General features: G+C 32.5%; 42 protein-coding genes, 1 rRNA gene, 1 riboswitch and 2 other annotated features. Of the genes, 36 read left to right on the top strand and 7 right to left on the bottom strand.

All coding sequences use genetic code 11. The features are described from left to right. The first annotated feature begins 14 nt into the window (after positions 1 to 14). The 12 genes from rrf (at position 15) to EV214_RS15660 (ending at position 10244) form a co-directional block, all read left to right on the top strand. Positions 15 to 131: ribosomal RNA gene (gene rrf, locus EV214_RS15715) — 5S ribosomal RNA — on the top strand. Positions 132 to 471: 340 nt separating this feature from the next. Further along, the gene (locus EV214_RS15710; RefSeq protein WP_132247443.1) at positions 472 to 978 is read left to right on the top strand and encodes a thioredoxin family protein; all 507 of its coding nucleotides are present in this window, start codon (positions 472 to 474) and stop codon (positions 976 to 978) included. A gap of 156 nt (positions 979 to 1134) precedes the next feature. Continuing rightward, complete coding sequence (gene nrdJ, locus EV214_RS15705) at positions 1135 to 3489, top strand: ribonucleoside-triphosphate reductase, adenosylcobalamin-dependent (RefSeq protein WP_132247441.1); 2355 nt, start codon at positions 1135 to 1137, stop codon at positions 3487 to 3489. Positions 3490 to 3721: 232 nt separating this feature from the next. Next, the gene (locus tag EV214_RS15700) at positions 3722 to 4525 is read left to right on the top strand and encodes an AIM24 family protein (RefSeq protein WP_132247439.1); all 804 of its coding nucleotides are present in this window, start codon (positions 3722 to 3724) and stop codon (positions 4523 to 4525) included. A 27-nt stretch (positions 4526 to 4552) separates the two neighbouring features. After that, the gene (locus EV214_RS15695) at positions 4553 to 5299 is read left to right on the top strand and encodes a TerD family protein (RefSeq protein WP_132247437.1); all 747 of its coding nucleotides are present in this window, start codon (positions 4553 to 4555) and stop codon (positions 5297 to 5299) included. Between the two features lie 168 nt (positions 5300 to 5467). Further along, complete coding sequence (locus tag EV214_RS15690; RefSeq protein ID WP_132247435.1) at positions 5468 to 6079, top strand: TetR/AcrR family transcriptional regulator; 612 nt, start codon at positions 5468 to 5470, stop codon at positions 6077 to 6079. Positions 6080 to 6086: 7 nt separating this feature from the next. After that, complete coding sequence (locus tag EV214_RS15685; protein WP_132247433.1) at positions 6087 to 7106, top strand: HlyD family secretion protein; 1020 nt, start codon at positions 6087 to 6089, stop codon at positions 7104 to 7106. Continuing rightward, positions 7103 to 7897 carry an ABC transporter ATP-binding protein gene (locus EV214_RS15680; protein WP_243116691.1) on the top strand — a complete coding sequence of 265 codons (795 nt, stop codon included), beginning with the start codon at positions 7103 to 7105 and terminating at the stop codon, positions 7895 to 7897. Before EV214_RS15685 ends, EV214_RS15680 begins: the two co-directional genes overlap by 4 nt. A gap of 2 nt (positions 7898 to 7899) precedes the next feature. Next, positions 7900 to 9033: an ABC transporter permease gene (locus tag EV214_RS15675; protein ID WP_132247431.1), complete on the top strand. Its 1134-nt coding sequence runs from the start codon at positions 7900 to 7902 to the stop codon at positions 9031 to 9033. Between the two features lie 385 nt (positions 9034 to 9418). Continuing rightward, positions 9419 to 9685, top strand: a complete 267-nt coding sequence (locus tag EV214_RS15670) for a YuzF family protein (RefSeq protein WP_207669711.1) — start codon at positions 9419 to 9421, stop codon at positions 9683 to 9685. 33 nt (positions 9686 to 9718) lie between these two features. Continuing rightward, positions 9719 to 10030 carry a transposase gene (locus EV214_RS19740; RefSeq protein ID WP_132247447.1) on the top strand — a complete coding sequence of 104 codons (312 nt, stop codon included), beginning with the start codon at positions 9719 to 9721 and terminating at the stop codon, positions 10028 to 10030. Then, positions 10014 to 10244, top strand: a complete 231-nt coding sequence (locus tag EV214_RS15660) for a transposase (protein ID WP_165916415.1) — start codon at positions 10014 to 10016, stop codon at positions 10242 to 10244. The genes EV214_RS19740 and EV214_RS15660 overlap by 17 nt, the downstream gene beginning before the upstream one ends. Positions 10245 to 10331: 87 nt before the next feature. Here the strand turns inward: EV214_RS15660 and nagZ are convergent, their stop codons facing one another. Then, the gene (gene nagZ, locus EV214_RS15655; RefSeq protein WP_243116690.1) at positions 10332 to 11663 is read right to left on the bottom strand and encodes a beta-N-acetylhexosaminidase; all 1332 of its coding nucleotides are present in this window, start codon (positions 11661 to 11663) and stop codon (positions 10332 to 10334) included. Between the two features lie 140 nt (positions 11664 to 11803). Then, positions 11804 to 11890, top strand: a riboswitch (cyclic di-GMP riboswitch). 189 nt (positions 11891 to 12079) lie between these two features. On the opposite strand from nagZ, the gene EV214_RS15650 reads away from it, so the two are divergent. Then, positions 12080 to 14047: a methyl-accepting chemotaxis protein gene (locus EV214_RS15650; protein ID WP_132247425.1), complete on the top strand. Its 1968-nt coding sequence runs from the start codon at positions 12080 to 12082 to the stop codon at positions 14045 to 14047. Positions 14048 to 14134: 87 nt separating this feature from the next. On the opposite strand, the gene EV214_RS15645 is transcribed toward EV214_RS15650, so the two are convergent. Then, a complete protein-coding gene (locus tag EV214_RS15645) occupies positions 14135 to 15346 on the bottom strand; it encodes a PP2C family protein-serine/threonine phosphatase (protein ID WP_132247423.1) in 1212 nt (403 codons plus the stop codon). 322 nt (positions 15347 to 15668) lie between these two features. Continuing rightward, positions 15669 to 15907 (top strand) — a binding site (T-box leader). 43 nt (positions 15908 to 15950) lie between these two features. Here EV214_RS15645 and asnS point away from each other — a divergent pair. From asnS to EV214_RS15630, 3 genes are all read left to right on the top strand, one after another. Then, positions 15951 to 17342: an asparagine--tRNA ligase gene (gene asnS / locus EV214_RS15640; RefSeq protein WP_132247421.1), complete on the top strand. Its 1392-nt coding sequence runs from the start codon at positions 15951 to 15953 to the stop codon at positions 17340 to 17342. Positions 17343 to 17497: 155 nt separating this feature from the next. After that, a complete protein-coding gene (locus EV214_RS15635) occupies positions 17498 to 17926 on the top strand; it encodes a nucleoside recognition domain-containing protein (protein ID WP_132247419.1) in 429 nt (142 codons plus the stop codon). Beyond that, positions 17920 to 18390 (top strand): nucleoside recognition domain-containing protein, encoded by a 471-nt coding sequence (locus EV214_RS15630; RefSeq protein WP_132247417.1) that lies wholly within the window; start codon positions 17920 to 17922, stop codon positions 18388 to 18390. The genes EV214_RS15635 and EV214_RS15630 overlap by 7 nt, the downstream gene beginning before the upstream one ends. 41 nt (positions 18391 to 18431) lie before the next feature. Here EV214_RS15630 and EV214_RS15625 read toward each other — a convergent pair whose 3' ends face one another. Next, on the bottom strand, positions 18432 to 18938 hold the full coding sequence (locus tag EV214_RS15625) for a ferritin (protein WP_132247415.1): 507 nt from the start codon (positions 18936 to 18938) through the stop codon (positions 18432 to 18434). A gap of 158 nt (positions 18939 to 19096) precedes the next feature. Between EV214_RS15625 and EV214_RS15620 the strand changes: the two genes are divergently transcribed. Continuing rightward, positions 19097 to 19468: a VOC family protein gene (locus EV214_RS15620; protein WP_132247413.1), complete on the top strand. Its 372-nt coding sequence runs from the start codon at positions 19097 to 19099 to the stop codon at positions 19466 to 19468. 22 nt (positions 19469 to 19490) lie between these two features. Here EV214_RS15620 and EV214_RS15615 read toward each other — a convergent pair whose 3' ends face one another. The 3 genes from EV214_RS15615 to EV214_RS15605 all read right to left on the bottom strand — a co-directional run bounded on the left by EV214_RS15615 (position 19491) and on the right by EV214_RS15605 (position 22399). Next, positions 19491 to 20033 carry a hypothetical protein gene (locus EV214_RS15615; RefSeq protein ID WP_132247411.1) on the bottom strand — a complete coding sequence of 181 codons (543 nt, stop codon included), beginning with the start codon at positions 20031 to 20033 and terminating at the stop codon, positions 19491 to 19493. 360 nt (positions 20034 to 20393) lie between these two features. Continuing rightward, on the bottom strand, positions 20394 to 20870 hold the full coding sequence (locus EV214_RS15610; RefSeq protein ID WP_132247409.1) for a DsrE/DsrF/DrsH-like family protein: 477 nt from the start codon (positions 20868 to 20870) through the stop codon (positions 20394 to 20396). Positions 20871 to 21055: 185 nt separating this feature from the next. Continuing rightward, the gene (locus EV214_RS15605) at positions 21056 to 22399 is read right to left on the bottom strand and encodes an aminotransferase class V-fold PLP-dependent enzyme (RefSeq protein WP_132247407.1); all 1344 of its coding nucleotides are present in this window, start codon (positions 22397 to 22399) and stop codon (positions 21056 to 21058) included. 174 nt (positions 22400 to 22573) lie between these two features. Between EV214_RS15605 and fusA the strand changes: the two genes are divergently transcribed. From fusA to disA, 9 genes are all read left to right on the top strand, one after another. After that, complete coding sequence (gene fusA, locus EV214_RS15600; RefSeq protein WP_132247405.1) at positions 22574 to 24640, top strand: elongation factor G; 2067 nt, start codon at positions 22574 to 22576, stop codon at positions 24638 to 24640. A 240-nt stretch (positions 24641 to 24880) separates the two neighbouring features. Further along, positions 24881 to 25345, top strand: coding sequence for a CtsR family transcriptional regulator (locus tag EV214_RS15595; RefSeq protein ID WP_132247403.1), 465 nt, complete (start codon positions 24881 to 24883; stop codon positions 25343 to 25345). A gap of 71 nt (positions 25346 to 25416) precedes the next feature. Continuing rightward, positions 25417 to 25941, top strand: a complete 525-nt coding sequence (locus EV214_RS15590; RefSeq protein ID WP_132247401.1) for a UvrB/UvrC motif-containing protein — start codon at positions 25417 to 25419, stop codon at positions 25939 to 25941. After that, positions 25941 to 26978 carry a protein arginine kinase gene (locus EV214_RS15585; RefSeq protein ID WP_132247399.1) on the top strand — a complete coding sequence of 346 codons (1038 nt, stop codon included), beginning with the start codon at positions 25941 to 25943 and terminating at the stop codon, positions 26976 to 26978. Before EV214_RS15590 ends, EV214_RS15585 begins: the two co-directional genes overlap by 1 nt. Positions 26979 to 27024: 46 nt before the next feature. Further along, complete coding sequence (locus EV214_RS15580; protein ID WP_132247397.1) at positions 27025 to 29478, top strand: ATP-dependent Clp protease ATP-binding subunit; 2454 nt, start codon at positions 27025 to 27027, stop codon at positions 29476 to 29478. Positions 29479 to 29659: 181 nt separating this feature from the next. Further along, a complete protein-coding gene (locus EV214_RS15575) occupies positions 29660 to 30100 on the top strand; it encodes an ACT domain-containing protein (protein ID WP_132247395.1) in 441 nt (146 codons plus the stop codon). 39 nt (positions 30101 to 30139) lie between these two features. Further along, positions 30140 to 31021 carry a homoserine kinase gene (gene thrB / locus EV214_RS15570; protein WP_132247393.1) on the top strand — a complete coding sequence of 294 codons (882 nt, stop codon included), beginning with the start codon at positions 30140 to 30142 and terminating at the stop codon, positions 31019 to 31021. A 172-nt stretch (positions 31022 to 31193) separates the two neighbouring features. Next, positions 31194 to 32567 (top strand): DNA repair protein RadA, encoded by a 1374-nt coding sequence (gene radA / locus EV214_RS15565; protein WP_132247391.1) that lies wholly within the window; start codon positions 31194 to 31196, stop codon positions 32565 to 32567. A gap of 82 nt (positions 32568 to 32649) precedes the next feature. Further along, a complete protein-coding gene (gene disA, locus EV214_RS15560; protein ID WP_279233140.1) occupies positions 32650 to 33738 on the top strand; it encodes a DNA integrity scanning diadenylate cyclase DisA in 1089 nt (362 codons plus the stop codon). A 33-nt stretch (positions 33739 to 33771) separates the two neighbouring features. On the opposite strand, the gene EV214_RS15555 is transcribed toward disA, so the two are convergent. Then, positions 33772 to 34167, bottom strand: a complete 396-nt coding sequence (locus tag EV214_RS15555) for a nucleoside triphosphate pyrophosphohydrolase family protein (protein ID WP_132247389.1) — start codon at positions 34165 to 34167, stop codon at positions 33772 to 33774. 294 nt (positions 34168 to 34461) lie between these two features. Between EV214_RS15555 and EV214_RS15550 the strand changes: the two genes are divergently transcribed. The 10 genes from EV214_RS15550 to EV214_RS15505 all read left to right on the top strand — a co-directional run bounded on the left by EV214_RS15550 (position 34462) and on the right by EV214_RS15505 (position 45272). Next, positions 34462 to 34938 carry a CarD family transcriptional regulator gene (locus EV214_RS15550; RefSeq protein WP_132247387.1) on the top strand — a complete coding sequence of 159 codons (477 nt, stop codon included), beginning with the start codon at positions 34462 to 34464 and terminating at the stop codon, positions 34936 to 34938. A gap of 154 nt (positions 34939 to 35092) precedes the next feature. After that, complete coding sequence (locus EV214_RS15545; protein ID WP_132247385.1) at positions 35093 to 36214, top strand: PIN/TRAM domain-containing protein; 1122 nt, start codon at positions 35093 to 35095, stop codon at positions 36212 to 36214. A 79-nt stretch (positions 36215 to 36293) separates the two neighbouring features. Next, entirely contained in the window at positions 36294 to 37007 is a 714-nt protein-coding gene (ispD, locus tag EV214_RS15540; protein ID WP_132247383.1) for a 2-C-methyl-D-erythritol 4-phosphate cytidylyltransferase, read from the top strand. Positions 37008 to 37021: 14 nt separating this feature from the next. Beyond that, the gene (gene ispF / locus EV214_RS15535; RefSeq protein WP_132247381.1) at positions 37022 to 37498 is read left to right on the top strand and encodes a 2-C-methyl-D-erythritol 2,4-cyclodiphosphate synthase; all 477 of its coding nucleotides are present in this window, start codon (positions 37022 to 37024) and stop codon (positions 37496 to 37498) included. 49 nt (positions 37499 to 37547) lie between these two features. Beyond that, positions 37548 to 37769: a binding site (T-box leader), on the top strand. 63 nt (positions 37770 to 37832) lie between these two features. After that, positions 37833 to 39275: a proline--tRNA ligase gene (proS, locus tag EV214_RS15530; protein WP_132247379.1), complete on the top strand. Its 1443-nt coding sequence runs from the start codon at positions 37833 to 37835 to the stop codon at positions 39273 to 39275. A gap of 77 nt (positions 39276 to 39352) precedes the next feature. Continuing rightward, a complete protein-coding gene (gene proS, locus EV214_RS15525) occupies positions 39353 to 40924 on the top strand; it encodes a proline--tRNA ligase (protein ID WP_132247377.1) in 1572 nt (523 codons plus the stop codon). A gap of 233 nt (positions 40925 to 41157) precedes the next feature. Continuing rightward, complete coding sequence (locus EV214_RS15520; protein ID WP_132247375.1) at positions 41158 to 41676, top strand: hypothetical protein; 519 nt, start codon at positions 41158 to 41160, stop codon at positions 41674 to 41676. 12 nt (positions 41677 to 41688) lie between these two features. Then, positions 41689 to 43062, top strand: a complete 1374-nt coding sequence (locus tag EV214_RS15515; protein ID WP_330571326.1) for a sensor histidine kinase — start codon at positions 41689 to 41691, stop codon at positions 43060 to 43062. A 2-nt stretch (positions 43063 to 43064) separates the two neighbouring features. Next, complete coding sequence (locus tag EV214_RS15510) at positions 43065 to 44222, top strand: response regulator (protein ID WP_132247371.1); 1158 nt, start codon at positions 43065 to 43067, stop codon at positions 44220 to 44222. 3 nt (positions 44223 to 44225) lie between these two features. After that, complete coding sequence (locus EV214_RS15505) at positions 44226 to 45272, top strand: response regulator (RefSeq protein WP_132247369.1); 1047 nt, start codon at positions 44226 to 44228, stop codon at positions 45270 to 45272. Positions 45273 to 45450: the final 178 nt, after the last annotated feature.

Raw genomic sequence — 45450 nt, 5'->3', positions numbered from 1 at the left:
TGAATAAGACATTATCTAGTGACAATAGCGAAGGAGTTACACCTGTTCCCATACCGAACACAGAAGTTAAGCCCTTCAGCGCTGATGGTACTTGGCGGGTAACTGCCTGGGAGAGTAGGTCGTTGCTAGATAGTTTTTTGTTTTAAAGGATAATCTTAAACACAATCCTAAAATTTGACATAAATCTAAAGTATAAAGATACAGAAGTAATCATATAAATATAATACATGAATATATAAGCACATAGTCAAAATCTTAAGGAAGAACCCACAAGTTTCAATTAGTGGTTTGTCACTTATGAAAAGACCGATTTTGTGCTAGTAGCTGAATGATTAACCTTGTGAGTAAAATTAAGTGTTCATACAACCATTACACTTTTATGAAATACGAAATTATTAGCTTAAGTAATATAAAGCAATATATTATTTTCATAAAACGGATACACTTTAAATGAAAATAAGGGGGGATTAGATGAATATTCAACCGTTGTTTAAAGAAGGCCTTTCCTTTATAGAATTTGTGAATAGAGATAAAGATGCATACAAAGAAAAAACGTTAGAAATATATGATACGATTATGATTGATGAAATTTTAGAAAAAGAAATTAAAGCAGTGAACCAGTTGATAAATGTTCTTGTATTTGCAGAAATATGGTGTCCTGATTGTATGATCAATGTACCTGCGCTTCAAAAAATAGTGGATATAAATCCTAATTTTGCAATATCGATTGTTTCAAGAGAAGGAAATGAAATGTTTATGGACAACTACAAAGTAAGTGGTAAACCTAAAATACCAACCTTTGTGATTATGGACAAGGATTTTCATGCACTAGGTGATTTTATAGAACAACCCCAAATTCTGAAAGAAATTGAGGCAAAAGGAAAACAAGTAGAAACTATCGTTGCAAAAAGAAAATATAGAAAAGGTGAATATATTTCGGAAACAATAAAAGAGGTATTGAATATAGCAAAGAAGTAGATGGGAATGTGCCATCTATTTTTTTTTGACAACCAAACTTTCAAATGCTACAATATATAGTGCGTGAAGTTTGTGAGACATACTAAATAATGTTATATTGCATGAAATAATATAAAGATTAAATGATGCAGAGAAAGCACTTGAAAGGAGAATTTTATGATTAAAGTAATGAAGCGTAATAAGAGGATTGTTGCATTTGATAGTATAAAAATAACAAATGCAATAGAAAGAGCCATGACGGAGACAAAAACAGGAATTGATCAGGATTTAAGTAAAAAAATTACTTACCTTATTAAAGAAGAAATAAAACATATAAATTCTCCAGTACAGGTTGAAGAAATACAAGACCTCGTAGAAAATCTACTCATGTCAAGTGATCGAAAAGATGTGGCTAAAATGTACATAATCTATAGAAATGAGCACAATAAGATGAGAAAAATGAGAAGAAGGACAAAGAATCATATGTTAACCGATGATTTCATTAGCAAATATAAGCATCAACCATCACCCATGGAACAATTAGGTAACTTTGTTTATTATAGAACTTATTCAAGATGGCTTAATGAAGAAAAAAGAAGAGAATATTGGTGGGAAACTGTAAGACGTGCTGTTGAATATAATTGCAGCTTAGTTGCTACAACGAAGGAAGAAGCGGAAAAGTTATATGATAATATATATAATCTAAGACAATTTTTATCAGGCAGAACTTTTTGGGTAGGGAATACCCCTGTAGCAAAAAACTATCCTATGTCTAACTTTAATTGTTCTTTTTTAATTATAGATAGCTTTGAAAGCTTCAAAGATCTATTTTATTTACTAATGGTTGGTTCTGGTGTTGGACTGAGAATATTGAAAGAAGATATTTGTAAACTTCCAAAAGTAAGGACGAATTATGAAATTGTACATAAAGATTATATGCCGATGCCAATGAATGAAAGAGAAGATTGTACAAGTTTAGAATTTTTTCATAATAACACGGTAAAAATTACGGTTGGAGACAGCAAGGAAGGGTGGACACAAAGTTTAGATTTCTTCTTTAAATTAATTTATAGCAATGAATACAGAAACGTAAAAACAATTATTGTAGACTATGATCATGTAAGACCAAAGGGAGAAAAATTGAAAACTTTTGGTGGTACAGCTAGTGGGCATTCAAGTCTAAAGAATATGTTTGTGAAAATTGATAAAGTGATTGAGAGGAATAGAAAACTTGATCATGCGAAAAAAATAAAACTAAATCCAATTGATTGCTTAGATATAGCAAATATCATTGGAGAAAATGTTGTCGTAGGAGGCGTAAGACGTACAGCAGAGATGGTACTCGTGGATAGCGATGACAGAGAAAGTATTGAAGCAAAGTCGAATCTGTATAAGCAAATTGATGGACAATGGATTGTAGACCAAGATATTATTCATAGACAAATGAGCAATAATTCTATTTACTACACTGAAAAACCAAGCAGGGCACAATTAAATTGGCAAATAGAGAAAATGCGCTATTCAGGAGAACCTGGCTGGGTAAATGCAGAGGCTGCTTCAAAGCGCAGAGAAAATATGAATGGTGTAAATCCTTGTGGAGAAATTCTCCTTGATTCAAAAGGACTCTGCAATTTAACAACAATCAATGTGTATGCCTTTGTAAAGGAAGATAAGACGCTTGATTTAAATCATCTAATAGAAGCTCAAAAATTATCTGTAAGAGCAGGTTATAGAATGACATGCGTTGAGCTTGAATTACCAGAATGGGATGGCGTACAACAAAGGGATAAATTAGTAGGCTGCTCTTTAACAGGATGGCAGGATATGGTTAATGCGATAGGGATAACAAAGGAAGAAGAAGCAGAAATTTTAAGCGCATTAAGAAAAGCAGCCCATGAAGAAGTAGAAAAGTATGCAGGTGAAATTGGGGGAAATATCCCGCTTCTCGTGACTACCGTAAAGCCAGAAGGGACGCTTAGCCAATTGCCTACCGTATCTAGTGGTGTGCATTATGCCCATTCACCTTATTACATAAGAAGAATTCGTATAAGTGCGGATGATCCACTTGTAAAGGTATGTGAAGAGTTAGATTATCCAGTATTTCCAGAAGTAGGTCAGCAATGGGAAACTTGTTCAACAAAGGTGGTTGAATTTCCTGCAAAAGCAGCGCATGGAAAAACAAAATATGATGTAACAGCCATCGAGCAGCTTGAAAATTATAAATTATTTATGGAAAATTATGTAGATCATAATTGCTCTATTACCATTCATGTAAGAGACCATGAATGGGAAGAAGTAGAAAAATGGGTGTGGGACAATTGGGATGATGTGGTGGCCTTATCATTTTTATCACTAGATGATAATTTCTATAAATTATTACCTTATGAAGCAATTGATGAAGAAGAATATAATAGGAGAATCAAGGAAATGAAGCCATTTATTTCTTCATTAATTGGTAAATATGAAAAAGAAGAAATAGAACTTGATATAGGAAATGATAGTTGTGAAAATGGTGTTTGCCCAATAAGATAAAACAAAATGATAATACAAGAAGTACTTTGTGAATTTATCGCAACAGAAATTCCAAAAGTTTTTTGAAATTTTGTCAGTGAAATGAGTAGCCACGATAGGAGTATGCGAATTTCTCATTTTAAGAACTAAATACTTTAAAGTTAGACAGAATTTGAAATCATTAGAATTCTTTTATATTTTTTTGAAAAATGATATAATAATTTTAATACTATAAAAAAATGGAGGGTATGAAATGAATTTCCAATTATCCACTTACGAACAATTAACAGGCGCAACAAAACAAACACCAGCATATTCATGTGTAGCACAGGGAGATGGCTTTTTCTTTGCAAAAAAAGGAGCTATGGTAGCGGATCAAGGAAATTTTAAGTATGAAAAGATACTATTAGACCCGAATGCAGGATCAGGGTTAGCTAGAGGGCTTATAAATAGTGTAGCTAGAAGGTTAACAGGCGAAAATATGGAAATAATGAAAGTAACAGGAAATGGCATGTGCATATTAGCTTTTGAAGGCAAGAACGTAACGATCGTACCATTACAGCCAGGTGAGTCAGTAGGGGTTGAATCAGAAAATATATTAGCTTTCACAGGAAATTTAAAATATGGTGTTCGCTTTATAGGGGCGGGGGTTTTATCGCAAAAGGGATTATTCACTACAAACTTTCAAAATAATTCAGGATCAGTAGGACATGTAGCAGTTATAACAGAGGGCAATGCGATTGTGCTACAATCACCTTGTAGAGTAGATCCAGATGCGATTATATGCTGGACAGGTGCAGATCCTAAGTTAAAAGCGGATGTAAACTGGAAAACAATCATTGGTCAAACTTCAGGAGAATCTTATATGTTTAGTTTTGCACAAGCAGGTCAAACAGTAGTATTACAGCCATCAGAAAGAAAATCAGGACTTGATGTAGGGATTGATAGAGGATCACAAGTAGGTACCCAATCAAGTGCAATGGGAAATTCTATGGACAATGGGCAAGATATGATGAACCAGGTATCAAACACTTTAGGAAATTTCTTTAATAGATAAAAATTTTTATGAAAAGGAGGCATTTATATGGGATTAGATGGATTAGGTGGTCTTGGCGGATTAGGAGGAAATAATCCTTCAAGCAACACACAAGGGCAGCAACCAGCTGGATTAGGTGGATTAGGCGGTCTTGGAGGGGGTGTAGGAAACCCACCAAGTAATAACAATGCTGGTAAAACCGTATCGCTAAAAAAAGGACAGAAAGTATCCTTGAAAAAAGCAGCAGCAGATGTTGGATTAGATGGAAATACATTATCAAAAATCCATGTAGGATTAGGATGGGATACGAATAAATTTGATGGAAAAGATTTTGACTTAGATGCATTCACATTTGCGATAAAGGCAGATGGAAAAGTAAGAGATGAAAAAGATTTCGTATTCTTTGGGAATAAAAAGCCAGCAGGACTTGGCATAGAATTAAGTGGAGATAATCAAACAGGACAAGGATCTGGGGATGATGAAGTAGTACTTGCTGATCTTCAAAATATTCCTGCTGATATAATGAAAATCGTATTTGCTATTACAATCTATGAAGGAAAAGAAAGAAATCAAAATTTTGGAATGGTTGAAAATGCTTTTGTTCGATTGGTAGATCAAAATACAAATAAAGAGTTTTTAAGATATGATCTTTCAGAAGATTATAGTATGGAAACAGCTGTTGTTGTTGGAGAACTTTATAGAAATAATGGAGAATGGAAATTTAGTGCCAATGGTTCTGGATTTAATGATGGATTACCAGCTCTTTGTGCTTGTTATGGAGTAAATGCGGAGTAAAAAATAAGTAACTATAAAAAGGAGACCACTGAAAAATATTTTGTTTTTCGGAGGTCTCTTTTTTATGAAAAAAAAATAAAAGATAATTCTATAAAAGGATTGTTTATTTAGATACATAGGAGTAAAATATAAGTGAGTGAGTACTCACTTATAAAAAAGGAGGAAGTTATGAAAAGAAATATAAAAGAAACAGAAAAAAAAATCTTAGAAGTGGCAATAGATATTTTTTCAAAGAAAGGGTTTACTGGGGCTACAACCAATGAAATTGCAAAAGGGGCAGGGGTAGCAGAAGGAACAATATTTAAGTACTATCCCAAAAAGAAAGATTTGCTTTATGGGGCAATGATTAAGGCAATAGATTTGTTTACTGAATCTATTGTGGTAGATACATTAAAGGAAGTGATAGAAGAAAATAAAGAAGCACCGATAGAGATTCTTTTAAAAGCGATCATGATAGACCGAATAAAACTTTTTGAGAACCATTTTCCACTCATTAAGGTTATTTTTTATGAAATGCAGTTTCATGAAGATTTAAAGGAGTTATTTTTAAATAAAGCATCGAAAAATTTACAAGAAATCGTTCCCAAAATATTCAAAAAAAGAAAAGAAAAGGGAGAATTAAAAAATATCAATGATTTTGTTGCCATGAGAAGTTTTTTAGGGATGATTATATTGATGTTTTTACAGAGATCATTTTTACCTAAAGAGAATGCATTTGAAACTATAGAGCAGGAAATTGATGTACTAGTAGAAATCTTTGTAAATGGTATAAAGGAGTGATGGGTATATGTATAAAAAATTTAACGTGATATTGCTATGTATGATTTTAGGGGTATTCCTTTCAGCATGCGATTTTAATGATATAGATAGCAATATCTATACAGGAACGGTAGAATGTGAAGATGTAGATATAATCAGTGAAGTTTCAGCAGAAATTACAGATATTTTTGTAAAAGAAGGGGAGCTTGTAAAAAAAGGAGATCGGATTGCCCATATTGATGTTGAAGATTTAAAAATTGAACTAAAAAAAGGAGAAGCAGGACTTAAAATTGTAAATGCAAAGCTCGATAAATTGCGTGCTGGTGCAAGAAGTGAAGAAATAAAAAAAGCTAAGGTACAGGTTCAAAAATTAGAAGAAATTTCAGAGGGTAAAGAGAGTGACTATAAGTTTAAACTAAAAAACCATGAGGATATAAAAAAGTTATTTCAAGAAGGAATTATTGCTGAGAAGCAATTAGGAGAAGCAAAGGTATTGTTAGATACTGCATATGCAGATTTTGAAAGTGCAAAGAAAGAAGTAGAATCTGCTCAGTATACGCTAGATTTAATTACAAAGGGCACACGGTCTGAGGAAATACATATGGTCCTTGGAGAAATAGACTCAGCAAAGGCAACCGTTGATACTATAAAATACAAGATTTCAAAAGGAAATATCATAGCCCCTATAGATGGGACGGTTGAAAGCCTTTATTATCATGAGGGAGAATTCATTCCTGCCTATGGGAATATGACAAATATCCTTGATTTGAAAAACTTGTGGGTGAAAATATTTATTCCAGAGAAAGAAATGGAAAAAATATCTTTACAGCAAGAAATAAATATGACGGCTGACTTTATGGGGAATCAAAAAATAAAAGGAAAGGTTATTCATATATCAAAAAAAGCAGAATTTACACCGAAAAATATTGAATCCAAGGAAAATAAACAAGAAATGGTTTTTGCTGTAAAGATAGAAATTATGGATGATCTAGAAAAATTAAAGCCTGGAATGCTCATAGATATTCATTTAGGTGGTGAGAAGCAGTGAATGAATTAGCAATTATCACTAAAAATTTAACAAAAAGATTTGATAGATTTACAGCTGTTGATAAAATGAATTTACAAATTCCAAAGGGAAGTATTTATGGGCTTTTAGGACCAAATGGTGCAGGAAAATCTACAGCCATTCGTATGCTTTGTGGCGTAATTACACCTACAGAAGGGAAAGGAGACGTATTTGGGCTGGATGTTTATAAAGAATCTGAAAAAATAAAGGAAAATATAGGATATATGTCTCAAAAATTTAGCCTTTATGAAGATTTAACCGTAATGGAGAATTTGAATTTCTATGCAAATATCTATTCCATTCCAAAGAAAATTAAAAAGGAAAGAATCGTAGATATTATAAATATGGCAGGACTAGAAGGAAAAGAAAAAAGCATGACAAAGACCCTTTCTGGAGGATGGAAGCAAAGACTTGCATTAGGATGTTGTTTGATGCATAAACCTAAACTCTTAATATTAGATGAGCCGACCGCTGCAGTAGATCCTGTTTCTAGAAGGATATTTTGGCAAATTATTTATAAGCTTACGAAGGAAGGAATAACCGTATTGGTCACAACACACTACATGGATGAGGCAGAAAGTTGTGATGAGGTAGCATTCTTATTTGGGGGAAAGATTATAGGAAGAGGCGCGCCAAAAGAAATAATTCGCAAAAAAAATGTAAAAAATCTGGAAGATGTATTTATCAGCTATGTAGAGGAGCAAACGGGTGAAAAAGTAGAAGCTTCATTTAATAAAATTAAATTTATTCAAAGTGACGAGGCAGGGGAATAAATATGAATTTTGGGAGATTAATAACCATCGTAAAAAAAGAATTTATTCATATTATAAGGGATAAAGCAAGTCTTGGTATGGCAATAATGATGCCTATTCTTTTTATATTTTTATTTGGATATGCTGTAAATACAGATGTAGATCATATAAAAATGGCGGTTATGGATATGGATCATACAATACAGAGTCGAGAACTCATTAGCAAATTTAAAACATCTAATTATTTTGAACCAACTATTTATGTACAAAATATAGAAGAACTGGAAAGTTTAATTGATAAGGGAGAGGTAAGGGGTGGAATCATTATTCCGTCAGGATTTCTAAAACAAATAAAAAAAGGGAAAAGCGCACAAATTCAATTCATTATTGATGGAACAGATCCTACAATTGCAAAGACCGCACTACAAAGTGGCATGATGCTTACACAAAAATATTCTCTTGAGATAAATAATAAGCATTTAGAAAAGAATGGGTTAAACAATAAGAGCAATTCCACGATAGATATAAGAACAAGAGTATGGTATAATCCAAATCTTGAAAGTACAAAATTCACCATTCCAGGACTTATTGGACTGATTCTACAAAATGTTACGGTTATGCTTACAGCTTTTTCACTGGTTCGGGAAAAAGAAATGGGAACTTTAGAATTATTAATTGTAACCCCTATAAAATCGGTAGAACTCATTTTAGGGAAGATGATCCCTTATATTTTTATAGGCGCTATTGATTTTTTAATCGCACTATTTTTTGGAACCTATTGGTTTAATGTATCTATAGAGGGAAGTATTCTTCTATTGATGATTCTTGGCTTTGGATTTGTTATCTGTTCTCTTGCTATTGGTATGTTTATTTCAACCGTTGCACAAAATCAGGCACAAGCAATGCAAATGACTTTGTTTTTCATACTTCCGAGTGTATTACTCTCCGGATTTGTATTTCCAATAGAAGCGATGCCAAAAGTGATACAAATAGGAGGAAATTTTATACCCTTGACTTATTTTTTGAAAATATTAAGAGGAATTATCTTAAAGGGAGTAGGGATTCATTATCTATGGAAAGAAGTGATGGTACTTTCTATCGTTGGGATACTTCTTTTGGTGGTTGCTTCTGTAAGATTTAACAAGAAATTAGATTAAGTGGAAGCTTGTCGAATAAAGAAAGATTTTGGGAAAGGAATAGATGTATCCCAAAATACAAGGACATAAGTAGAAGAAGGAGATATTTAGGATTTGATAAGGGGAACCGTACCATAAGTAAGTGCGGTTTTTCTTGTAATTATTGAAAATACAAGGCTGTATGATTGTACTTGCTTGCGCTAAGTGATATTAATATTACTTCAAGAAAGGAAAAACAGTGTATATAACTATTTTTTTCTATTAGGAGACGCATTTGTAAGTATATATCTAAATAAGGACTATGAACAAGAGTACTAAAATTTACAACAATTAAAACTGTAACCTTACCCCTAATATAATCATAATATGTAATGAAGTAAAACTCCACAAATAGGAGGTATAAAAAATGTATTATGAGCTATATGGGAATCCAATGATGCAAAAATATAATAGAATGATGATAAACTATACTACAGTAATAGATCCCTTTGTTATTGAAGCATTAAAAATGGTTATAGGTCGTTCAGTAGTTATTGAGACCGTTAGAGGAAATCTACAGGGTATATTAGTAGATGTAAAGCCTGATCATATTGTTGTAAGACCTCATGGTAATGACACAACTTTCTTTGTACGTATACAACAAATTGTCTATATTATGCCAGATATAGATTAAGAAAGTAAAAAAATAAAATTATAATCATATAGAATATTAAATCCTCTCAATTATGATACTGTAATCTATAATCAGGAAACAAGCAGTGTAGTTGCCACTTTCTCCGGTAGGAGAAAAGAAGATGTAATATCTTACCTGAAAAGTTTACCTGAAGATACAAGGCAACGTATTGAAGCAGTTTCCATGGATATGAGTAGGAGTTATTGCTTTTTCGTACTAGAATGCCTGCCTAATGCAAAGCCTGTAATAGATAGATTTCATATATCGCAGCATCTTCATAATTGTGTAGACGATGCAAGAAAGCACATTCAAGACCATATTCGCAAGTATGGTAAAAAAAGATGAAGTATTCAAAATTCGTTGGGGCCTATTAAAAAATATAGAAGATGTAAGCCCTAATGAATATGAAAACCTACGGATTATTTTTGCTAAATATCAAAAACTTGAACAGCTTCATTATCTCAAAGAAGCATTTAGAATATTCTTTGAGCTTGCAACAAAGGATAATGCTGCAGCGTTTTTGGATTTCTATAAAGATTTAGCAACAGAATATGAATAACAAATGTGTTTCTTTAGGAATGATAAAGATCATATAAACGCCCCGTTGAATAGACAATGGGGCTTTCATAGCAGAAAAAGGAGCTTTTTAGTTTAAATACTCATTTAAAGTGTTATAAACTTCACTATTGATATGCTCAATGTTAATTGTTTGTATGGATGCATCTGTAAGATTGTATTTCTTTTTTAGCTTTAATATTCTATAAACATGATCATTGATAATTTCTTCTGATATTTCATTGTTTAATATAGCATTTTTCAAAGCATTTAGTACAGCTAATTGATTTTCATAAGCATGGCATACTAATACGATATCACTACCTGCCTGTATAGATTTTACAGCAGCTTGTCCTATAGGATAATTTTTCGAGATAGCGCCCATTTCCATATCATCCGTAATGATAACCCCATCAAAGGCTAAATTATTCCTTAAAATATCTGTAATAATTCTTTTTGAAAATGTAGCAGGATTATTTGCATCTATTTTGGGAAAAAGAATATGTGCTACCATGATCGCATTCACATTATTTTTTATAGCATTGACAAAAGGGACGAGCTCAAAGCTTTTTAGCCTATCCAAATCATGATCTACAGTAGGCAGTCCTAGGTGAGAGTCAATAGCGGTATCTCCATGACCTGGGAAATGCTTTACAACAGATATAATATTTTGACATTGTAGTCCTTTTATTGTTTCAATTCCTAAAGTATGCACAATTTTTTCGTTTGATCCAAAGGAGCGGTCTCCTATTATAGGGTTTTTTGGATTGCTATTTATATCTAAAACAGGTGCAAAATTCATGTTAAACCCAAATGATTTTAATTGTAAACCAATGACTTTTCCTATTGTAAATGAAAAATTTTTATTATTGACTTCTCCAATTTTTTCATTCGTAGGAAGTTTCTTCATTTCTTTTGGCATTCTAGATACCCTTCCACCTTCTTCATCTACAGATATGAATAATGGGAGTTTATTGTTTTTCGAATTAGAAGCTTTTATCGCATTGATTAAAGATAATGTTTGTTCTGAATTCTGAATATTTCTTTGAAATAATATAAAACCACCAATATGATATTTTTCTATCATTTCTTTTATGTGGTTATTGTACATCGTTCCATCAAAACCTACTAAAACCATTTGTCCAATTTTTTCATCTAATGACATGGTTTCAATTTGGTTTTGGATTGGGTCAATGGTTTGTTTTTTCAGGGGAACTGTTTTTTCTTCTTCGTTATGGTGATGATCTATTTCTTTACTACAACCAGATAAATTAAAGCAAGTTAAAATTAATAGCACAAAAAATAAAGAATTTTTAAAAATATTGATGCACCCTTTCTTGAGCAACAGAAATTTCAGATACTTTCTTTGAAATCCCATTGATAAAATATTTAGATGGCAGTATGCGCATTTTTTATCACTCAAAGGTATTATACCCTAAAAAGAAAGAAACGTGGGAAGAATGATCACGATTTCAACAAGAAAAAAAGGATTTTATCAAGAAGTGTCGAAGTGTTTATTAAATGTCGAAGTGTTTATTAAAATTAAGATGGAAAATTTAAATATGTTGATAATAGCAAACTTATTGAAAAATAAGGACGCAAAGATATGGGTCTAAGGTAGAAAACTACTATGATTGCCAGTTTACCAAAATATTTTTTAAGGTAAAGGTGTCTATAGCGAAAGGCATTTTTTTTTTGTTTTATTAAGGACTTATGGGGATGAATAAAATTTATTGATGGAGGTGAAAAAACAATGTTGTTATGTAAGTTAAGTTTCAAATATTAGATTTTTATGCAAATGCAGTACAAAGTACATAGAAAAATTGAGGAGGATTTTGTGTGAAGAGTTTAAAATATAAAATTACCATACCGGTATTAATTTTTGTTATGATCGGTATTATTCTATTGTCGGGTGTAGCCTATTATCAGGCAAAAGAAGCGATCGTTATAGGTGTAAAAGAGATGGCACAAAGCAAGGTGGAGAAGCTTGCGGCACTTACAAATGATCAAATTCATGAGTGGGAAGCAATAATAGGATTATTAGCTACGGTAGATGCCGTAAAAAATATAGACCATCAAGGACTCAAAATATTTATTGATCAAAATAAAAAAAACTTTGAAGTGTTTGAAGCAATTATTCTTTCTGATAAAGATGGAAAATATGCAAATACCAATGGGCAGGGCGGCAACCTTAAAGATAGAGAATATTTTCAGAAAGTTATGACAGGACAAAGCGCTGTTTCTAATCCTGTCATATCAAAAACTACAGGAAACCCTATTGTGGTGATTGCAGTACCGATTAAAGATGATAATGGAAACATCATAGGTCTTATTGGCGGAACTGTAAATTTAGATTATATAACAAAAGTAGTAAATACTGAAAAATTAGGAAAAACAGGGTATGCCTATATGATTGATCAAGAAGGACTAGTCATGGCACATCCTAAGAAAGAAATGATTCTTCAATTCAATGTTTTCGAAAAAGGGGATAATCTTCAAATTGAGATTGCAAAAAAAATGATAAAAGGAGAAAAAGGCGTAGATACTTATCAATTCGATGGGCAAGAAAAGCTATTAGCTTATGCGCCTATTTCTTCTATGGGTTGGTCTATTGGAATGACTGCATATTACAGTGAAGTGACAGAGGGTGTATCTAAGTTTAAAAATATGATGATGATGATGGGTGTTGCTATGATCATTGTAATCGGGATGGTGATTTATTTCTTAATTAATCGCTCCATTCAGCCTGTTTTGAAAATGGCAGAAATTACAAAAGAAGTAGCAACAGGGAATCTTACAGTGAATATAGATGTAAAGACCGAAGATGAAATCGGCATGCTTGCGAATAACTTTAATCATATGATTAAAAACATGAGGAATCTTTTATCAGAAATGGACGAAATGGGTATGACGGTAGCTTCGACATCTCAGCAAATGATGGCTTCAACAGAGGAAGCGAGTACCGTTTCAGAACAGGTCGCAAATACTATATCTGAATTAGCAGAGGGAGCTTCAGAACAGGCGCAATCGATTCATCGAAGTAGTGATATGGTAAATGAATTAATAACAGGAATTGGACACATAGCAAAGAATACGAACAATACGGATAAACTTACTGTTAGGGCAAAGGAGACTGTTGATGCAGGAATGCAAATTGTAGCGTACCAAAAAAGTAAAACAATAGAAAACAAACAAGTGACTATAAATGTAGGAGAAGAAATTTCTGCACTATCAGAGAAATCACAACAAATTGGTCAGATTGTAGCACTCATTAGTAGTATAGCAGAGCAGACAAATCTGTTGGCATTGAATGCAGCGATTGAAGCAGCAAGAGCTGGAGAACAAGGAAAAGGGTTTGCAGTAGTTGCTGAAGAAGTAAGAAAGCTTGCAGAAGAATCGGGTAAAGCATCTCAAAATATCCATGATTTGATCTATGAAATACAAAATGGAGTGGGAAAAGCTGTGAAAGAAATGGATCAAGTAAAAATTGTAGTAGATGAACAAGAAAATGCTGTAGAGAATACAGTCAATGTATTTGAGAATATATTAAAAGCTGTTGGAAATGTTGCAGAGAACATAAAGGAAGTTTCAAAGTCATGTGAAAAGTTAAATGAAGATGCAGTAGTGGTAGGGGGAAACATTGATAATATTTCAGGGATTACGCAAACAAATGCAGCAGCAGCAGAAGAAGTGGCAGCTTCTACAGAAGAACAATCAGCTACGATTGAAGAATTATCTGCATCAGCTGAGAAACTTGCTAGTTTATCTGGAAAACTGCAAGAATCGATACAAAAATTTAAAATATAACAAAAATCAGTGAAAAATAGGATGACTATCAGAATTTTTTTATAAATAGAATGACTACTTCTAAAATGAAAGAAGTAGTCATTCTATTTAATTGTGAATTTCCATACCTAATATACATACATCATCTTCAAATTTTTTACTTTCCTTAAAATTGATGATATCGTCATATACATGACAGATTAAAGATTGTATTGATTTATGCGCATGTTTTATCACGATGTTATGAAGATCTTCTTTGAATAGGGTCTGCGGATGATCGATTGCTTCAGTTAATCCATCTGTGTAAAAAATAAGCTTGTCTCCCTGTTGAAGGGAGAGGGTATGACTTTTAAAGTTTATATTTTCAAACATACCTAAAATGGTGCTACCCCCCTCTTTTATTTCTATATATTCGCCATTGCGAATTAATATAGGATAAGGATGACCGCAGCGCATATAGGTAAGTTTTTTCGTTTTTGTATTATATAGACTATATAATGCAGTGAGATACATGTTTTCAGATATATTGATTAGCTTCCTATTTAAGTAGCTTATGAAAGCTGCTGGATGATGAAAAAGATGAGTGCTTGTTTCCATAATGGCTTTTACCATAGCTGTAATCATAGCAGCTGGAACACCATGACCAGATATATCACTCAGAAAAATGCCTACAGAATCTTCATCTACTTTTATAAAATCATATAAGTCTCCCCCAACCTCTTCAAGGGGTTTATAAATAGCAGATAGAGAGACTCCTGGTATTTCAGGAAGTTTATTTGGGATAAGATTTTGCTGAACATTTCTAGCAAGAATCAATTCATCATGAACTCTATGATTATAGCGTTCGATCATTTTATTTCTTTTTTCTAATTCCAATTTACTCTTTTCAATTTCTGTAATATCATCCATAATTACTAAAACCATATCGTTATGATTATAGCTTAAATATTTGGCAGTAAATTGGAAAAATTTTCTTATCGATCTTCCTTCGATATAAAAATTTCTATTTACGATTTCTTTAAAAGTAGGGGTTTTATCTTTAAAAGCTTTTAGAATAGATTTTCTGATAATACATTGATTACAATTACTTGTATTACCACAATTTTTTTCTTCTTCTATGGTATATCTACAACCGATTACATTTCCACAGGACCTACCAATGATCTGGTCTTCTTTTTTACTGAATAAAGTCTTAAAAGTTTCATTAAATTGCTGGACTTCTATGCTTTGATCTATTAAAAAAATAGCAGATGTAATATTTTCAAAAATAATGTTTAAAAAATGATTTGAATCTTTTAGCTCACCTATAGACAGTTTCATCTTATCACCTCCAAAAATTATATTTAACTCATTGTAACATATTATTACAAAAGTATGCTTGTATTTTTGAGTTGAATAAAATCAAAATATACAGAAAGAAGGGGGGATTTGGAGTATTTATAATATTACAGATCCTACAAAAAATGAACAGATTGTTGTGATTACTGATTTATACTATCATATAGTTGTCGAAAAAAAGAAGTACATAAACTTAAAACAGAATAATCATAAATAGAATTGATAGATCTAAAGTTTTGGGGTAAAATAAATAGGAAAAGCTTTGACATATTATTTTCTAAATATTATAATATCAGTGATATGAATAAAAACAAAGATGAGAAGAGTAGATATAGAAGAAACGGTTAAGCGAGTCGGTGGTGGTGGAAGTCCGATACGGAATCTATATTGAAGAACGTCTCTGAGTTTCTAACCGAAATCGATTGAGAGTAGGCTTAGACGGCATCAAACCGTTATCTATTGAGGAGTATAGATTTGTACTGGTAGAGATGGCCATTTGGCAATCAGGGTGGTACCGCGAAACATTAGCCTTTCGTCCCTTTTCATAAGAGATGTGAGGCTTTTTTGATGAAAAGGAGGAAAAAATATGAAAACAGCATTGATTAAAGAAATCTATAGAAACAAAGAAAACTTTAAAGATCAAAATATTACGATTGCAGGATGGATCAGAACTCTTAGAGCTTCAAATGCTTTTGGTTTCATCGAATTAAATGATGGAAGCTTCTTTAAAAATATCCAAGTTGTTTTTGAAGAAGATTTAGAAAATTTCAAAGAAATATCAAAACTTACCATTAGTTCTTCTATTATTATAGAAGGAAAATTAAAATTAACACCAGATGCGAAACAACCCTTTGAAATCAAAGCTACAAAAATTATGGTAGAAGGGTTATCAGACAGAGAATATCCACTACAAAAAAAGAGACACTCTCTTGAATTTTTAAGAACTATTGCCCATTTAAGACCAAGAAGTAATACTTTCTCAGCTGTATTTAGAGTGCGTTCTATTGCTGCGTATGCGATTCACAAGTTTTTTCAAGAAAGAGGATTTGTTTATGCACATACACCAATCATCACAGGAAGTGACTGTGAAGGGGCAGGAGAAATGTTTCGATTAACGACATTAGATTTAGATCATATTCCAAGAAATGATGAAGGTCAAATAGACTTTAAGGAAGATTTTTTTGGAAAAGAAACAAATCTAACAGTGAGCGGACAGTTAGCAGCTGAAGCGTATGCACTTGCTTTTAGAAATGTTTATACCTTTGGACCTACCTTTAGAGCAGAAAATTCAAACACTGCTAGACATGCGGCAGAATTTTGGATGATTGAGCCGGAAATTGCTTTTGCAGAGCTTGAAGATAATATGCAATTAGCAGAAGACATGATCAAATACGTTATTAACTATGTACTTGAGCATGCACCAGAAGAAATGGCATTTTTTAATCAATTTATTGATAAAGGTGTATTAGAGAGATTAGAGAATATTGTAAGTGCTAATTTTGGAAGAATTACTTATACAGATGCTGTTGAAATATTAAAAAAAGCCAATGTCAAATTTGAATATCCTGTAGAATGGGGATGCGACTTACAAACAGAGCATGAAAGATATTTAACCGAAAAAGTATTAAAGAAGCCTGTATTTGTTACAGATTATCCGAAGGGAATCAAAGCTTTCTATATGAGGATTAATGAAGATGATAAAACGGTTGCTGCAATGGATCTGTTAGTTCCAGGCGTAGGAGAAATTATTGGTGGAAGTCAAAGAGAAGAAAGACTTGATGTATTAGAAAAAAGAATTGAAGAGATGGGACTGAATAAAGAAGATTATTGGTGGTATCTAGAACTAAGAAAGTATGGTGGAACAAAGCATGCTGGATTTGGATTAGGATTTGAGAGATTGATTATGTATATGACAGGAATGTCTAACATAAGAGACGTTATTGCATTCCCGAGAACAACTAAATCGGCAGAATTTTAAATATTTATAAAAAGAAAATACATACTTACAATAGGTTAGAAAAATATATTTATCTAATCTATTGTAATTTGTTTTTGATAGGGATTTTTTATTTTGCAAATATGAAGGGTAGCAGATATACTTCATATAAACCATAAAAACAAGGGGTGAAGAGGATGTTGTTAGAATCTATAAAATTAGGGATCAAAAAAGGAATAGAAACCACTTGGATGTTGGCAAAGGTCATTATTCCTGTTTATATTTTCATCACTTTTTTGCAGCATACGCCAGTTCTTAATTGGATTGCATATGCATTTAAGCCCTTTATGGGACTGTTTCATTTGCCTGGAGAGGCTGCTATTGTATTGGTTTTAGGAAATACTTTAAATTTATATGCAGCAATTGGCGCAATTAGGGCAATAGAGCTTACACCTATGCAAATAACTACCTTGGGAATTATGCTCTCATTTTCTCACTCGTTATTTGTAGAGACAGCCGTAGTAAAAAAATTAGATGTGAGCGTATCAAAATTTATAGCGCTTAGAATAGGATTAGCTGTTGTAGTAGGAATGATTGTAGGACAGGTAGGTGAACTGTTATGTTAGAGATTTTAAAAGAAGGCGTATTAGGGAGTCTATCGTCTGTATATGGAATAGCTATTATTGTGATTCCGCTTATGATTGTTTTACAAGTGGCGAACGACTATCAGGCTTTGAATAAAATTGCAGAATACTTTAACTTTTTCATAAAGCTATTTAACGTATCAAAGGCAGCCATTTTTCCATTGTTAGTGGGGATTATCTTTGGGATCTCTTATGGAGCAGGGGTGATTATTCAAAGCTCAAAAGAAGGGAATTTAACAAAAAAAGATTTGATTTTATTGGCAACTTTTTTGGTTACTTGTCATGCGGTGGTTGAAGATACATTGTTATTTGTTGCGATTGGTGCAAATGGTACTGTGCTATTAGGATTAAGACTGATAATGGCCATAGGGATAACGTATTTTTTATCGAAAAGAATTAATTTAAAAGATTTGTCTGTATTAGAAAATGAAAAAAATAAAGCATAAGATCTTAAAAATGGCCTTATGCTTTATTTATGTAACCAATATTATTGAGCAGGTGGCACAAATACTCTTTGTCCTAATTCTGCATCTAACATATAAAGCGCATTGCTGTTTTCACTAATTCTTTCTAATTTTTTCACGATACCAGAAAAGTTAGATTCTTCTTCTACTTGTTCGTCAATGAACCATTTTAATAAGCTGATGGTTGCATGTTCCCGCTCTTCCATTGCTAAATCTGTTAGTTTATAGATTCTTGCTGTTACAAATTTTTCGTGTTCTAATCCTTGCTTAAATGCATCTAATACAGATGCATATTCATTTTGTGGTTCATCAAATGCAGGAATGGTTACACGTCCACCCATCTCATTTATATAATTAAAAAACTTCATTGCGTGAAATCTTTCTTCTTCTGCTTGCACTTTGAAAAAGTTTGAAAAACCGTCTAAATCCTCTGAAGCACAATAGGCTGCCATTGCTAAATAAAGATTTGCAGAAAAAAACTCATACTTAATCTGCTCATTTAATTCTTTCATTAATTTCTCACTAATCATAAAAAATCCTCCTCTTTTTATTATCATACTTATTTATTACCACAAGAAAGCGGTTTTAAAACAAAAATATATTTTTGCTTGACAATAAAATAGAAAAGTGACAATATGAAGACATTCAAGTGTAATGATTAATCATTTAATCACAAGGAGGGCACAAAATGAAATTTATGTTTAATCACAATAATATGAATGTTTTGGACTTAGAAAAAAGCATTGCGTTCTATAAGAAAGCCTTAGGGTTAACAGAAACAAGAAGAAAAGAAGCAACAGATGGAAGTTTTATACTTGTATTTTTAGGAGACGAACAAATGGGTCATAAACTAGAATTAACTTGGTTAAGAGACTGGGAAAGACCTTATAATTTGGGAGATAATGAGTTTCATTTAGCTTTTGTAACAAATGATTATGAAAAGGCACATCAGTTGCATAAAAAAATGGGATGTATTTGTTATGAGAATGAAAAAATGGGCATTTATTTTATCAATGACCCAGATGGCTATTGGATTGAAATATTACCTGAGAAAAGATAAAGAAGACAGATGCATCTGTCTTCTATCCTACCATTAATTTAGTGTCTATTTCACTTTTTTGTTTTGTAGAGATTTCTTTCTTAGGATATACACCGAGCATATAATAGGAACAAGGATTAAGAAAATACTTATCTTTTGGAATACATTCTTCAATAAATTCTGAAATAAAAGTGCTCTCTAATGTGCTACTTATCATCACTAAAGGAGATTGTCCTGTATATTCCTTAGATTTGAATTCTTTAGGGGTGAGGATATGGCATTCTTTTTCAATATTTTCTCTTTTTAGAATAGCTGTAATTTCTTTTACAACGATTCCTTCGGAATAATCAACAGTTTTAGATATAGTATGATCATGTATAGGAAGCTTCTTGATCTTGGTACATTCTTGATGGGTCATATTTTTCACATACGTATTATACATTATATGGAAAAAATCCTTATCACTTCTTCTCAGCCAGCTACCATATTTTTTCCCTCTGCATCTGCCTCCGTTTTTGTATTGATCATCTTTTGGAACACCTAACTGATTAAGATAATTTTCGTACATCTTCATGGTTATTTTCATTTGTAACTACCTCCATATTTTAATAATATAATTCTAAAAATTACTTGCTATTTGAATATAGACTGGCTACTTAAGAAATTAGATAGACAACGAGCGAATCTATAGATCATGAATTTATAAAGTATAAATAAGGTTTCTGTAAATATATTCAAATCCCTGCACGTGCTATGAACCTTATTACAACTTTCGCTCGACTACATTTTTTGCGATTCCTAAGAATATGTCTATGATTCTATAATTTGGAATCATATTGTCATAGTGGTAAAATATATATAAATTCATGGCATCTAAGATCATAAAAAAATGTATAATGGCAGAGGAATATGCAAAATAAAAGTAGTGAGGAGAGTCTCACTACTTTTATATAAATAATTGAATATCAGAAGCTAATGCATCTTTTATGTAGTCCTGTGCGGTTACAACTTTTACCTCGGGAATTAATTCTTCTTTTTTAAATCCCATGATTTCCATAGATAATTTACATCCAAAGAAATTCACGCCTTTTTTTCTAGCACCATTTAAAAAATCTATTAGTTCAGGAGCTTCATCATCTTTCATCATCTCTAGTAACATTTTTTTCCCTATGCCACTAAAATTCATCTTTGAAAGGGGTAAATCATCAGGACCCTTTGGTGTCATCATCGCAAACATCTTTTCATAGTTACTTTTATCTTCTGTTGTCATATGGTGGGGTTCTCTTAGTAAAAGCAATCCCCAAAAAGCAAAGAAAATAGTCACATCGATATCCATCTCTTTTGCAGAATTAGCTAATATTAAAGCGGCTAGTGCTTTATCATAGTCTCCGCTGAACATAAGCAGACTCATCTTTTTATTCAATACAGTTACTCCTCTCTATGCAATATTTTTCTAAGAGTATTTTAACCAAAATATTATATTTTATGAAAAAATTACTGAATCATGAATGTATGATCACGCTTCTTAGATTTGAGAAAGCACTGTTTCTCTTTTAAAAGGGAAACAGTATTTTTAAGTCGCTATGCAGAATAAGTATTTAGTAAAGACTAAATATTTATATGGATATCACTATATTTTTTTAAATAATATGCTTTGTTTGTAATGATTTTTTCAAGCATTGTCATGAACATATCAATCTCATCATAATGATTGTAAAGCCCAAAACTAATGCGAACCATTCCAGGATGATGTGCAGTAGAGTCCTTTATGCGTTCTTCTATTTCGTGAGAATTTATATTGAGTAGTTCTTGAATATAGGGTTGGGCGCAAAAGCAACCATTCCGAACAGCAATACCCGCTTCATAAGAAAGTATGGTGGCTACCATTTCATGGGGTATATCCGCTATATTGAAAGGTATAATGCTAACGCGATCTGTGCAATCATCGGGGTTTCCATACAATTGTATACCCGAAATTTTTTTTAGCTTTTGTAATGCGTATGTTGTTAAGCTATTTTCATATTTTTCAATATTTTCCATACCTATCATTTTTAATGTATGAATAGCTGATGAAAGGGCTATAACCCCTATAATATTAGGTGTTCCAGATTCTTCTTTGTGAGGAGGTTGTGCCCAGCGGATAAAGTCGTGAGTAACCATATCTACTGTTCCTCCGCCGCTATATTCAGGAGCGTCTTCTTCAAAGGTAGATTCTGGACCTATAAGTACACCTATGCCAAAGGGAGCGTACATTTTATGGGCTGAAAAGGCAAGATAATCTATATGTTCGGGTGAATCTATAGGATTCATATGAAAAGGAGCATGTGGGATTAATTGTGCCCCATCTACTAGGATTTTAGCATGATATTTATGGACTAACCTAGCAATTTTGTAGATTGGGTTTTTATATCCAGTAACATTCGAGATACCAGTTATAGTAACTAATGCAATATGATCCTTATATTTTTTTAACTTATATTCCAAATCTTCTAGTGAAAGCTTTCCTAGATGATCTACTGCAATATAATCTACATCATATTTATCTCTCCATGGAAGATCATTCGAATGGTGCTCCATACAAGTAGATAATACAACACATTTTTTGTTGGTTTTACAAAGGCGATAGGAGAGTTTGTTAATGGCTTCTGTAGTATTTTTTACAAAAATAACTGTATGGGTATGCATATCAGCGCCTACAAAATTGCCAACTGTATTTCTACATTTTTCATATAAATTAGATGAAAATTGTGACTTATATCCTGTTCCTCTGTGAATAGAAGAATACCATGGAGAAAAATTATTTATTTGTTGCAAAGTAGATAGAAAAGGAGGGGTTGTAGCAGCATTATCAAAATTAATGGCGGTAACAAAGCGACCATTTATAAGAGGGATTTTTGCATCAACACCCATAACAAAATTTCTGAAGTTTGTTTTATATCTTTTGGATTCCATAAAATTTCACCTGCCTATAGAACTTTACTAACTATTATATGTATCAAAGAAAGAATCGTGAAACAATTTTATAGAATATAAGACAATATAAGAAGGAATTTTCTGAATAGTGAAGAATATATTAAATAGAGTTGTCTTAATATTTCAACAAACATTGAAGTGGGGGGAAATCAAATGAAGGGATATGTAAGTGATAGCATAAGGAATGTGGCATTAGTAGGTCATGGCGGTTGTGGTAAGACGATTTTAGCAGAAGCAATGCTATATACTACTGGTGTCATCAATCGATTAGGAAGAACAGAAGATGGGAATACTGTATCAGATTTTGATAAGCAAGAAATAGAGCGAAATCTTTCTATTAGTACAAGTTTAATTCCAATTGAATGGGAAAAAGATAAATATAATTTATTAGATACACCAGGATACTTCGATTTTGTTGGAGAGGTTAATAGTGCGTTAAGAATTGCAGGAGGTGCAATTATTGTAGTAGATGCAAGTTCAGGAGTAGAAGTTGGAACGGAAAAAGCTTGGGAATATACAAGCAAGAGAAACACACCTAAGCTTATATTTTTAAATAAAATGGATAAGGAAAACGTTAATTATGATAAAGTTATAGGTCAGTTAAGAGAGAAATTTGGAAAGGCTATTGCACCCTTTGCAATTCCATTAGGGACGGATCGGGGATTGAGAGGAATTGTGAATGTTGTAGATATGGTAGCGAGAGAATACAATGGCAAAGAATGTATAGATGCGCCAATTAAAGAAGAATGGCTAGATAAAATAAATCCTATTCGAGATATGCTCATTGAATCCGTAGCAGAGAGTGATGAAGTATTGATGGAAAAGTATTTTGAAGGAGAAGAATTTACGCAAGAGGAGATTCATGAAGGACTTCGTAAAGGGGTCTTAGCAGGAGCTGTTATACCTGTTTTAGTAGGATCTGCTATAAATAATATTGGCGTGCATACCTTATTAAATATGATTGATACATATATGCCAACACCAAAGGATATGAAGCCTTATGAAGGAATAAATCCTAAGAACAATGAAAAAGTGGTTAGAAATATCAATTCATCTGAACCATTTTCTGCATTGGTATTTAAAACAGTCGTAGATCCATACGTTGGGAAGATATCTTTAATGAAAGTCATCTCAGGAGAATTAAAGCCAGATATGGAAGTATATAATTCAGAAAAAGATGAAGTAGAAAAAATAAGTAATTTATTTTTGATGAGAGGGAAAAACCAGATTCAAGTAGAAAAGGTTGTTGCAGGAGATATTGCAGCTGTTGCAAAGCTTCAATATGTTCAAACTGGAGATACTTTGTGTGATAAGAATAATCCAGTAATGTATAGTAAAATAGCATTTCCTCAACCAACATTATTCATGGCAGTTGAACCAAAGGCAAAGGGAGACGAAGAAAAAATTGGCACAGGATTAAATAAATTAATGGAAGAAGATCCTTCCTTCATTGTTCAGCGAAATAAAGAAACAAAACAAACCCTTATAGGGGGTCAAGGGGATATGCATATTGATGTGATTACAAGTAAATTGAAAAATAAATTTGGTGTCGATGTAGCAGTAGTAGATCAAATCATTCCATATAGAGAAACCATTAAAGGAAAATCGGATGTGCAAGGAAAGCATAAGAAGCAATCAGGTGGACATGGACAATATGGGGATGTAAAGATAAGATTTGAACCAGCAGAGGAAGAATTTGTATTTGAAGAAGAAATTTTTGGAGGATCTGTCCCTAGAAACTATATACCGGCTGTTGAAAAAGGATTGAGAGAATGCTTAGAATCTGGTGTTTTAGCAGGATTCAAAGTTGTAAATATGAAGGCTATTTTATATGATGGCTCTTACCATGATGTAGACTCTTCAGAAATGGCATTTAAGATTGCAGCATCAATGGCATTTAAAAAAGGAATAGAAGCAGCGAAGCCTGCACTTCTTGAGCCGATTATGCATGTAGAAATCATTATTCCAGAAGACTATATGGGTGATATTATGGGAGATATGAATAAACGACGTGGAAGAATCCTAGGGATGGAACCTGTTGGAGAGGGCAATCAAAAGGTTATTGCAGAGGCACCACAAGCAGAACTTTTCAAATACGCAACAGACCTTCGATCAATGACCCAAGCAAGGGGAAGTTTTATAATGGAATTTACAAGATATGATGAAGTTCCAAGTCAGCTTAGTCCCAAAATTATTGAAGCTACGAAAGAGAGAAAATAAAAAGAGATGGTGCAAAGCACCATCTCTTTATTTGAAAATAATTGTTTTAGGGAGTATAGAAAGCATTATTTGATTATAATATTTTCTTAAGGGGTAAAAATAAATAGAGAATGCTAGAAAATTAAAGATAATTGCATATATATTTAAAAAATTCGTTCAAATAAAAGAAAATCGGCCTTGAAATATAAGAGAATTTTTATTAAACTAAAGTCAAAGAAAGTCAAATTAGAGGAGATGCATATGGCAAGGATTAGTGATCTTATTGAAATGTTTATAAAAGAACTATTAGAAGGTGCAAATGATAGAAGTATTGAGATACAAAGAAATGAATTAGCAAGTTACTTTCAATGTGCACCTTCACAAATAAATTATGTACTTACCACCCGGTTTAATTTAGATAAAGGATACTTTATTGAGAGTAGAAGAGGTGGAGGCGGGCATATAAAAATTTTGAAGATCAATATGGATAAGAACCAGTATGTAAGAAGGATCATTGACCAAATAGGAGAGAACATCAGCAAAATGAAGGGAATATCAATTATAAATATATTAAAGGAGGAAGAAATCATTACAGAAAGAGAACATCTATTGATGAAAGCAGCCATCAGTGATAGAAGTATCAACACACCTATGAATATAAAAGATGGGGTAAGAGCGAATTTGCTTAAGAGTATGATTGTTTCTATATTTAATTATAGGGATTAGAAAAAAATAAATAGATTTATAATAGTAATGAAAGTTATTCTTGGATGATTTCATAATGAGGAGAGAATAAAATGGTATGTGAAAAATGTAATAAAAGGCCTGCTACGGTACACGTAACAAAAATTTTAAATGATAAAAAGACAGAACTATATTTATGTGAACAATGTGCCAAGCAAAGTGAACAAATTCCTTTCGAAACATCTTTTTCTATCAATAATTTTTTAACAGGAATTCTTGATTCGATACAGGATTCGGCTATAAAAGTAGATTATATAAAAACAACAAAATGTGATCATTGTGGCATGACGTATGGAAAATTTAAGCAATTAGGAAGGCTTGGATGTGTTCAGTGTTACCATGCTTTTGAAGAAAAACTAACTACATTAATTAAACGGATCCAAGGAAATGAGAGTCATATAGGAAAAATACCAAAAAGAGCAGGAGGATCTATAAGAATTAGAAATGAAATAAAAGAACTAAAAAGTAGATTAGATAAAGCCATAAAGACAGAAGCTTTTGAAGAAGCTGTTGTACTTAGAGATAAAATTAGAGAACGTGAGAATCAATTAAATGGAAATAATGAGGAGGTGATGTGATGGCAAAGTGGATTGAACAGTGTGGACCGGATAAAGATATTATTATTAGCAGCAGAATTAGAGTTGCAAGAAATTTAGATGAATTTCCATTTCCGGTAGCGTTAACAAAAGCGAAAAGTAAAGCGGTCTTCGAATCGGTAACAAACGCCATAAACGAAAGCGTATTAACACATGATTTTGAAGGGGTATTATTACAAGAAGTAGATCCATTAGAAAGACAGGTTTTAGTAGAAAAGCATTTAATTAGCCCCAATTTGGCGCAAAATTATGAAAAGGGTGCAGCTTTTTTAAATAAGGATGAGTCCATAAGTATTATGATTAATGAAGAAGACCATATAAGAATTCAATGCTTACTTCCAGGATTTCAGTTGGATGAGGCTTGGGATATGGCGGAAAAGATGGATGATATATTAGAAGAACATGTAAAATATGCCTTCGATGAGAAATTAGGTTATTTAACATCTTGTCCGACAAATATAGGAACAGGCATCCGTGCATCCGTGATGATCCATCTACCAGCACTAACCATGACAGGATATATGAATAGAATTCTTCAAGCTGCAAGTCAAATTGGTTTAGCTGTAAGAGGGATCTATGGAGAGGGCACAGAATTTATTGGCAATGTTTTTCAAATTTCAAATCAATTAACATTGGGAAGAAGTGAAAAAGATATTATTGGAAATCTTAAGGATGTTACAAGACAAATTATTCAAAAAGAGAGAGATGCAAGAAGTACGCTATTATCCAATAATGGTGTGCAGCTAGAAGATAAGATTTACAGATCTTTTGGCATATTGTCTCATGCAAGAATCTTAACTTCACAAGAATGTATGAAGCTTTTATCAGATGTAAGATTAGGGATAGATACAGGTATTTTAAAAGATATTTATGTAGACAATATGAATGAAATTATGGTCATGATGCAACCTGCATATCTTCAAAAAATTGCACGAAAATCTTTAAGTAGTCAAGAAAGAGATATAAGACGAGCAAGTTTAGTAAGAGAAAAACTAGGAAATAAGAAAGAAGATGAATAATAGAGGATAAATGGTCAAATATAAATATACTAGGAGGTGTTTACGAATGGATATGTTTTCAAAATTTACAGAGAGAGCACAAAAGGTAGTACTCCTTTCACAAGAAGAAGCTAAAAGCCTGAAACATAATTACGTTGGAACAGAGCATGTTTTATTAGGCTTGGTAAAAGAAGGGGAAGGCATTGCTGCAAAAGCGTTAATAAATATGGGTGTAAGTTTAAAAGAAGTAAAGGCAAGAATTGCGAGTATGATTGGCATAGGAAGTGATTTGAATATAGAATTGCTTGGATTTACACCTCGAACAAAGAGAGTATTTGAACTTAGCTTTGCGGAAGCAAGAAGACTTGGACATAATTATATAGGAACGGAGCATTTACTATTAGGGCTTATTCGAGAAGGAGAAGGGGTAGCTGCAAAAATTTTGATTGATAGTGGTGTGAATTTTACAAAGGCAAGGGAAGAAGTAATGAAGTTACTAGGAAATCCGGCTCTAAAAAATAAAGGTGAAAGCGCTAAAGCACCAGATCAGAAGAATACCCCGACATTAAATGAATATGGAAGAGAATTAACAGAAATGGCTAGAGAAGGTAAGATTGACCCTGTAATTGGTAGAAGCAAAGAAATTGAAAGAGTTGTGCAGATATTAAGTAGAAGAACAAAAAATAATCCTTGCTTAATTGGAGAACCAGGGGTAGGAAAAACAGCAATAGCAGAAGGATTGGCACAAAAAATTGTTGAAGGAAATATTCCAGAAACATTAAAAAATAAGAGAGTTGTTACATTGGACTTGGCATCCATGGTTGCGGGTGCGAAATATCGTGGAGAATTTGAAGATCGGTTAAAAAAAGTAATGGCTGAGTTAAGAGAATCGAAAAATGTGATTCTTTTTATTGATGAGATGCATACCATTATTGGGGCAGGCGCTGCAGAAGGTGCCATTGATGCATCAAATATATTAAAGCCAGCTTTAGCCAGAGGGGAATTACAAGCGATTGGGGCAACAACACTAGATGAATATAGAAAGCATATTGAAAAGGATGCAGCGCTTGAGAGAAGATTCCAACCCATTCATGTGCAAGAGCCTACCGTAGAAGAAACGGTACAAATTTTAAAGGGATTAAGAGATAAATATGAAGCCCATCATGGCGTAAAAATAACAGATCAAGCATTAGAAGCTGCTGCAAACCTTTCACATCGATATATTACAGATCGATTTTTACCCGATAAAGCTGTAGATTTAATTGATGAAGCAGCATCAAAAATCAGATTGAAAATCGTGACACAGCCTCCAGCGCTGAAAGACCTTGAGGAAAAATTAGAAGAATTGGCAAAAGAAAAAGAAGAAGCGGTGAGTGCCCAAGATTTTGAAAAAGCAGCCAGCGTACGAGATAAAGAAAAAAAGATAAAAGAAGAATTAAATGATCGAAAAAATAATTGGAAAGTAGCTCAAAATGGTCAAGCAACTGTTGGAGAAGAAGCGATTGCTGAAACCGTATCTACTTGGACGGGAATTCCTGTTAAAAAACTTGCCCAAGAGGAATCTGAAAGACTGCTAAATATGGAAGATATTCTACATGAACGTGTGATTGGTCAAGCAGAATCTGTGAAAGCTGTGGCGAGAGCTGTAAGAAGAGCACGTGTAGGATTGAAAGATCCCAAAAGACCTATTGGTTCATTTATATTCTTAGGCCCTACTGGGGTAGGAAAGACAGAACTATCAAAGGCGTTAGCAGAAGTTTTATTTGGGGATGACGATAGTCTAATTCGTATAGACATGTCTGAGTACATGGAGAAACATGCTGTATCTCGGTTGATAGGTTCACCTCCAGGATATGTAGGATATGATGAAGGTGGACAGCTTACAGAAAAAGTAAGAAGAAAACCTTACAGCGTAATTTTATTTGATGAAATTGAAAAAGCGCATCCAGATGTATTTAACATATTGCTTCAGATATTAGATGATGGAAGACTTACAGATTCAAAGGGAAAAGTAGTTGATTTTAAAAATACAGTTATCGTCATGACATCAAATGTTGGGGCACACACCATCAAGAAACAAAAAACTTTAGGATTTACAGGTGATGTAGAAGATGAGAAACAAAGCGCCTATACAAAAATGAAAGAGAATGTGATGGAGGAATTAAGAAGAAAGTTTAGACCAGAATTTTTAAATAGATTAGATGATGTCATCGTATTCCATGTTTTAGAAAAAGAACATATTCATGAAATCGTAGAACTCATGATTGCAGATTTAACAAAGCGAATGAAAACATTAAATATAAAATTAGAGATATCAGAAGAAGCAAAAAAATTACTTGGAGAAAAAGGATTTAATCAAGAGTATGGTGCGAGACCACTAAAAAGAGCGATTACAAGAATGCTAGAAGATACATTGTCTGAGGAAATATTAAAGGGGAATATTTCAAAAAACGATGACATTTTTGTAGATGTAGAGGATGACAAAATACAATTTAAAAATAAATTGAAATTAGGTAAATAATTGTAATAAATAATCTTTAATAAAGCTGCTGCATATTTATGATGTAGCAGTTTTATACTTTCAAAACAATTTTTTTTGTGAAAAAGCTATTGTATACATAGTGGAAGTATGTTAATATTATAAAGATAGTGCGTCATTGAAAAACGATTGTTCTTAATGAACAAACAAAGAGGTGAAAGCATTGACGGATAGAAAATTTTTGATTATTGATACAGCGATTCTCCCAGAGATTTATGAAAAGGTATTAGAAACGAAAGAATTACTGAGGATGGGGAAAGCCAAAGGAATTACTGAAGCTACGCAAATGACAGGCATTAGCAGAAGTACTTTCTATAAATATAAAGATTTTATTTCTACGCCTTCCGAAGGAAGTAGAGGGCAAAAGGTAATTATTACGTTGTTATTAGAACATGCGCCAGGGAACTTATCGCAATTGTTAAATATAATGGCAGATTATAATGTAAACATATTAACCATTAATCAAGATATACCAATTAATGGTATTGCGAATTTGAGTATTACATTTGATATATCTAAAGCCAGTATTGGGATAGATGATATTCTAAATAAATTAAGAGCGTTAAAAGGAGCATCAAGAGTGGAATTGGTGGCTATGGAATAGTCTAAAAAAAATAAATTACTGGATAAGGATGGTTGCGCTATGTTTAAAATAAAAGTACCAGCAACGACTGCGAATATGGGCCCCGGGTATGATGTGCTTGGAATGGCTCTTGCGTTATATAATACGTTTGAAGTAGAACAGACAGTTCATGGAATAGAGATGGTAGGGTTTGGAGATATTCCTCCCCACGAAAATTTGGTATATAAAAGTATGCAGAAAGCATTAGATTTTTATGAGCATAAAGTAGATGGACTGCGGATTAGTGCAAAGAAAATCAATGTGCCTATGAGCAGAGGATTAGGAAGTAGTGCTACATGTATTGTTGGGGGCATTATGATTGCGAACAAGCTTATGAACAATACTTTAAGTAATGATGAGATTATAAGGATTGGAACGGAGATAGAAGGACATCCTGATAATATTGTACCAGCTGTAATTGGAGGAATGACAGTATCGATCTACGAAGAGGGCACCGTAACTTATTCTAAGGTAAATGTGTCAAAGGATTTAAGGTTTGTTGCAATGATTCCTGATTTTACTGTTTCTACCCATGAAGCAAGAAAAGTTGTTCCTGAGCGTTATAGTAAAGCGGACTGTATTTTTAATATAGGGAGAGTAGCAATGCTTGTAGCAGCTATGAATAATGGAGAGATTGAAAAATTGAGAATGGCGACAGAAGACAAAGTACATCAGCCCTATAGAGCTTCTTTAATTCCTAATATAGAGAATATTTTTAAACATGCAAAACAGATAGGTTCTAAAGCAGAATTTATTAGTGGTTCAGGATCTACTTTGATGGTGATCATTGATAAAGACAATATGAATTTTGAAAAAGATATGCAGTCGCTTTTAAAAAAAGTTCACGGATATTGGCAGATAAAAGTATTAAAAACCGATACAGAAGGTGTAAAAGTATTATAAATAGTAAAGGGTTTATAGTGTAGCACTATAAACCCTTTACTATTATTTTTTTCTGATAACAAAAGAATAGAATATGTCTATGGGTTCATTGACTATAGGAATATGAAAGTATAAAATCAGAATAGATAGGATATAGTTGTTATAAGAGCAAAAAGGAGACAGGGAGTAAGCAATGGCAAAAAAAGAAAAAACTATTTTTGTATGTCAAGATTGTGGATATGAAAGTCCAAAATGGATGGGACAATGTATATGTGGAAGTTGGAATACTATGGTAGAGGAGAAACTTTCATCTGTAGATGCTTATAAAAAATCACCAACCATCACAAATTCTACAAAACCCCTTCCCATTAAGGAAATAAAATCAGGGGCCTATGATCGATTTGATACCCATATAAATGAACTTAATCGCGTATTAGGAGGCGGACTTGTAAAGGGATCATTGACCCTCATATCAGGTGAACCAGGAATAGGTAAATCTACCCTTATATTACAGGCTAGTGGAACCATTGCAAAACAATATGGCACGGTGCTTTATGTATCAGGAGAAGAATCAGAAGAACAAATAAAAATGCGGGCAGAAAGACTAAATGCTATAGAGGATCAATTGATGATTGTATCAGAGACCAATGTGGATGTGATTAAAGGCTATATTGATGCATTAGATCCTATACTTGTGATTATCGATTCTATACAAACCTTATTCAAACCAGATTTATCTTCTGCTCCTGGCAGTGTTTCACAAGTTAGAGAATGTACCAATCATATTATGCATACGGCAAAAACAAAAGATATCCCTATTTTTATTGTAGCACATGTGACAAAAACAGGCGAACTGGCAGGACCTAGAATTCTTGAACATCTTGTTGATACGGTGCTTCATTTTACGGGGGAACGGACACAAGAATTTAGAGTCATTCGAGCGCTTAAAAATCGTTTTGGAACAACCAGTGAGATCGGTGTTTTTGAGATGAGAGAAGAAGGACTAGTAGAGGTGTCTAACCCATCAGAGATATTCTTAGAAGGATTAACGCCTGATACAGAAGGCGCTATTGTTATAAGTAGCATGGAAGGAACAAGGCCATTACTTTTGGAGATTCAAGCATTGGTTGCACCTACAAATCTAGGTTTTGCAAGAAGAGCAGCTATTGGAATTGATTTAAATCGATTGAATTTAATTTTAGCGGTTTTAGAGAAAAAGATAGGGATTCCTCTAATGAATCAAGATGTTTATGTAAATGTAGTAGGGGGATTAAAGCCGGAAGGTACTTCATCAGATTTGGGGGTAGCATTAGCCATCTATTCAAGTATGAGAGGATTACCAATTAAAACTACCACTACAATAGCCCTTGGAGAAATTGGACTCACTGGAGAATTAAGACCTGTTTCAAATATTGAAAGAATGATTAAAGAAGCAGGAAAAATGGGATTTAAGAAGTGTATATTACCTAAACAATGCATAAAAAAATTAAAAATAAATGAACCAATTGGACTAATAGGTGCAAACTCTTTAAAAGATGCTATCGATTGTATGTTTGTTGAAAATTAAATGTAAATAAGGGTTTCGTAGTAGAGGATAGATGTAATATAATAGGAAATATAGGATAAATAGGATTGGGAGGAAACTACAATTGGTAAGAGAAGATAAAATCAAAGAAGAAGGGATCATGGCATCTATGAAGATCTTAGCTCCGGGGACATCCTTAAGAGAAGGATTAGAAAATGTACTAAGGGCAAAGACAGGTGCACTGATTGTTATAGGGGATAATGAAGAAGTAATGAACCTCGTGGATGGAGGTTTTTATATAAATGTTGATTTATCAACTGCTTATTTATATGAGTTGGCAAAAATGGATGGTGCAATCATACTAACTTCTGATGCTAAAAAGATATTATATGCTAATACACAATTAATTCCTGACCCATCTATTCCTTCTTCAGAAACAGGCATAAGACATAGAACGGCTGAGCGGGTGGCACGGCAGACTGGATTGATTGTCATATCTATTTCACAGAGAAGAAACATTATAACGATTTACAAAGGATATTCAAAATACATTGTTCAAGACACAAACAAAATATTAAATAAAGCAAATCAAGCGATTCAAACACTAGAAAAATATAGAAAAGTATTAGACCAAGCCATGATCAATTTAAGTGGCTTAGAATTTGAAGATTTAGTTACTATTCACGATGTAGCGACAGTGCTACAAAGAACAGAAATGGTTATGCGTATTGTCTCAGAAATAGATAAGTATATAAGTGAATTAGGGAATGAAGGACGTCTTGTAAATATGCAATTAGAAGAATTGTTGGCCAATGTAAGAGAAGATGGAAAACATGTTATTGAAGATTATAGGGTGCAATCAGAGGATTTAGAGTACATCCAAATTAGCAGACAAATCAAAAATTTATCTTCAGAGGAATTATTGGATTTATCGAACATTGGAAAAATTTTAGGGTATCATGGAGGATTAAACGTTTTGCTAGATACACTTGTTTCTCCAAGAGGATATCGAATTTTGAGCAAAATTCCAAGACTTCCTGCTGCAGTCATTCAAAATGTAGTAGATCATTTTAAAGACTTTCAAAAGATCCTAAAAGCATCTATTGAAGAATTAGATGATGTAGAAGGAATTGGCGAAATAAGGGCAAGAGCTATAAAAGAAGGGCTGAGAAGAGTACAAGAGCAAGTATTATTAGATAGACATATTCGCTAAGAGATAAAAAAAGCACCTATGTATGGGTGCTTTTTAATAGAGACTATATTTTCCAAGCGTATCGATACTTTTACATTGTTTTTTAAAAATTTCATGTAGATCAAGGTCTAATGTGTTGCAAAGCGCTACGAGATAAAACAGATGATTGCCCATCTCTTTTTCTATCTTGTCTTTACAAATATCACAAAGATCTCCAGAAACATGATTGTTCATAAAATCATGCAATTCTTTATAAGAAATGGTTTCAGGTATCGTTTGTTTTTTTCCATCTACATGGATGCAACCACAGCTTGTAGCAGATTTTATAATGGATCTGTTAACTTTTGAACAACTTTCTTGATATTTAGAGATAATATCAAGAATACTTTTATGTCGAATTAACACTTCTGAAACACTATCTTGAAATTTATTAATAATAGAATCACACATTTATTTTATCACCTCTGCACAATGGATTAAGAATTTTGTAATTTAATTCTAGCATACTATAGTTGAAAATTAAAGGGTATTCAATTAAATTTAAGAGTTGGAAAATAATTCAATTTAATAGAAAAAGGGGAAAACGCTTGTTTTCACAAAAAAAAATAAAATATACCTTTAAAACTTATAAAATAAAGTTGACAACAATAAAATCGTATGATAAAATTATTATTTTCTTGACAAAACTAGGCCTTGTATTGTATACTAAATATAAGTTATGTGCAATGCGGGAGGTTTTGCTTAATGTTTAATATCGGTGATAAGGTTGTTTATCCTATGCATGGTGCGGGAATTATTGAAGCAATAGAAGAAAAAGAGATATTAGGGAAAAAACGAAAATATTATATTATGAAGATGCCTCTAGGAGAGATGAAAGTGATGATACCTCTTGACAATGTAGAAGATATTGGACTAAGAGAAATCATATCATTAACAGAGGTAGATCAAGTAATGGCTATACTCAATGACGATATTTCCAAAATGCCTCAAAATTGGAATCGGCGATATAGAGCGAACATGGATAAGATTAAGAGTGGAGATATTTATGAGGTTGCAATGGTAGTAAGAAATCTAACGCTTAGAGATCGAGAAAAAGGCTTGTCAACAGGAGAAAAAAAAATGCTAGCAAATGCAAAACAAATTTTGATTAGTGAAGTTGTATTAGCAGGGAATATGGAAGAAAAAACTGCGGAAGAACTGGTAGATACATCTATTCAATAAATCTTATGGAATGTGGAGCGTCTGAAGGCGCTTCACTTTTTGCCGTAAATGGGTTTTTATTACTAAAATGTATAAATGTTATTGAAAAGAGGGGTCATTTAGTTATAAAATAAAATTAGCATGGTTATACTTTTAAGATAGGAGGTGAAACATTATGTTTAATAAAATCGTCAGAGGCGCATTGACATTAGCTGGCGTTTCGGTTGGATATGCAATCGCTATGCTGTTAGTAAAATTAGCTACAATCCAGAGTCTAATACAGATTCCTGAGATTACCCCCATTATGGGTATTGTCATTCGTGTTATAGGTGTGGTTGCGGGTGGAATCATATTTTTTATTATTACTCCCTGGTTGATGGAAAAAGGCGTAAGTTCAGCAAATTTTGTGGAAGGAGAGCTTCAAAAGATTCCTACTACAGATATGTTGATTGGTGCAATTGGATTGATCATTGGATTGGTTATTGCATACTTAATCAGCAATTTATTGATGGGTATTTCTATTCCGTTAGTTGGTACAATTCTGTCTATTATGCTATATATCTTTTTAGGGTATTTAGGCGTAAGCTTAGCTACTAAGAAACGAGACGATTTAGGGAATCTATCTGCATTATTTAAAAGAAATATACCGTTGAAAGAAAAAGTTGAGACGAAAAAAGAAATTAGTAGTATACCAAAGGTATTAGATACGAGCGTAATTATTGATGGGAGAATTGCAGACATTACTCGAACAGGATTTGTAGAAGGACCTATTGTGATCCCAGAGTTTGTTCTTGAAGAATTGAGGCATATTGCAGATTCTTCAGATAGCTTAAAAAGAGCAAGGGGTAGAAGAGGATTAGATATTTTAAATCTTATACGAAAAGAACTTGCAGTAGAAGTTCAAATTACAGATAAGGATTTTGAAGATGTAGCAGAAGTAGATATTAAACTTTTAAAACTTGCTCAGTTTATGGGTGGAAAAGTTGTAACCAATGACTATAATTTAAATAAGGTAGCTGAACTGCAAGGGGTACCAGTTTTAAATATTAATGAACTTGCCAATGCAGTAAAACCAGTGGTGTTACCTGGAGAAGAGATGGTTGTACAAGTGATTAAAGAAGGAAAAGAATCAGGGCAAGGGGTTGCGTACTTAGATGATGGAACCATGATTGTTGTAGAAGGTGGAAGAAAGCACATTGGGCAGACTATGGGTGTGTTAGTTACCAGTGTACTACAAACAGCCGCAGGGAGAATGATCTTTGCAAAGCCAAAATTATTAGTTGATAAATCAGCATAATCCTTTATAATAAAATTATACCCAGCTTATGCTGGGTTTTGTTTTTTTCTTATCTGTTCATACAATAGGAGTGAAAAATATGAGAGAAGGAAAATTTATTTCGGCTATTATTGCAGCTGCAGGGCAAGGAAAAAGAATGCAGCGTAAGATTAATAAACAGTACTTAAATCTTCATGATAAACCTATACTTGCACATACCCTTGAAATTTTTGAAAAATGTACATCCATAGATGAAATTATTGTGGTAACACATGAGAATGAAGTGACATATTGTAAAGAAAAGGTCATAAAATATTATGGATATGATAAAGTGGAAAAAGTCATAACAGGAGGATCTGAGCGACAAGAATCTATATTTAATGGATTGAAGGAAGTAGATGAAAAATGTCATATTGTTGTGATTCATGATGGGGCAAGACCCTTTATAAGAGAGAAACAAATTTTAGAGAGTATAGATGAAGCCATAAAACATAAAGCAGTAGGCATAGGGGTTCCTGTAAAAGATACAATTAAAATAGTAGATGAAGGAAAAAATATTATGAATACCCCTAATAGAAAATTTCTTTGGGCTATACAAACACCTCAGACGTTTGATTATCAGTTATTGCTACAAAGCCATAAAAGGGCCATAGAGGATGGATACATAGGTACAGATGATACAGTTTTGGTAGAAAGAATGGGTCAAAAGGTAAAGATGATTATGGGGAGTTATGACAATATCAAGATCACTACCCCGGAAGACATATATATAGGAGAAGCAATTTTAAAAAATAGAAAGCTTGATGACAGGTAAGGGAGGGATGAAACATGCGTGTTGGCATGGGATATGATGTACATAAATTAGTTGAAGGAAGAAAATTAATTCTTGGTGGTATTACAATTCCTTATGAAAAAGGTCTATTAGGACATTCTGATGCAGATGTATTACTGCATGCTATAAAGGATGCAGTACTTGGTGCTGCAGCACTTGGCGATATTGGCAAGCACTTTCCAGATACAGATGAAAAATTTAAAGGGGCATCTAGTATAAAATTATTGTCAGAAGTGAACAATATGATTAATAAAAGTGGGTATAAAGTAAACAATGTAGATGCAACAATTATTGCTCAAAAGCCGAAGATGGCACCTCATATAGAGAAAATGAGAAAGAATATAGCCGATACATTAGGTGTAGACGTTGATTTTATAAATGTAAAAGCAACGACTACCGAAGGATTAGGTTTTACAGGTAGTGGAGAAGGGATTGCAGCCCAAGCCATTGTAAGTATCGAAAGATTATATTGACAAATAAGATTGAATTGGGTAATATATATTTAAGTTTAATTAAAAATAGTAAGTTACGTTGATAGGGAATAGTAGAATGGATTATCCTTTCAGAGAGCAAAGTTCATAGGCTGAGAAACTTTGTAAGAGATTACTTTTCGAACCCACCCTGGAGTGAAAGACTGAAAAACAGTAAGTCTTTACGGTGCTAGACCGTTATAACTAGGCTAAGTGAACTCGTTTTGAGTTAACTAGAGTGGTACCGCGGAAAAATTTACCTTTCGTCTCTATATGATGACGAAGGGTTTTTTTATTTGAAAAAAAAGAAATAGTATATAAAGAGAGGAGCATTTATATGGCAAAGAAAGAGAAACAATTTGTTGAGGATATTACACCTATGGAGGTTGATTTTCCACAATGGTATACAGATGTTATTTTAAAAACAGATATGGTAGATTATTCACCAGTAAAAGGATTTATGGTAATCAAACCATATGGCTATGCAATCTGGGAAAATATCCAAAAATATATGGATCAAAAATTTAAAGACACAGGACACCAAAACTTATATTTTCCATTACTTATCCCAGAGAGTTTATTGAAAAAAGAAGCGGAGCACGTTGAAGGATTTGCACCAGAGGTAGCGTGGGTAACCCATGGAGGAGACGAAGAACTTGCTGAAAGACTATGTGTACGACCTACATCAGAAACCATTATTTGTTCTATGTATTCAAAATGGTTAAATTCATATAGAGAATTACCGTACCTTTATAATCAATGGTGTAGTGTTGTAAGATGGGAAAAATCTACGAGACCTTTCTTAAGAACATCAGAATTCTTATGGCAAGAAGGACACACACTACATGAAACGTATGAAGATGCCCAAGCAGAAACATTACAAATGCTTGACATTTATAAACAAACAGCAGAAGAACTATTGGCAATACCTGTTGTAACAGGACAAAAGAGCGAAAAGGAGAAGTTTGCAGGTGCACATGCAACCTACACAATGGAAGCATTAATGCATGATGGAAAAGCACTACAAGCAGGAACATCTCATAACCTAGGGCAACATTTTACAAAAGCCTTTGAGATTACTTTTTTAGGAAGAAATGGAGAAATAGAAAATCCATATCATACATCATGGGGTGTATCTACAAGATTAATTGGTGGAATTATCATGGTTCATGGAGATAATAGGGGGTTAGTGCTTCCGCCAAGAGTAGCGCAAACACAAGTTGTAATAGTTCCTATTGCACAGCATAAAGAAGGCGTTTTAGACAAAGCTTATGAATTAAAGAAAGTACTTGGAGGAGAGATTAGAATAAAGATTGATGATAATGAAAACTACTCACCGGGTTGGAAATTCAATGAATGGGAAATGAAAGGTGTGCCAATTCGTATAGAAGTAGGACCTAGGGATATTGAAAAGAATCAAGTAATGATCTTTAGAAGAGATACATTAGAGAAGTGGGCTGTTTCAATGGATGGATTAAAAGAAACAGTAAAGAAGCTTTTAGATGATATTCATGACAATATGCTTGAAAAAGCACGTAAGTATAGAGATGAAAAAACATATTATGTAACAAGCTTAGAAGAATTGAAAAAAAACCAAGAAGAAAGACCTGGCTTTGCAAAGGCTATGTGGTGTGGAGAACGTAATTGCGAGGAACATGTAAAGGCAGAAACAGGCGCATCTATAAGATGTATTCCATTTGAACAAGAGGATTTAGGGGATAAGTGTCATTTCTGTGGAAAAGAAGCAAAACATATGATCTATGTAGCAAGAGCATACTAAAAGAGATCTAGGGTGGTTATGATCATAACCGCCTTTCTTTATAAAAAATAGCAATTTACAAGGGAGGAGATTATATTATGAGAGCCTCAAAAATTTATTTACATACGTTAAAGGAAGTCTCTTCAGAAATTGAAAAGACTTCTGAAAAGCTGCTCATCAGAGGGAGTATGATGCGGAAAGTTGGCGGGAGCTATGCGTATTTACCATTAGGAAATAGGGTTATTGAGAAAATAAATAAAATAGCGAAAAAAGTATTTGATGAAGCAGGGATACAAGAATTTACCATGCTTTCACCAGCAAGTGAAGAAATATATACACAACTTGTAAAAAAAGACTTAAAGTCGTACAAGCAGCTGCCTTTTGGATTTTATCAAGTGCAAACAGGGTGTCGAAATCTAGAGAATAAAAAGGGGAGCATTCATTTTTCTATCGCTACTTTTGATAAAGATCTAGAAGGTCTAAATCAACACTTTGAAGATTTACACACAATTTATACAGAGATCTTTGAAAAATGTGGATTACCTACAGTACAAGTGAAAGATATCCACAATGCAGAAGAAATCCTATCCGGTAAATTTGTAGGATTTTCAGATGAAGGCAAGGAAGAAATCGCTTTATGTAAAGAGTGTGGTTATAAAGCAACTAGAAAGCGTGCGAGATCTATTGTAGATCTACCGAAGCAGGATGCGGGAATGTTCCCATTAGAAGAAGTTTATACGCCAAATGTAAAAACGATTGAAGAACTCAATCAATTTTTAGATGTGGCAGAAGAGCGATTGATGAAATGCTTGTTACTAAAAGGAGAGGATCAATTTGTCGCTGCATTTATTCGAGGCGATCGAGATTTAAATCTAACAAAACTAGAAGATGGGCTAAATTTAGAACCGATGACATTAACCTTTGCAGAGGCTGAAGATGTGGAACGTATTACAGGGGCAAAAACAGGTTTTGCAGGTCCGATTGGGATAAAAGATGTTACTATCGTTGTAGATGATGAAGTTGTACAAATGAAAAATGCGATTGCTGGTGGCAATAAAACAGATTATCATATTAAAAACGTAAACTATGAAAGAGATTTTAAGGCTGATTATATCCTAGATATAAAAACCATAAAAGAAGGAGACAAATGCCCAAACTGCAACGGGCATATATCCATTGAAAGAGCCAACCATCTGGGAGAAATAAAAAAGCTAAAAACAGATTACAGCCAAAAAATAGGGGCTACATTTATTGATGCGTTTGGAAAAGAACAACCTGTATTTATGGGTAAATATACACTAGATATTACAAAAGTATTATCTGGCATTGCAGATGCACATCATGATGAAAGTGGAATCATATGGCCAATGCGTGTTGCACCTTTTCATACGATCGTGACAATCGTGAATGCCAAGAAGGAAGAACAAGTTCTTTTAGGAGAAAAAATATATAAAACATTATTGGATGCGGATATTGAAGTGTTGTTAGATGATAGAAATGAAAGAGCAGGAGCTAAGTTTAAAGATGCAGATCTTTTAGGGATTCCTGTAAGCATTACGGTAGGTAAAAGAGCAGCAGAAGGTATTGTAGAGTTTAAGTTAAGAGATCAAGAAGAAAAGCAAGAAATAACTTATGATGAAGCAATTGGGAATGTAGTAGATTTGTTTTAAAAAGCAAATATAAGGTGAAGTGTATGAATGTTCATTAGATGTAGAATAGCTTAAGAAATTAATGAATAAACTCCTTGAGGAATAATCAAGGAGTTTAACTGTTACTTAAACATATTTTTGCATTTCGCGTAATGAAAGTATAATTGAAGTGACTGGTGGCATATACCATGTCATTCAAAGCGGAAATACAAGGTTATTAACAGGCACCTTATCTAAATTAAGGGGGGCTACTAATGAAAAATAGGAAAAAGTTTTTAATATGGTTACTTTTTTTTGTAACAATATTTTTGAATGTTATGGGGATATATACCTTGGTTGAATTAAACAGTACTGATTCCAATATAGTTAGAAAACAAGCAATAAAAGGAGCAATTAATGTAGGTGAAGATATATTAGAACAAAAGAAGTTAATCATGCTAAATGGAGAATGGGAATTTTATCCTAATAATTTTTATTATCCCAAAGATTTTATTCATAACCAAGGTGAAAATAAAATTTTATTACAATTTCCAGGGTCATGGGAAGGTATGAAATATCATAATAAGACTTTAAATTCTAATGGATATGGTACATATAGATTAATCATAAAAAGTGAGATGTTATCAAAAGAAGTAGGTATGCTCTTTTCCTCTGCGCCCGCTGAGGCTTATAGAGTTTATGTAAATGGAGAAGAAGCTTTTTCTGTAGGCAATCCAGGGACAAATAAAGAAAATACTATACAAGAATATAAAACGCAGCTGTATCATTTTTAATTAAGCAAGGAAATCGAAATCATTATACATACATGTAATTATAATTTCACATTAGGTGGTTTCTTTAAGCCGATTATAATAGGAGATAAAATAGAAGTAGAAAAAAGAAATAATTATAATTTATATAGAGATTTTTTTGTATTAGGAGCATTAACTATAGTCATATTATATTTTGGTTTAATATGGCTTTCAAATAAAGAAAGTATTAGGGCAGAATTATATATTATTATGGTTTCTATATTAAGTATATTGTATACAATATCAAATAACGGGATGCTAATAAGGACTATTTTCCCTCATATTCCGTTTAAAGTATATAATGCTTTGTTTTATACATTGCCTATATGTGGAACAAGTTTCTATATTTTTATGTTATGTCATTTGTTCGAGGAAGAATGCTTTTTAAAAATAAAAAAAATTACTATAATGAAAGCTATATTATTTATGAGTGTAAATATATTTCTACCTATTCATTTTATTGGTAAGATTATTAATATTGCAAACTTTATAGCTATTTTGGAATTCACATATGGACTTTATGTTATATCTAAAGTAATCATTAAGGGAAAAGAATATGGTATTTCTCTTGCTTTAGGAACAATTGCATTAGTAGTATCCATTATTTATGACGCTTTATATTTTAATGGGGGTATAACAAAAACAAGCGGTGTTATTTCACCGATAGGATTAAGTATTTATATATTATGTTATGCAGTGAGTATTGGTAGGAGATATGAAAAATCTTATAAAGAAATTAAAGAACTGTCTAATGAATTACTAGAGATGGATAAAATAAAAGATGAATTTTTAACCAATACTTCTCATGAGTTAAGAACACCCCTTAATAGCATTATAACGATTACAAAATCTTTATTAGAACAAAGGGAAACTGAATTAAACGTCAATGAGAAGGAATCTCTTTCTTTAGTTGTTTCTAGTGGTGAAAGGTTGAAAAATCTAATTAATGATATACTAGATTATTCTAGGTTAAGGGAAGGGAAATTTATTTTAATAAAAAGCCATTTTGATCTCTCAAAAACCATTGATAATATTTTGAAAGAATTTGAACCAATGATTAAAAGCAAAAATATAAGTATTTTGAATAATATAGAGGAGTCTTTAAAATCGATTTATGCTGATAAATATAGAATGATACAAGTTATTTATAATATCGTTGGTAACGCAGTAAAATTCACACCATTAAATGGAAATATTGTTGTTACAGGTTATGAAAAGGATAATATTGTAACGATCAGTATAAAAGATACTGGCATAGGGATACAAAATGATAAATTGGATATCATTTTTAATGCCTTTGAACAGGGGACATATAGTATAACAAAAAAATACGGCGGAATGGGCTTAGTATTTCAAAACAGATTGTAAAAGTGCATGAAGGAGAAATTGATGTAGAAAGTGAAATTCATAAAGGATCTACATTTACAATAAAAATACCTAACATTATAAATGAAAATAGGATAGAAGAAGTGCATAATCCTTTTGTAAAAAATTTAACTTTGAAAAAAGAAAATAAAATTAGCATGAAGGGCAATAAGAAAGAAACCATCGTTATTATAGATGATAATTTTTCGAATATTTTTGGGGTAACCAACATTTTGAAAGGGGAAGGTTATTCTATCAAAGGATTTATGAATGCTGAAGATGGAATAAAAGAAATATTTGAAAATAAAAATGTCTTTGTGGCAATTATAGATTTAATGATGCCTGAACTATCAGGTTATGAAGTAACAAAGCGTATTCGTGAAAGATTTATGATGACTGAAATACCAATCATCATTATGACAGCTAGAATACAAACAGATAGTATGACAAAAAGTTTTGAAGCTGGAGCAAATGATTTTTTAAATAATCCTTTTGAATCAGAAGAACTGAAAGCTAGGATCAACACTTTGGTAAACTTAAAGAAAATTTCACAAAAATCCATAAACAACGAAATTGCTTTATTACATGCGCAAGTTAATCCTCGTTTTCTATATAATACAATGAATTCTATTGTTGCATGTTGCTATGAAGATTCAGAAAAGGCAGCAGATATTATTATTAATCTTTCAGATTATTTGAGGCATACTTTTGATTATGATGCCAATATAAATGCAATACCTTTAAGTAAAGAAATTCGATTAATAAAAGAATATTTATATATTGAAAAGATTAGATATGATGATTTATTAGAATATGAGATAGATTTTAGAAATGAAGAAAATATTGTTATACCACCATTCAGTATTCAAACCTTAGTAGAAAATGCAGTAAGACACGGTATTATAAAGAAACCTAAAGGTGGGAAAGTAACCATTACAGGTGGTTTTAAAGAAGATTTTTATCAAATCATTGTAGCAGATAATGGTGTGGGCATAAAACAAAAAAAATTAAAGGAAATATTAGCAGAAGAAACACAAGAAATAAAAGGATTGGGTATAAATAGTGTAAGAAAGAGAATGAAAGCAATGTATGGAACAGATATCAACATTATAAGCGAATATTTAAAAGGAACAAAAATAGTAATAAAAGTTAGGAGACAATAAAACATGTTAACAGCCATATTATTTGATGATGAAAATCTGGCATTGAATGTATTTAATATTCAACTAGGAAAGATTAACAAAACAAAAGTTTTGGGACAATATTTAGACTGCGAGAAATTGATCAAAGGAGTAGAAGAATATAAACCTAATATTGCATTTGTTGATATAGAAACACCTAATGAAAATGGAATAGAAATTGCTAAAAATATTAAGAAAATAAGTCCCAAAACAGAAATTGTCTTTGTAACAGCACATAAACAATATGCATATGAAGCCTATGAATTAGAAGCCATTGATTATTTGTTAAAACCTATTAAAAGAGAAAGATTAGAGCGAGTCATTGATAGGATTAGGAATAAAATGGGTAAGATTAATCCTATAGAAAATTCATTTCAAGTTTATACTATGTCAAAATTCTATATAAAAAATGCTCAAGGGGAAATAGTAAAATGGAGAACCAAAAAAGTTGAAGAATTAATGGCATTTTTCATTCATAATAAGGGGAATGCATTAAGTTCGGATATCATAATTGAAGGGATCTGGAGTGAGAAAGACAGTGAAAAGGCAAAAAGAATATTATATACAAGTATGTATTATTTAAAGAAAAATTTAAAAGAATATAATGTTGATATAAGGATAGACAAAAAAACATATAGCATTTTAAATGAGAATATGATTGATGATGCAGTGATGATTATTGGATATATGGAAGATATAAATAAGATTAATGAACAAAGTATCAATAAATATAATAAAGTTTTATCAATGTATAAAGGTGGCTATATGGAGTTCAATCATTATTTGTGGAGCAATGGAAAAAGATTACAAATTGAGACAAAGTTTATACAACTATCAAAAGATGTCATAAGGTATTATGAAAGGAATCATGATTACAGCAAAATGATGGCAGTACTTAATAAGTTATTATCCATAAATGATTATGAGGAAGAGCTATATATTCAATATATGGAGGCTTGTAAAAAATCTAATAATGATATTGAATTTAATAGAATCAATCAAAAGTATAAAGAAATAATGGGAGAAATTTAAAAGAATATAGAAAAACAACAATACTCTAATCAAGTATTGTTGTTTTTTGTTGAGATTTTGTTAACGTGTAATTCGATATAATATATTAATTGTCGATTCTCAAATTAAAGTAGCAAAAATTCTCGGATTAAATGGGTATACAATAGGATAAAAAATCAAACGGTTCTCAGATTAAATA

Source organism: Marinisporobacter balticus (assembly GCF_004345705.1).
Taxonomy (GTDB): Bacteria; Bacillota; Clostridia; order Peptostreptococcales; family Thermotaleaceae; genus Marinisporobacter; species Marinisporobacter balticus.
The sequence above is the reverse complement of the archived record's forward strand: the minus strand, read 5'-3'. Positions and strand labels throughout refer to the sequence as shown.

Coding starts and splice junctions, on each gene's coding strand:
- EV214_RS15660 (WP_165916415.1), top strand. CDS start 10,014: ATGGTAAAAAAAGATGAAGTATTCAAAATTCGTTGGGGCCTATTAAAA.
- EV214_RS15710 (WP_132247443.1), top strand. CDS start 472: ATGAATATTCAACCGTTGTTTAAAGAAGGCCTTTCCTTTATAGAATTT.
- proS (WP_132247377.1), top strand. CDS start 39,353: ATGAGAGCCTCAAAAATTTATTTACATACGTTAAAGGAAGTCTCTTCA.
- EV214_RS15695 (WP_132247437.1), top strand. CDS start 4,553: ATGGGATTAGATGGATTAGGTGGTCTTGGCGGATTAGGAGGAAATAAT.
- EV214_RS15590 (WP_132247401.1), top strand. CDS start 25,417: ATGGTATGTGAAAAATGTAATAAAAGGCCTGCTACGGTACACGTAACA.
- proS (WP_132247379.1), top strand. CDS start 37,833: ATGGCAAAGAAAGAGAAACAATTTGTTGAGGATATTACACCTATGGAG.
- EV214_RS15555 (WP_132247389.1), bottom strand. CDS start 34,167: ATGTGTGATTCTATTATTAATAAATTTCAAGATAGTGTTTCAGAAGTG.
- EV214_RS15615 (WP_132247411.1), bottom strand. CDS start 20,033: ATGAAAATAACCATGAAGATGTACGAAAATTATCTTAATCAGTTAGGT.
- EV214_RS15625 (WP_132247415.1), bottom strand. CDS start 18,938: ATGATTAGTGAGAAATTAATGAAAGAATTAAATGAGCAGATTAAGTAT.
- EV214_RS15630 (WP_132247417.1), top strand. CDS start 17,920: ATGTTAGAGATTTTAAAAGAAGGCGTATTAGGGAGTCTATCGTCTGTA.
- EV214_RS15505 (WP_132247369.1), top strand. CDS start 44,226: ATGTTAACAGCCATATTATTTGATGATGAAAATCTGGCATTGAATGTA.
- nrdJ (WP_132247441.1), top strand. CDS start 1,135: ATGATTAAAGTAATGAAGCGTAATAAGAGGATTGTTGCATTTGATAGT.
- ispF (WP_132247381.1), top strand. CDS start 37,022: ATGCGTGTTGGCATGGGATATGATGTACATAAATTAGTTGAAGGAAGA.
- EV214_RS15595 (WP_132247403.1), top strand. CDS start 24,881: ATGGCAAGGATTAGTGATCTTATTGAAATGTTTATAAAAGAACTATTA.
- EV214_RS15545 (WP_132247385.1), top strand. CDS start 35,093: ATGTTTAATAAAATCGTCAGAGGCGCATTGACATTAGCTGGCGTTTCG.
- radA (WP_132247391.1), top strand. CDS start 31,194: ATGGCAAAAAAAGAAAAAACTATTTTTGTATGTCAAGATTGTGGATAT.
- EV214_RS15670 (WP_207669711.1), top strand. CDS start 9,419: ATGTATTATGAGCTATATGGGAATCCAATGATGCAAAAATATAATAGA.
- EV214_RS15690 (WP_132247435.1), top strand. CDS start 5,468: ATGAAAAGAAATATAAAAGAAACAGAAAAAAAAATCTTAGAAGTGGCA.
- EV214_RS15700 (WP_132247439.1), top strand. CDS start 3,722: ATGAATTTCCAATTATCCACTTACGAACAATTAACAGGCGCAACAAAA.
- EV214_RS15580 (WP_132247397.1), top strand. CDS start 27,025: ATGGATATGTTTTCAAAATTTACAGAGAGAGCACAAAAGGTAGTACTC.
- ispD (WP_132247383.1), top strand. CDS start 36,294: ATGAGAGAAGGAAAATTTATTTCGGCTATTATTGCAGCTGCAGGGCAA.
- thrB (WP_132247393.1), top strand. CDS start 30,140: ATGTTTAAAATAAAAGTACCAGCAACGACTGCGAATATGGGCCCCGGG.
- asnS (WP_132247421.1), top strand. CDS start 15,951: ATGAAAACAGCATTGATTAAAGAAATCTATAGAAACAAAGAAAACTTT.
- EV214_RS15635 (WP_132247419.1), top strand. CDS start 17,498: ATGTTGTTAGAATCTATAAAATTAGGGATCAAAAAAGGAATAGAAACC.
- EV214_RS15605 (WP_132247407.1), bottom strand. CDS start 22,399: ATGGAATCCAAAAGATATAAAACAAACTTCAGAAATTTTGTTATGGGT.
- EV214_RS15620 (WP_132247413.1), top strand. CDS start 19,097: ATGAAATTTATGTTTAATCACAATAATATGAATGTTTTGGACTTAGAA.
- EV214_RS15585 (WP_132247399.1), top strand. CDS start 25,941: ATGGCAAAGTGGATTGAACAGTGTGGACCGGATAAAGATATTATTATT.
- EV214_RS15645 (WP_132247423.1), bottom strand. CDS start 15,346: ATGAAACTGTCTATAGGTGAGCTAAAAGATTCAAATCATTTTTTAAAC.
- fusA (WP_132247405.1), top strand. CDS start 22,574: ATGAAGGGATATGTAAGTGATAGCATAAGGAATGTGGCATTAGTAGGT.
- EV214_RS15675 (WP_132247431.1), top strand. CDS start 7,900: ATGAATTTTGGGAGATTAATAACCATCGTAAAAAAAGAATTTATTCAT.
- EV214_RS15520 (WP_132247375.1), top strand. CDS start 41,158: ATGAAAAATAGGAAAAAGTTTTTAATATGGTTACTTTTTTTTGTAACA.
- EV214_RS15685 (WP_132247433.1), top strand. CDS start 6,087: ATGTATAAAAAATTTAACGTGATATTGCTATGTATGATTTTAGGGGTA.
- EV214_RS15550 (WP_132247387.1), top strand. CDS start 34,462: ATGTTTAATATCGGTGATAAGGTTGTTTATCCTATGCATGGTGCGGGA.